The sequence below is a fragment of the Cellulomonas sp. P4_D11 genome (genome assembly GCF_056401915.1).
On sequence record NZ_JBFUIK010000001.1, the window covers coordinates 113,710 to 171,380 of the forward strand.

The 57,671-nt window shown below is 68.2% G+C and carries 44 protein-coding genes, 1 other RNA gene and 1 pseudogene (1 of these 46 running past the window's edge); 19 read left to right on the forward strand and 27 right to left on the reverse strand.

Annotation, left to right across the window (positions count from 1 at the left end; genetic code table 11):
• The 7 genes and pseudogenes from AC1DT4_RS00515 to drmB all read left to right on the forward strand — a co-directional run.
• On the forward strand, positions 1–704 hold the 3' portion of the coding sequence (locus AC1DT4_RS00515; protein ID WP_477087804.1) for a DUF4839 domain-containing protein. 64 nt of this gene lie to the left of the window's left edge; the window shows 704 of its 768 coding nt (coding positions 65–768); its start codon lies beyond the left edge, outside the window; the stop codon is at positions 702–704.
• 777 nt (positions 705–1,481) lie between these two features.
• Positions 1,482–1,640, forward strand: a pseudogene (locus tag AC1DT4_RS00520) (DUF4236 domain-containing protein); the annotation flags it as partial.
• A 120-nt stretch (positions 1,641–1,760) separates the two neighbouring features.
• Positions 1,761–2,471: a tetratricopeptide repeat protein gene (locus AC1DT4_RS00525; RefSeq protein ID WP_477087994.1), complete on the forward strand. Its 711-nt coding sequence runs from the start codon at positions 1,761–1,763 to the stop codon at positions 2,469–2,471.
• Positions 2,472–3,306: 835 nt separating this feature from the next.
• On the forward strand, positions 3,307–8,016 hold the full coding sequence (locus tag AC1DT4_RS00530) for a DEAD/DEAH box helicase (protein WP_477087805.1): 4,710 nt from the start codon (positions 3,307–3,309) through the stop codon (positions 8,014–8,016).
• Positions 8,013–9,530 carry an NERD domain-containing protein gene (locus AC1DT4_RS00535; RefSeq protein ID WP_477087806.1) on the forward strand — a complete coding sequence of 506 codons (1,518 nt, stop codon included), beginning with the start codon at positions 8,013–8,015 and terminating at the stop codon, positions 9,528–9,530. The genes AC1DT4_RS00530 and AC1DT4_RS00535 overlap by 4 nt, the downstream gene beginning before the upstream one ends.
• Positions 9,527–12,727, forward strand: coding sequence for a helicase-related protein (locus tag AC1DT4_RS00540; RefSeq protein ID WP_477087807.1), 3,201 nt, complete (start codon positions 9,527–9,529; stop codon positions 12,725–12,727). The genes AC1DT4_RS00535 and AC1DT4_RS00540 overlap by 4 nt, the downstream gene beginning before the upstream one ends.
• Positions 12,708–14,519, forward strand: coding sequence for a DrmB family protein (drmB, locus tag AC1DT4_RS00545; RefSeq protein WP_477087808.1), 1,812 nt, complete (start codon positions 12,708–12,710; stop codon positions 14,517–14,519). The genes AC1DT4_RS00540 and drmB overlap by 20 nt, the downstream gene beginning before the upstream one ends.
• 22 nt (positions 14,520–14,541) lie before the next feature.
• Here drmB and AC1DT4_RS00550 read toward each other — a convergent pair whose 3' ends face one another.
• Positions 14,542–14,970 (reverse strand): very short patch repair endonuclease, encoded by a 429-nt coding sequence (locus AC1DT4_RS00550; RefSeq protein WP_477087809.1) that lies wholly within the window; start codon positions 14,968–14,970, stop codon positions 14,542–14,544.
• Positions 14,971–15,082: 112 nt separating this feature from the next.
• On the opposite strand from AC1DT4_RS00550, the gene AC1DT4_RS00555 reads away from it, so the two are divergent.
• On the forward strand, positions 15,083–16,612 hold the full coding sequence (locus AC1DT4_RS00555; RefSeq protein ID WP_477087810.1) for a DNA cytosine methyltransferase: 1,530 nt from the start codon (positions 15,083–15,085) through the stop codon (positions 16,610–16,612).
• Between the two features lie 712 nt (positions 16,613–17,324).
• On the opposite strand, the gene AC1DT4_RS00560 is transcribed toward AC1DT4_RS00555, so the two are convergent.
• On the reverse strand, positions 17,325–17,609 hold the full coding sequence (locus AC1DT4_RS00560) for a hypothetical protein (RefSeq protein WP_477087811.1): 285 nt from the start codon (positions 17,607–17,609) through the stop codon (positions 17,325–17,327).
• Positions 17,610–17,754: 145 nt separating this feature from the next.
• On the opposite strand from AC1DT4_RS00560, the gene AC1DT4_RS00565 reads away from it, so the two are divergent.
• On the forward strand, positions 17,755–18,180 hold the full coding sequence (locus AC1DT4_RS00565; RefSeq protein ID WP_477087812.1) for a hypothetical protein: 426 nt from the start codon (positions 17,755–17,757) through the stop codon (positions 18,178–18,180).
• On the opposite strand, the gene AC1DT4_RS00570 is transcribed toward AC1DT4_RS00565, so the two are convergent.
• The 4 genes from AC1DT4_RS00570 to AC1DT4_RS00585 form a co-directional block, all read right to left on the reverse strand.
• Positions 18,160–19,623, reverse strand: a complete 1,464-nt coding sequence (locus AC1DT4_RS00570) for a hypothetical protein (RefSeq protein ID WP_477087813.1) — start codon at positions 19,621–19,623, stop codon at positions 18,160–18,162. The genes AC1DT4_RS00565 and AC1DT4_RS00570 overlap by 21 nt on opposite strands.
• A 57-nt stretch (positions 19,624–19,680) precedes the next feature.
• The gene (locus AC1DT4_RS00575) at positions 19,681–21,120 is read right to left on the reverse strand and encodes a DNA cytosine methyltransferase (RefSeq protein ID WP_477087814.1); all 1,440 of its coding nucleotides are present in this window, start codon (positions 21,118–21,120) and stop codon (positions 19,681–19,683) included.
• 224 nt (positions 21,121–21,344) lie between these two features.
• Positions 21,345–22,613: a hypothetical protein gene (locus AC1DT4_RS00580; RefSeq protein WP_477087815.1), complete on the reverse strand. Its 1,269-nt coding sequence runs from the start codon at positions 22,611–22,613 to the stop codon at positions 21,345–21,347.
• 3 nt (positions 22,614–22,616) lie between these two features.
• A complete protein-coding gene (locus AC1DT4_RS00585; RefSeq protein WP_477087816.1) occupies positions 22,617–23,618 on the reverse strand; it encodes a ParB/Srx family N-terminal domain-containing protein in 1,002 nt (333 codons plus the stop codon).
• Between the two features lie 1,265 nt (positions 23,619–24,883).
• On the opposite strand from AC1DT4_RS00585, the gene AC1DT4_RS00590 reads away from it, so the two are divergent.
• Both AC1DT4_RS00590 and AC1DT4_RS00595 read left to right on the forward strand, forming a co-directional pair.
• Positions 24,884–25,192 (forward strand): helix-turn-helix domain-containing protein, encoded by a 309-nt coding sequence (locus AC1DT4_RS00590; protein WP_477087817.1) that lies wholly within the window; start codon positions 24,884–24,886, stop codon positions 25,190–25,192.
• Between the two features lie 80 nt (positions 25,193–25,272).
• The gene (locus AC1DT4_RS00595; protein ID WP_477087818.1) at positions 25,273–26,154 is read left to right on the forward strand and encodes a nuclease-related domain-containing protein; all 882 of its coding nucleotides are present in this window, start codon (positions 25,273–25,275) and stop codon (positions 26,152–26,154) included.
• 82 nt (positions 26,155–26,236) lie between these two features.
• On the opposite strand, the gene AC1DT4_RS00600 is transcribed toward AC1DT4_RS00595, so the two are convergent.
• From AC1DT4_RS00600 to prfB, 14 genes are all read right to left on the reverse strand, one after another.
• A complete protein-coding gene (locus tag AC1DT4_RS00600; RefSeq protein WP_477087819.1) occupies positions 26,237–27,292 on the reverse strand; it encodes a tyrosine-type recombinase/integrase in 1,056 nt (351 codons plus the stop codon).
• A gap of 195 nt (positions 27,293–27,487) precedes the next feature.
• Positions 27,488–27,854: a transfer-messenger RNA gene (gene ssrA / locus AC1DT4_RS00605) on the reverse strand.
• 80 nt (positions 27,855–27,934) lie between these two features.
• Positions 27,935–29,164: a S1C family serine protease gene (locus tag AC1DT4_RS00610; RefSeq protein WP_477087820.1), complete on the reverse strand. Its 1,230-nt coding sequence runs from the start codon at positions 29,162–29,164 to the stop codon at positions 27,935–27,937.
• A 510-nt stretch (positions 29,165–29,674) separates the two neighbouring features.
• Entirely contained in the window at positions 29,675–30,730 is a 1,056-nt protein-coding gene (locus AC1DT4_RS00615) for an ATP-dependent DNA ligase (RefSeq protein ID WP_477087821.1), read from the reverse strand.
• 10 nt (positions 30,731–30,740) lie between these two features.
• Entirely contained in the window at positions 30,741–32,594 is a 1,854-nt protein-coding gene (locus AC1DT4_RS00620) for a DUF2207 domain-containing protein (RefSeq protein ID WP_477087822.1), read from the reverse strand.
• Positions 32,591–33,061: an SsrA-binding protein SmpB gene (gene smpB / locus AC1DT4_RS00625; RefSeq protein ID WP_477087823.1), complete on the reverse strand. Its 471-nt coding sequence runs from the start codon at positions 33,059–33,061 to the stop codon at positions 32,591–32,593. Before smpB ends, AC1DT4_RS00620 begins: the two co-directional genes overlap by 4 nt.
• A 73-nt stretch (positions 33,062–33,134) precedes the next feature.
• Complete coding sequence (locus AC1DT4_RS00630) at positions 33,135–34,439, reverse strand: peptidoglycan DD-metalloendopeptidase family protein (protein ID WP_477087824.1); 1,305 nt, start codon at positions 34,437–34,439, stop codon at positions 33,135–33,137.
• 2 nt (positions 34,440–34,441) lie between these two features.
• Positions 34,442–35,356 (reverse strand): permease-like cell division protein FtsX, encoded by a 915-nt coding sequence (ftsX, locus tag AC1DT4_RS00635; protein ID WP_477087825.1) that lies wholly within the window; start codon positions 35,354–35,356, stop codon positions 34,442–34,444.
• Positions 35,356–36,045: a cell division ATP-binding protein FtsE gene (ftsE, locus tag AC1DT4_RS00640; protein WP_477087826.1), complete on the reverse strand. Its 690-nt coding sequence runs from the start codon at positions 36,043–36,045 to the stop codon at positions 35,356–35,358. The genes ftsX and ftsE overlap by 1 nt, the downstream gene beginning before the upstream one ends.
• 151 nt (positions 36,046–36,196) lie before the next feature.
• The gene (locus AC1DT4_RS00645) at positions 36,197–37,441 is read right to left on the reverse strand and encodes an ROK family protein (RefSeq protein ID WP_477087827.1); all 1,245 of its coding nucleotides are present in this window, start codon (positions 37,439–37,441) and stop codon (positions 36,197–36,199) included.
• 39 nt (positions 37,442–37,480) lie between these two features.
• Positions 37,481–38,761, reverse strand: coding sequence for a sugar ABC transporter permease (locus AC1DT4_RS00650; RefSeq protein WP_477087828.1), 1,281 nt, complete (start codon positions 38,759–38,761; stop codon positions 37,481–37,483).
• Positions 38,758–39,633, reverse strand: a complete 876-nt coding sequence (locus AC1DT4_RS00655) for an ATP-binding cassette domain-containing protein (RefSeq protein WP_477087829.1) — start codon at positions 39,631–39,633, stop codon at positions 38,758–38,760. Before AC1DT4_RS00655 ends, AC1DT4_RS00650 begins: the two co-directional genes overlap by 4 nt.
• A 204-nt stretch (positions 39,634–39,837) precedes the next feature.
• The gene (locus AC1DT4_RS00660) at positions 39,838–40,818 is read right to left on the reverse strand and encodes a sugar ABC transporter substrate-binding protein (RefSeq protein ID WP_477087830.1); all 981 of its coding nucleotides are present in this window, start codon (positions 40,816–40,818) and stop codon (positions 39,838–39,840) included.
• A 1,004-nt stretch (positions 40,819–41,822) separates the two neighbouring features.
• Positions 41,823–42,938 (reverse strand): peptide chain release factor 2, encoded by a 1,116-nt coding sequence (prfB, locus tag AC1DT4_RS00665; RefSeq protein ID WP_477087831.1) that lies wholly within the window; start codon positions 42,936–42,938, stop codon positions 41,823–41,825.
• A 356-nt stretch (positions 42,939–43,294) separates the two neighbouring features.
• On the opposite strand from prfB, the gene AC1DT4_RS00670 reads away from it, so the two are divergent.
• The 8 genes from AC1DT4_RS00670 to AC1DT4_RS00705 all read left to right on the forward strand — a co-directional run bounded on the left by AC1DT4_RS00670 (position 43,295) and on the right by AC1DT4_RS00705 (position 52,304).
• The gene (locus AC1DT4_RS00670) at positions 43,295–44,542 is read left to right on the forward strand and encodes a hypothetical protein (protein ID WP_477087832.1); all 1,248 of its coding nucleotides are present in this window, start codon (positions 43,295–43,297) and stop codon (positions 44,540–44,542) included.
• A gap of 45 nt (positions 44,543–44,587) precedes the next feature.
• A complete protein-coding gene (locus AC1DT4_RS00675; RefSeq protein ID WP_477087833.1) occupies positions 44,588–45,310 on the forward strand; it encodes a hypothetical protein in 723 nt (240 codons plus the stop codon).
• Positions 45,294–46,610 carry a hypothetical protein gene (locus AC1DT4_RS00680; RefSeq protein ID WP_477087834.1) on the forward strand — a complete coding sequence of 439 codons (1,317 nt, stop codon included), beginning with the start codon at positions 45,294–45,296 and terminating at the stop codon, positions 46,608–46,610. The genes AC1DT4_RS00675 and AC1DT4_RS00680 overlap by 17 nt, the downstream gene beginning before the upstream one ends.
• 3 nt (positions 46,611–46,613) lie before the next feature.
• Entirely contained in the window at positions 46,614–47,144 is a 531-nt protein-coding gene (locus tag AC1DT4_RS00685; RefSeq protein WP_477087835.1) for a hypothetical protein, read from the forward strand.
• The gene (locus AC1DT4_RS00690) at positions 47,141–49,102 is read left to right on the forward strand and encodes a hypothetical protein (RefSeq protein WP_477087836.1); all 1,962 of its coding nucleotides are present in this window, start codon (positions 47,141–47,143) and stop codon (positions 49,100–49,102) included. The genes AC1DT4_RS00685 and AC1DT4_RS00690 overlap by 4 nt, the downstream gene beginning before the upstream one ends.
• A gap of 33 nt (positions 49,103–49,135) precedes the next feature.
• Positions 49,136–50,380: a hypothetical protein gene (locus AC1DT4_RS00695; RefSeq protein WP_477087837.1), complete on the forward strand. Its 1,245-nt coding sequence runs from the start codon at positions 49,136–49,138 to the stop codon at positions 50,378–50,380.
• A 6-nt stretch (positions 50,381–50,386) separates the two neighbouring features.
• On the forward strand, positions 50,387–51,661 hold the full coding sequence (locus tag AC1DT4_RS00700; protein ID WP_477087838.1) for a M20/M25/M40 family metallo-hydrolase: 1,275 nt from the start codon (positions 50,387–50,389) through the stop codon (positions 51,659–51,661).
• A gap of 103 nt (positions 51,662–51,764) precedes the next feature.
• Positions 51,765–52,304, forward strand: a complete 540-nt coding sequence (locus AC1DT4_RS00705; protein ID WP_477087839.1) for a helix-turn-helix domain-containing protein — start codon at positions 51,765–51,767, stop codon at positions 52,302–52,304.
• Between the two features lie 23 nt (positions 52,305–52,327).
• Here AC1DT4_RS00705 and AC1DT4_RS00710 read toward each other — a convergent pair whose 3' ends face one another.
• The 7 genes from AC1DT4_RS00710 to AC1DT4_RS00740 form a co-directional block, all read right to left on the reverse strand.
• Complete coding sequence (locus AC1DT4_RS00710; RefSeq protein ID WP_477087840.1) at positions 52,328–52,834, reverse strand: pilus assembly protein TadG-related protein; 507 nt, start codon at positions 52,832–52,834, stop codon at positions 52,328–52,330.
• Positions 52,831–53,274, reverse strand: a complete 444-nt coding sequence (locus AC1DT4_RS00715) for a pilus assembly protein (protein ID WP_477087841.1) — start codon at positions 53,272–53,274, stop codon at positions 52,831–52,833. Before AC1DT4_RS00715 ends, AC1DT4_RS00710 begins: the two co-directional genes overlap by 4 nt.
• Complete coding sequence (locus AC1DT4_RS00720) at positions 53,271–53,591, reverse strand: pilus assembly protein (RefSeq protein ID WP_477087842.1); 321 nt, start codon at positions 53,589–53,591, stop codon at positions 53,271–53,273. The genes AC1DT4_RS00715 and AC1DT4_RS00720 overlap by 4 nt, the downstream gene beginning before the upstream one ends.
• A 50-nt stretch (positions 53,592–53,641) precedes the next feature.
• Positions 53,642–53,848 (reverse strand): hypothetical protein, encoded by a 207-nt coding sequence (locus AC1DT4_RS00725; RefSeq protein WP_477087988.1) that lies wholly within the window; start codon positions 53,846–53,848, stop codon positions 53,642–53,644.
• 120 nt (positions 53,849–53,968) lie between these two features.
• The gene (locus tag AC1DT4_RS00730; protein ID WP_477087843.1) at positions 53,969–54,901 is read right to left on the reverse strand and encodes a type II secretion system F family protein; all 933 of its coding nucleotides are present in this window, start codon (positions 54,899–54,901) and stop codon (positions 53,969–53,971) included.
• Complete coding sequence (locus AC1DT4_RS00735; protein ID WP_477087844.1) at positions 54,898–55,761, reverse strand: type II secretion system F family protein; 864 nt, start codon at positions 55,759–55,761, stop codon at positions 54,898–54,900. Before AC1DT4_RS00735 ends, AC1DT4_RS00730 begins: the two co-directional genes overlap by 4 nt.
• Positions 55,761–56,762, reverse strand: a complete 1,002-nt coding sequence (locus AC1DT4_RS00740) for a CpaF family protein (RefSeq protein WP_477087989.1) — start codon at positions 56,760–56,762, stop codon at positions 55,761–55,763. The genes AC1DT4_RS00735 and AC1DT4_RS00740 overlap by 1 nt, the downstream gene beginning before the upstream one ends.
• Positions 56,763–57,671 lie beyond the last annotated feature (909 nt).

Below are 57,671 nucleotides of genomic sequence, written 5' to 3' on the forward strand. Positions count from 1 at the left end.
GCGGCGGGTCGGGTGAGGACGCGGTCATGCCGGACGTCGTCGGCAAGACTCTTGACGTCGCCCTCAGCGATCTCGACCGGGCCGGTGTCAACGAGGACGACGTCGAGGTCGCCGGAGGCGGACTCTTCGGCATCGTCGACAAGTCGAACTGGCAGGTCTGCGAACAGCTTCCCGAGTCCGGAGCGACCGTCGACGGAGAGCCGCGTCTTGTCGTCGACCGCAGTTGCGGCGAGGACGACGAAGATCCGACCGAAGAGGCCAATGAGCCGGCGGCCGAGCCGACCGAGGAAGCCAGCGCGGAGCCGGCAGCGGAAGAGCGCGCAACGGTGCAGACAAGCCCGCAGCTCGCAGCCCTCCTCGCATTGACCGACTCCTGCAGCCCCGAGGTCGCACAGCTCGCGTCCCAGTTTGAGGGCAAGCTCATCGAGTTCGATGGAAACATCGGCGCGATGAACCCGCACGGCTCGGCTAAGACCCGGTACGACATGCTCATTCTCCCCGGCGACTACAGCGAGACGTCCGCGTCCGGTCCCTCGTTCACGTTCGAGGATGTCAACACGACGTTTGACATGCACTACTCCGGCGACACCCCGGACACCATCGGCCCCGGCGCCAACCTGCATATCGTTGCTCGCGTCGGGAAGTACGAGCCCAACAACGGCTGCCTGTTCCCGCTTGAGCCGGTCGAGACCTCCTTCCGTTAGGTCGTAGCCGCCAGACTTGGGTGCTCGGAGCCTGGCACGTTGGCACTCGACAGGACGACGGACGCGTCGACGAACTGCCCACTGTTGAGGTAGTCCCAGATTTGAGTGTCGAAGTTGCCCAAGAAACCGGGGAAAGACCCAACTCCGGTTTGAGGAGTCTTGCCGGGCCGACCGAGTGACGCGACTCACCCCGCGCGCGGCGACGCGACACGACGCTGGTCGCAGTGATCTCGGCTAGGGCGGACACACCCGGCCGTGCCGGACGGTCGGACTGATCTCCTGTCGCCGCTGAGTGTGACGGCTTTGCCTGCCATGACGACGCCGACCCCTCTGCGCCTCCTGTCATGATGTGCCGCATGGCCTGGTGCGAGCTCTGCGAACTTGACGACTCGACGTGCGTCCACGGATACGACCGGCGCAAGTCTGCAGTCGAGAGGACGGCGGCATTGCGCGTGTCACCGCGCGGGATGGCCCACTTCGATGGTTGCCCGCACAAGGGCGAAGAGGACGACGATTACCAGCGTTGGGGCGTAATCACGGAACAGGGAGCGTGGCAGCGCGTAGGGAACCGCGAGCAGATCGCCACGGTCGATGAGACTGGCAAGCCGTTGCTGGCAACCTCACGGTGCTCGACCTGCGTCGACCACGGGCCCTGGTAGCAAAGCGCTCCCGGGCCGTTCGCGGGCGGTCGCCCTTCCCAAGCTCGCGCTCCGATCCTCCGCAGGGCCAGACTGAGACCGTGCGTTGCGCGTTCAGCTGAGGAAGCCAGGGAAAGTCATGGGGTTTCGAGCCCGAAAGTCGTTCAAGGTGATGCCAGGCGTCCGCATGACTGTGACGCCGCGAGGTGTCTCGACGTCCGTCGGCGTAAAGGGCGCGCGCGTCAGTGCTCACTCGTCTGGTCGCGTCACTAAGTCAGTCGGCGTGCCCGGGACTGGTGTCTCGTACACCACGTCCAGTTCGGAAAAGTCAGCCCCGCGGCCTGCCGTGCAGCCGAAAGTGGCTGGCCCCAGGCCGGGCTTCACGGCACCGAAGTGGGAAAAGGCACTGTACAAAGCCGTGCTTGTGAACCAGGACCCAGCGGAGATCCGCGACGTCGCGACGGCGCATCCAGAACCGCGCCCACTTGCAGCAGTCCTGGAAGCAATGCTTGGCACGATGCCAGCAGGCGACGACCAGACGTCACGCGACCTGCTCGCGTGGGCCTGGTCGCAGGGCTACGACCCGGGAGCCGACCCGTTCGTCAAGAAGTACCTGTCGGGCGCTGGGATGACACTGACGATCGCACCAGGCATTGCTGTGTCGTTGCCGCTAGATCGAGACGCCCTCGGGCTCGCGCTGGGCGAAGCACACCAGAGCGTCGGCGACGTCAGTAGCGCTGTCGAGGTCGTCGAGTCGCTCGAACCAACCACCATCGCAGCGGTATCGCTCGCGGAGCTGTACGCGGAGCAGGAACGTTGGCAGGACATCATCGCGCTGACCGACGGCGTCACCAACGTCGACGAGCCCAGCATGTTTCTGCTAGTCCAGCGTGCTGTGGCGCTTCGCAACCTTGGGTCACCCGGCGCTGCGAGGGAAGCACTCAAGGAAGCCCTTCGCTTGCGGAGTCGACCTTCGGAGCTTCGGTACCGGGCGCTCGTGGAGCGAGCGTACGGCTACCTTGCCGAGTCAAAGCCCGGGATGGCGCGGCGAGATCTGGAAAAGGTCCTCGCTGAGGACTCGAGCTATCCCGGCCTGCAGGCAGCGCTCGCACAGCTACCGGCCGGGTAGGCCTCTCTGCCCACGCCGTAGGGTTCATCGCGGTGTGCCAAGGGTTGGCCGCCAGGTCCGCAGCGGGAATGTTGCGCCAAGCGGTTGAGCTTCGAGGCATTGGCCTCACTGGCACGCATGGCGCCCGAGTGATCCCTAGCAGGACAACTCTCTTGGCAGCGTCGCTGCAGGGAGCGCCAGGAGGTCGCCGGGCATCTTGGCCCCGGTGGACGCGGGATACAGGGCGTCCGGGTAGGCGCTTGTCGATGATCGGCTTCCAGCGCGCCCAGGACTCGGTCTCGTCACTTAGGAAGCCGTTGGCCAGCACGACGGTGACGCCACTCACGTCGCGGATCGCCTCAATACGGAGTGACCTACCCGTGGCGCACGAGTCCGTTCCGCGCGCACGGGGCCCACCGTCAGGATTCTCGGCGTGACGTCGCCGGCCTTCAGCCACGCAAGCACCCGACGCAGGTAAGGGCCCGAACCGGTTGCTATGCGTGTCGAGCGCGCCTGCGGCTAGAAATCCTGCTCGACGACGAGAATCCCAGGACATGGCCGCGTCGTAATCCGGCGCTCCCCTGAGGGACTTCGTAATAGGTGACCTGAACGGTACGAACGGCGGCACGTCTCACGTGAGTCGCGCCGGAGTGCCAGGACACCCGGCGGACCTATCCCAAAGGCTCCTTTCCGGGCTTCACGCGGATATGGTGAAAAGCGGACGGTCGGGCGCGCGTCATAGGGGCTGATCGGGTGACCTCGCCAATCGGACCCGACGCGGCCTCCGCTTTGACGCGGGCACCGGCCGGGTACTGGCATCCTGGTACGGCCGTCTAAGGACCCGAGGAGTTCGACCATGACGTTCGATCGTCAGTCGTGGAAGCCTGACCCGACTCTCACTTCAGAGGTCGAGGAGCAGTTCAGCCGGACGATCGAGTCATACCGGATTCATCCGGATCTGGTCTCGGAGCACGCCAACCACGAGGAGTCCATTCGTACCGGCGGCTACGCACATCGGACGCTGCTCGAGCTCGTGCAGAACGCGGCGGACGCTCTTGCCGGGGCAGGCGATGGAGGAGGCGACAGCGCGGGCCGTGTCGAGATCGTCCTCGACATGTCAAACAGCACTCTCTACTGCGCTAACGCGGGCAGGCCGTTCTCGCGGAGCGGACTTACCGCGGTCACCATGGCACACCTCAGTGCTAAGCGAGGCGACGAGATCGGTCGATTCGGGCTCGGGTTCAAGTCGGTTCTTGCCGTTTCGCAGGCGCCGCAGGTGCTCAGCCGATCGATCGCTTTCGAGTTCAACTCCGCCCGTGCGCGGAACGAGCTCGAAGCGGTCACGTCCGCAAAGCGCTATCCCGTGCTGCGAACTGCGACTCTGCTGGACGCGCTCGGGGAGTTCGATACGGACCCGGTCCTGGCAGAGCTGGCGGCATGGGCGACGACGATCGTAAAGCTCCCGGCCGCGACAAACCTGGACCGGCTGCGCCAGGAGATTGAGACTTTCACGTCGGAATTCCTGCTCTTCGTCGGTGCAGTTCGCGAGGTCCGGCTTCGCATACTCGGCGACGAGCCGTTCGAGACGAGCCATGTGTCGCGGGATCTCGGCAGCGGCAGGCTCCGGATCGAGCGGCCCGACGGTGTTGGCGACGAGTGGATCGTCGAGAGCACCATGCACGCCCCCTCCGCCGAGGCTCGCCACGAGGTCGGTGAAGCAGTCTCCCGAGCCGAGGTCAAGGTCACCGCGGCGGTTCCGGTGCAGCAGAGCCGGCTGAAGATCGGGCAGTTCTGGTCCTATTTCCGCCTCCAGGACACGACGTCAGCCTCCGCTCTCTTCAATGCTCCTTGGAGCGTGAACGACGACCGCACGAATCTCTTGGACAATCGATACAACCGCGAGATTCTCCGTACGCTGGCCGGGCTCTTCGTGCCGCTGCTCTCTCGCGTTCGGACAGCGGGCGATCTCGCGGCGCATTTCGACTACCTGCCCGCACGCGGGCGGGGGCAGGAGAGTCACGGGTTTGCCGACGGCGTGATTGGCGCGCACATTCTCACCCAGGCGGGACTCGGAGATCTCATCCCCGACGCGAGCGGAGTCTTTCGGAACGGTTCTGAGCTGCGCCCCCTGGACCTGGCCGTTCGCTTCGACGCCGTTGTCCACCAGGGATGGATGGAGTCGCCAAACACGGGCGACGACGTCCCGCACTGGCGCTGCTACACCACGCCCGCGCGGGCGACTCGCCTTCGCGATCTCCTGCTGGTGGCACAGGAACCCGACTTCGACCCAAGCGCAAGGGACGTCCGTGGCGCTCTGGAGCACATGCCGAAAAGAGGGCTCCTGTCGTGGCTGCGAGAGTGGGCCGAGGGCACAGACCCGACATCCGCAGCGAATGCCTTTCGAACTGTGGTCAAGAACTCCTCGCTCGAGGGCATTTCAGCCGCCAAGGTCATCCCGACCTCTTCCGGGATGCGGTCGCTCGACGACAGGAGCGTTGTGTTCCTCCACCGTGAAGAGGGTCTTGTCGTTGAGGGCGCGATGTTCGTCGACCAGCGATTCCTCGCAGAGGACAGGGTGGAGCAACTTCTCCGGGAAAGAGGGTTCCGTGACCTGGACCCGGAGGCGATCCTCAACGCGCGGCTCGCGACTCTCCCTATCGAACCGAGCTCCTCTGACCTTGAGCGTCTGTGGGAAGCCGTTGTGTCGGTCAGCATCCCCGTTGCCGCCAAGACGATGAGCGCATCGACCGCTTCGATCAAGGTACCGACGCGGGACGGCGGATGGGCCTGGCCCCAGCAGGTCATCGACTTGGAGACTGAGCTGCCTGAGGAGTTCGCCTCACAGCTGCTCGATCGGCACCGGTGCATGCCTCCCGTTGCGCACAAGCTGGGCGTCGTGCAGACCCCTGTACGGGACTTCTCGCTTGATGACGAGCCGAGTCGCGGCGCGTATATCGAAGCGACGTTGGCCGATCTCAACGCTAGACGGGGGCCCGGCGAGCGTCCGATCGAGCGTGTCGATTTCAGCCCAGGCGAAGGCCCAGGGCCGTTCTCGGTGCTGTTGATGCTGCGTGATGCAAGCGCCTCCGATCAGGTGCGCGCATCGTGGACCCTGTCGCTCCTGTCGCTCCCCGACGTGAACTGGGTTTGTGAAGACCTCGACACGGGCCGCACCTTCAGCGTCGTGTCGCCCTCCAGGTGGGCTGTTGACCAGGCGGGGCTCCTCAGCTCCTCGCGAGGGTTCCGCCCCCCGCGCGACGTTGTCGCGCCGTCCTTGGTTCGATTCGGCGGCCTTCTGCCGCTTTTCAAAGGTCCGCACGCGGTACAGGCGGCGCTTGATCTGCCGGACGAGCTCGAGACGGTTCCTCCCCACGTGCTTCGGGAGATGCTCGAAGGAGACCTGTTCCCTGCGGTAGAAAACTCGGTTCTCGTGGAGTTCGTTCTCGCCGCGACCAAACTGGGCCTCGCTGGCGACAAGCCAGCAACCATTCCTTCTCGCGTCAAGCGCGTTGTCGAGGCACATGCGCCGTCGACGGTGTACCTCGCTACCACCGACGAGCAGGAGGAGTTCCTGCTTACCCGCCAACGCCCTTACCTGCGAGTCGAGGCTGAGCTGGTCGAGGAGGTCATTGAGCTTGTCGGATGCCGCCGGTTCGAGGACAGTTTCTCGTTCGCCATGGTCGTCGAGGGCCAGCAGGAGGTCCAGCGGATCCTCGACGTCTACACGGGGCTCCGAGCCTCCTACGGCGCGCGGTTGGGATCGGCAAAGGTCGCCCGGGCGCTCCTGATCGCCAAGCGCGTCACGACGGAGGACGGCGTAGAGGACCAGCCGCTCGACTGGCATCTGGATGGGCTTGATCTGATCGTCAGGAGTGACGCAGAGGAACGCCGCATCCTCGAGTTCGTGAACGACGCATTCGGCCTCGGGCTCGACAACGCGCTCCTCACCTCGATTCTCCGGGCGGGCCTTGATCACCGGCTGGAACTTCTTCGGCAGCAGGCCCAGACGATCGAGACGGATGCTGACCGTCTCGACCTCTACATCGGGCCTGACGACCTGATGGAGGCACTACCAACCGGGCTCTGGACCGCCCTCGAGGCGCAAGGGTTGGTCGACGACGACACGTCGGTGGCTGAGCTGTTTCTCACCGTGTACGGATCCGATTCGCTTCGGATCCTCGCTGACCGCTTCCGCGACGAGGGGTTCTCCGACGTGCCGGGAACATGGGCCGGAATGTCGGCAGCAATCTCATGGGTACGGAAGATGGGCTTCGGCCCAGAGTTCGCGGGTCAGCGAAATCGGCCGAGACCGGAGGAGTTCGTGGTCGCCGGCGCCGTCCGTCTCAATGGGCTTCACACGTATCAAAAGAAAATCAGCCAGGACTTGCGCAACCTCTTGACACAGCCCTCAGCAGAGGGCGCGCAGAAGGGCATGCTGGAACTGCCCACAGGCGCAGGGAAGACCCGCGTCGCAACTGAGAGCGTCCTTCGGCTGTTCGTTGACGAGGTCCTGTCCGGCACGATCCTCTGGATCGCGCAGTCCGCAGAACTGTGCGAGCAGGCGGTGCAGACCTTTGAGACGGTGTGGCGCTACCTCGGTGACGAGCGGCCCCTGACGATTGGGCGCCTATGGGACACGAACGTGGTTCACGACCCGGACACGGAACTTTCAATAGTTGTTGCTACTGACGCAAAGATCAGGGCGGTCATGGATCGCCCTGAGTACGAGTGGCTAAGGACGCCGACGGCGGTCTTTATCGACGAGGCGCATCGCGCGGGCGGGTCGACGCAGTACACCTCCATCCTTCGTTGGCTCGGCGTCGACGGGCGTAGCTGGGAGCGACCGCTAGTCGGCCTGTCGGCGACACCGTTCAAGGGTCGGGCCGGGGACCACAGCGGAACCAAGGAGCTTGTCGCGAGGTTCGGCACAAAGCGGCTCACAGCGTTCGAGTCAGACTCGTACAGGCAGCTTGTGAAGCTGGGCATGCTGGCGAACGTCCGGCACGAGGTGCTTCCGTCCGGCGTCGAGGTCGAGCTCAGTTCGGTCGAGCGCAGCACCCTCCAGTCGAACCGCCTCATCGACCGCAACGTCTACGAGCGGATCGGCCGCAGCGAACAGCGCATGCGGATTCTCGTCGAGCACATCCTGAAGCAAGACAGTGAATGGCCGATCCTTGTGTTCACTCCCAGTGTGCTGTCTGCGCAGGTACTCGCAGCCTCGCTGCGCTACCGCGGACGGAAAGCCGCGTCAGTGAGTGGTCAGACGGGGCGGCAGGAGCGGCGAAACGTCATCACGCAGTTCCAGAACGGCGAACTCCAGATTCTCGCCAACTGCGATCTCCTGGTGCAGGGCTTCGACGCCCCTGGGGTCCGGGCGCTTTACATCGCTCGTCCCACCTTCAGCCCCGGCGCCTACATCCAGATGGCTGGCCGTGGTCTGCGTGGCAAGGAGAACGGGGGCAAGGAGGAGTGCCTGATCGTCGACGTCGCTGACAACTGGGGCGCGATGAACGACTTCCTCGGCTACCACGACTACGAGGAGCTCTGGAAGGAGCAGCGCGGATGATTCTGGTCCCGACGCTGTCCGACATCGAAAAGCAGTCCGTCAGCTCCGCCGAGCGGCTGCTCGCGCGTCTGCTCCGCGACGTCGACGCCGACTCGAACGCAGTTGCGTTCTACTCGGTGGGCCTGCGCTCTCACGCGTACAAGCAACAGGCGGAGGCCGACTTCGTGATCCTCTGGCGCGGGGTCGTCGTCGTCGTGGAGGTTGAGGGCGGTGGCGTCCGAAAGCACGACGGCATCTGGTACTCGGTCGACCGTAGGGGGGATTGGCACAAGTTGGCGACATCCCCGATCGAACAGGCACGATCGGCTGCATACGCGCTAAGAGACATCCTCAAGGACCAGGGGCTGGGGTGGTACGCGCACGAGGCGGTAGTCGTGACCCCGGACATCGACGAACCCCCGGACTCGGTTGACTGGAAGCCCACCCATTGGCTCGCCCGCGAGGGAATGACKGCGGCCGCGCTGGCGAGAGCGCTCGACGAGATCGTGGCCGGAGCACGTCACGCGCCGGGAGGTCAGAAGCTCGCGCGGACAGACGAACTGCGTACCCGATTGTTCGGCGAGTTCACGAGGATGCCCGTGATCGACGCCCAGCGCGGAGCCGTGATCGAAGAACAGAACCGGGCGACAGCGGGCCAGGCTCGCGTTCTGGCGGCACTCGCGCGAAATCGCCGAGTGCTGGTCTACGGAGGCGCGGGAACGGGAAAGTCTCTCGTTCTGGTCGAGGCCGCGAAGCAAGAAGCGGACCAGGGACGCTCGGTCCTGGTGACGTTCCGATCGCCGTTGCTTTCGCAGTACTTTGCACCGCATCTCGGCGACCGTGCCGTGGACGTTATCCCATACGACGAGCTCAGCAATGCCGGTCCCTACGACGTGGTTCTTGTTGACGAGGCGCAGGACATGATGACCGCCGAGGCCATGGACCGGATAGACGCCGTCGTGTCCGGCGGTCGAGCCGGCGGTCGCTGGCGGATGTTCCTCGACCCTAACAACCAGGCTCACGTCGACGGTCACTATGACGAGGACGTCGCCACCCTGATCGAGGACGAGGCGACAACGGTCGACCTCAGCGTCAATGTCCGGAACACGCGTGCGATCGTCCACGTCGTACAGGAGTACCTCGGCGCGGACGTAGGCGACCCGGCCGTAGTCCACGGCGAGCGGGTCCAGTGGCATGCGCGGGAAGGCACTGTCTCGGTAGCGGACGGCCTGAACGTCGCAGCCGAGCTGGTCTTGGAAGGAGCACGGAGGGCCGAAATCTGGGTGATAGACCCGAGCTCGGTCGCAGCGCCGAAGTCGGTCGACGGGGTCGTCGTCACGAGTCCCCGCTTCGCGAAGGGTCTCGAGGCCGAGCATGTGGTGGTGTGTGGTTTGCCGGTGACTCTTGATGACGCCGGCACCGCCGCGTTCTACGTTGCGGTGACGCGCGCTCGGGTGTCATTGCACCTCGTCGTGTCCAACGAAGACAGGCGTCGACTCCAGCAGCTCGTTCGACAACGGATGGCGAACCCATGACTCTCACCCGGGCGCAGCAGTTGGTACTCGATCACCTCAAGTCGGCGTACGTCGGTCCTGACGGCGGCGAGTACGAAGTGATTACGAATCTGCCGAACAGGCAGTACGCAGTCGGAATGCTGTTCCCACGTGACGACTCGCCCGTCGCGTCTGATGACGGCGGGGGTGAACCTGACAGCGACGAGGTCGATGTCGACGGGGCGACGGAGTCGACGGGTGAGGTTGAAGAGAACGGGGCGAGCGTCCCGATCGCGGAGGACTGGCGTCCGTCCTCTGCGGCGATCTCCTTCGTGACTGACCGACCCAGCGTCCTGTGCGACGTCTCGGGAGGGACTTACTCACCAGTAGAGGGCGACGGACCTCCAAGCTGGCGTCGTGTCCCATTCGCTATCGCGCGGATCGAGCTGTCCCAGGATCAGCAGCGTCATGAGCAGTCGGTAGGCGACGTGCCGATCGAGATCGGGTCTCGGTGGCGCGCGTTCGGCGATGGGTTCCTCGTCACCGTCCACGTCCGCGTGCTTGCCGCCGCGACGGGGGACGTTCGCCTCGATGCGACCAGCATGCTTTACCAGGTGGGGCTCTCAGTCTCACCGCACGACTCTGGAGCGTTTTACGAGTACGACACCCGTCGAGCGTTCGACGTCGACGAGGAGTCGGCGGAGATCCGCCTGCGATACCGAGACCGCAAGGTCTATGCGGTTGGCCATGGCATGGCTGCGGACTGGGACGTGTCTGCGGAAGGGGCTTGCATATGTGTGCGGCTCGACCCGGTGCCGTCCTTCGTCGTCCCCGACATTGAGACGACCGGCTTTGCGGAATCGACGACAGAGGCGAAGGCGTTGCGTCTCGACCACCTCTCAGACCTTGACTCTTCGCCCTCGGAGGTCTTGGCATCCTTGAACGCATTTGTCGACGCGTTCGCGAGATCGGTCGCGGCCGAGAAGGCTCGGATCGAATCCTTCGGTTCGGACGCGGAAGTCGCGCGTCGCATCGTCCACCGGTCCGAGATTGCCGTACGCCGCATGCGTGAGTCCGTCACTCTGCTACGTGCCGATGCCGGTGGTGACTTGCGGAAGGCGTTCGCGCTCGGGATGGCTGCGATGCGCCTGCAGATGCGGCAGGCGGCGCTCAACCGAGGAGACGAGGTGTCGGAACCCAGCTGGCGTCCCTTCCAGTTGGGCTTCCTCCTCGTCTCGCTCGCGTCGACAGTCGACCACGCCCACCAGGATCGGCACGTCGTCGACTTGATTTGGTTCCCGACCGGCGGCGGCAAGACCGAGGCGTACCTTGGCCTTGCCGCGATCGAGATCTTCCGTCGTCGGATCATCGACGGCCCGGCGGGCGGCGGTACCGCTGTGCTGACCCGCTACACGCTTCGGCTGTTGACTTCGCAGCAGTTCCAGCGCGCTGCCTCGCTCGTGTGTGCGATGGAGCTGCTCAGGCGTACGGATCGCTTTGGGGACCCCCGGGCCAAGGGAATGGCGCCCTTCTCGATCGGGCTCTGGGTCGGCAACGAGGTCACCCCGGGGACGCGACGCGACGCGAAGGTCGCCTTGGAGCGTCTCCACAAGGCGGCGAGGCCGGAAGAGGCCAACCAGTTCCAGGTCGAGAGTTGCCCGTGGTGCGCGACTGCGCTCCTGCCGAACACCCGATCGTCTCGACAAAACGAGTACGGCGTCAGGTTGGTCGGACGCGACGTCGTAGTCCACTGCGTGAACCCTTCGTGCGAGTTCACCGATGTCCTGCCCGTGTGCGTCGTCGACGAGATGCTCTACGAGACCCCGCCGACGATTCTTCTCGCCACGGTGGACAAGTTCGCCCGCCTGCAGTTCCGCCCCGAGTCGGGTCGCCTCCTCGGGCTCAACACGGCGTTCAGACAGCCGTCGATAATCATCCAGGACGAGTTGCACCTTTTGTCGGGACCGCTCGGTACGACCGTCGCGGTGTTCGACGCCGTCATACAGCTGCTGCTCGCGGCCGGAGGCGGAACCCCAAAGATCATCGCTTCCACCGCGACCATCCGGGCGTCCGAGGAGCAGGTGCAAGGTCTGTACGGGCGTGCGGTCGCGCTCTACCCGCCATCTGGCCTCGACGACGACCGGACGTTCTTCTCGCGGCAGGTCGACAGCCGCGAGGGACGGCTCTATCTCGGCCTCATGCCACAGGCGCTGTCGCAGATGTCCGCGACAGTCTCAGCGTCGGCACCGATGATCGAGATCCCAGCGGTGCTCAAACAGTGCGAGGACACCGGGGTCAGTCGGGACGGGTACTGGACCGCGGTCATGTACCACAACAGCCTTCGCGAGCTCGGTCGCACGGGCACGCTCGTCGTCGACGACGTGAATGCCCGTCTCGAACCCCGCGCCGAGCGACTCGGGCACGAGCTTCGCCTCGTCCGAGCGGAGCGGGTCCTCGAGCTCACGAGTCGTCGTGGGCCGGAGGAACTGCCGAACGACCTGCGTGAGCTTCGGCGAAGCGCTGACGACTCAGACCAAGCGGTCGACGTCGTCCTGTCCTCAAACATGCTTTCCGTGGGCATCGACATCCCACGACTTGCCCTGATGCTGATGGTCGGGCAGCCGAAGACAACCTCCGAGTACATCCAAGCGACCAGCCGCGTCGGACGCGGAAAGGTTCGTGGAGTCGTGACCACACTGTTCAGGTCCAACCGAGCACGAGACCGGTCCCACTTCGAGACGTTTCGCAGCTATCACGAAGCCCTGTATCGGAGTGTGGAACCAACTAGCGTCACTCCTTGGTCGCTGGCATCGCGCGAGCGCTCACTCGCGGGCGCAATCGTCGCGCTCGTGCGTCATCTCGGACCGGGAATGGCAGAGAACGACGCTGCGAAACGGTTGGATCTGGAGGATCCGGCGCAGCGCTCGTCGCTCGATTCGCTCGTGGACCGGTTCGTCGACCTCGTAGACCGGTCCGATCCTGTTGAAACCGAGGACACGCGCGAGCGTCTCGGCACCCTTCTCCGTCAGTGGGACCGGCGCGCCCGTGAGGCACGAGAGTCTGGTGAAGGTCTGTTGTACGACCGGGTCAAGGCCGACGACGCGGCATTGTTCAAGCGATTCGGGCAGCCGGGCGAGGGTTGGCTTGTCGCTGACTCCATGAGGTCGGTCGAGCCCAACGTCGCTGTAGACGTCCGAGAGCCTTACGAGGAGGGGTCAAATGCAGCGGATCAAGCATGACCTTCGGCTGTCCGAGACAGTCTCACCGTTCGGCGTCGGTGCGGTGGTCGATATCCGTGGCGAATCGCTGATCGCTCCGGACACGTCGTGGTGGGACAAGCGGTTTGCGCCGGAGATCCACTGCGAGAGGCTCGTCGAACGGCTCGGCCCGAGCGTGCTGCGGGAAGCGCCAACCCACTCCGGCCGGGCAGGCAAAGACACGGCCAGCCTCCTGTACTGGCGATTTCCGACCTGGCGGTTCTGTGAGCGCTGCTCGCGGCTGTCCCAGCGAACCGGTAAGAACCGAGGCAAGTGGACAAACAAGTGCGACTGCGGCGGAGTGCTCGTCCCGATGCGCTACGTCGCTGTGTGCGAAAGGGGCAGCCATCTCCAGGACATTCCCTGGTTCATGTGGACGCACCGTGGACGAGACGCTGGTGTCACCGAGTCCGTGCGCTTGTGCCGGGCGTACAAGGAGCTGCGCTTCGTCCGCTCCGCGAAGCACGGTGAGGGGTTGAAGTCGCTGCGCGTCGAATGTGGCGGGTGCAAGCGGTCCCGCCCCATGTCCGACCTGGTCACCAAAGACGCTCTCGGCCGCGACGGAATCCGCTGCAAGGGTGTTCAGCCATGGCAGGAGCCGCTGCCCGAGAACGCCTGCGAGCACGCGCTCATCGCCGTCCAGCGCGGCGCCACCGGCAACTACATCGCGGAACGGATCTCTGCGCTCGACATCCCTGAGGAGAAGCCACGGTCCGCGGCCGCAGCCGACGCAATCCGTGCGCATCCAGACTTCGACCGAGTGGTCGCAGACAACGGCGGTCCGAAGGCAGACATCATGGCCGGCTGGATCGCTGACGAGCTCGGTGTGACAGTGGATGACGTCCTGAACCTCGCCTCAGCAGTTGGCGAGCCCAGCGACGACGTTCTCGCGGACCTCAAGGACGGCGAGTGGGCGGCGTTCCTGAAGAAGCTCGGCACACCCGGTCGTGACCGAAGCGAGGGTGACTTCGTCGTCGACGCATGGAACGTGGACGTGCAGCCCGGTGCTCCGGCGACGCTTGTCGAGCGCTTGGTGGCCGTCGGTCAGGTTCGCCGGGTCCGTGAGGTGCGAGCTTTCAAGGGATTCCGGAGATACTCGGCCGACGCGGATTTTATTGCGGCTGACCTGTCGCTCGAGGGCAAGCGGAGGCAGACGCTTCCCGCGATCGAGATGTATGGCGAGGGAATCTTCCTCCAGTTTGACGAGAGCTTCCTCACCGAGTGGGAGAGCCGCCCGGAGGTCCAGGCTCGCGCTGGAGTGCTCGTCGACCGCCGAGCGTCAACGATGTGGGCCCAACGCCTCGATGTCCCGGAACCCCGGTTCGTGGCATTGCACACCATTGCCCACCTCCTGATTCGGCGACTGGCCTATGCCTCGGGATACTCGTCAGCTTCCCTCCAGGAGCGGATCTACGCGCACACGGACCGTCCTGACCGCACCGCGGGGATCCTGATCTACACCGCGGCAGGCGATGCCCAAGGGACGCTCGGAGGCCTCGTGCGCCTTGGGGATCCGGACAAGCTGGTCCCGCTGCTCCTTGCGGCGCTCGAGGACGCGGACGTCTGCTCGAACGACCCTGTCTGCATCGAGAGCGATCGGCAGGGGGCCTCCAGCCTGAACCTCTCGGCCTGCCATGGGTGCTCGTTGGTCAGTGAGACGTCGTGCGAGACAGCAAACAGGCTCCTCGACCGACAGCTGGTGCTCGGCGGGCGCGATGTTCGCGGGCTACTCGAGGGCGTTCTCGACGACGTCAGGCTTGCCGCGCGGGCCTGACCAACCGACCGACACATCGAAGTCACCCCGTCGCCCGGACAACCGAGATGATCCGAACCGCAACCAAGTCAGGGGACTCGTGTTCCCAGTACCGCAGCACGCGCCACCCTGCTTCCTCGAGGTGACCGACAGTTTCGGCGTCGCGTGCCACGTTTCGTTGGAGCTTTACGTCCCACCAATCCGCGTTGGCGCGCGGTCGCGTGGCATGTTCGGGGCACCCGTGCCAGAAGCAGCCGTCCAAGAACACCGCGACCTTGGCCCTGGTGAACGCGATGTCGATACTCCGGCGTGCCATGCCGGGAACTGGATATGTGACGCGGTAGCGAAGTCCGTGGGCATGCAGAAGTTTCCGTACGTCGATCTCTGGCTTCGTGTCTCGCCGGCGCGCCTCGCTCATTCGGCGGCTCACCGCCGGGCTCGAAGGTCCCGGATGCGGTCCGACGTACACCATGCCCCCACGTTACGGCGTTGCGTGGTTCGACGGATCGCACACGATGCAGAGCGGCGCTACGTCGATATCGTGAGAGGTCAACGGCGGGCCGGCTGCTGCCTAGACTACGACTATGAACCCTGCGGTGACCGGCCCGAACCCGATCACTGTCCTCGACCTGTTTGCCGGCTGCGGTGGGCTGACTGAGGGCTTTCACCAATTCCGGCCGAGTGGTGCCGACGCCCCCGTGTTCCGAAGCGTCGGCGCCGTTGAGTGGGAGCCCGCCGCGGCCGCTTCATACGCAATGAACTTCGGTGCACCCTCAGCGAGGCCGCAGTACTTTGACCCACCCGAGATCTTCTGCACCGACATCGTCGGTTGGGTGCCTAAGTGGAACAAGGGTGAGGTCGACGTCGTCGTCGGGGGCCCTCCGTGCCAAGGATTCTCCGGCCTGAACCGTAATAAGGTGCGCGCGGAGCGCAACGAGCTCTGGCAGGAGTTCGTCAGGGTGGTCATCGATCTACAGCCCAAAGTGTTCGTTATCGAGAACGTCGACAGGTTCGTACGCTCGGTCGAGTTCGGTGACCTGAAGGAACGGATCGGGAACGGCGATCTGACGAACTACAGGCTAGTCCCCCCGCCGGGCGCGAAGCAGGACGAGGAGGAGTGGGAGCAGGCCCGGCGGTATCTCCTCAACGCGGCGGACTACGGTGCCCACCAGGCCCGCCGGCGCGCAATCGTCATCGGCGTTCGGACGGACGTCGACCTGCTGCTCGACGAGATGCGATATCCGAAACCGTCGCATTCGCGCAAGATCCGACCCCGCACGTCGGGTCTCGTGGAACTCGATCTCCCCGTCGACCAGAAGCCATGGCTGACCTCTGACGACATCTTCAGAGCAACCGCGGCCATGACTCTGGAAGGGACCGAGCTCCCAGCCCTTCCCAGGACGTCGGGCGTCGCGGGCATTCCCGGAGATTTCGCAGGCCCGTACAGGACAACGGCTCTACACATCACACGAAGCCCCGAGGCGATCTCGCTCGCCCGCTACAGCACGATCCCACCAGGCGGCAACCGCAAGAACCTCCGTGGTCGCTACCTATGCCGTTTCGATGACGGAGAGTCGGTCATCATCCAGAAAGTCGGTCAATACCGAGACGTCACAGAAGGGCTGATGGTTCTCGGCGCGTATCAGGTCGTCGTCGATGGAGTCGCAAGCTCACAACGGATGTCGGTTCGCTCATTCGATGTTCCGACTGCCTCCGACGCCAGCAAAGGTCGCAGCAAGAACGAGGTTTTTCGTGCCGACGTGCACGATGGTCGTCGGACGCGGCGGGCTGTTCTTGAGTACCTTTCGACCGACGCGTGGGATGCCCACGACGCCGGCGCCGGTGACGTGATGGGGCGCGTCCGCCGTGGGGAACCCTCCGTCACGATTCGCACGGAGTTCTTCAAGCCAGAGAAGGGACGCTACCTGCATCCGTCGGAAAACCGACCGATAACTCACTACGAGGCGGCGCGGCTGCAGGGCTTCCCGGACGATTTTCGGTGGTGCGGCTCAAAGACGGACATTGCTAGGCAGATCGGCAACGCCGTCCCCGTTCCGCTCGGCCGAGCGATCGCAGAATCGATTTACAAGTACCTGCGGCCACTTCCGTCTTGACACGGCTTCGCATGCCCGAGCAGCGCGCGGGCCGCCGTCGGTCGTAGAGCGGTCAAGTTTCTATTTCGTCAGCCCCCTGAAGTCAAAAGAGCGCCACGCCCGACGCGCCCCGCCCGGGTCGACGCCGCCCACTCGAGTTGAGTCACGCGACCTGCCTGAGCTCGTGTCGCCGGGCTGCGGGAATCTCGACGGACAAGGCCGTTCGACGACGACCTGCCCAGCCGCATGGCGATGGACGGGAACTTAGCTACCGAGCGGGAACTGCATTCCGCAGGTCAGGCTGGCGGAGGGAAGGAATGGACAGCGATTCAGTTTCTGTTGACACGGCGCCGGGCAAGGCCCGCAGGTAAGACGCCGCCCGGACGGCCTGCGCGTCACCAGCGCATGTCGCTGATGATCTCAACGAGCACCTGCGCGTCGGTCCCAAGCAAGAGATCACGAGCACCGCATTTGGTATTCGACTTGGCCGACCTCGCAACGCCCTAATCTTCCGAAATGCCTGCGTGTGATGCATCGGCAGCGCGCTGTTCAGGCCGCCTACTGACCACACGCTGACCACGGTCGATCGGTGGCGCGTCGCCTGCGCGCTCGGCGCCCGGCGTTCGCGATGGCACTTCTTCGCCGGCTTGATCACCCCCGGCGCTTCGGGAAGTCTCCGCCGTGCTGCCGCGACCACACGCGACGATCGTGGGCAGCGATTTCTCCAGCGTCGTCATGCTCCCAAGCTCGGATCACGGTCCAGCCAGCCTCCGCGAGTAGGGCACCGGTCGCTCGGTCGCGCCTGACTTTGCCCGAGGTCTTTGATGACCAGTACGCAGCGTTTGGCCTTGGCAGCGGTTCCGTGCACGGGACGTCCATGCCAGTAGCAGCCGTAGATGAAGACCGCGACCTTCACCCGTGTGAAGACCAGGTCCGCCCGGCGATTCAGCCCGATCAGCCGTCGGGGGTCGACGAGATATCGGAGTCGTGCCGCGTGGACGAGACGCCGCACTGCCATCTCAGGCGCAGTGTCCTTCCGCCGATTGGCCCGAATGACGGCGCGACGCAGGACTCGATGCCCACGATTCGTACGGCGCCACGGCTACAGGATTCACCCGCCGGCCGCCGCCGGCACTGTGGGTACGTCCGCGAGGATCCGCCATATGGCCAAGACCCCGACCTGCCGCCACGGCGCCAACCCAGTCTTCTGCTCATTCGGCTGCACGCCCGAGAGTCGTCCACAACAGAAGCCGGTGGTTGCCCTTCGCACGCGCACCGGTGAGTACGGGTTCCACGGCGGAGAGACCAAGCAAGACGTGATCAACGAGATCTGCGATCTCCTAGGCATCCCTCACCGATCGGTATCGGTGGGCAGCAGCCTTCCCGCCGATGTCTTCCGCGCCGCCGCGAAGCGGGTCGGGGTGACGTACCTGAACATGCCCGATGCCTGCGAGCGGATCGTCAAGCGCGCAGGTCTGGTCTGGGACGCCGAGTTCGACTCGCGCGGCACGATCTCCGGGGGTGGGTCCACCGTGACGCTCGAGGGCGTTCAGGCGCTCCGAGAGGCCCTACGAAAGCTGGTTCGCTAGTACTGGCCGCGCCGACTTCTTTGGCTCCCAGTCTCGTCGTGCGACCCGCAAGCCCTCACGTGCGCGGGGGACGTCGAGGTGGAACTTGTCTCGGCGGTCGGCGCCGGACAGGCCTTCGGCCGACGGCGCCTGCCTACCCTGTGGGCGCGCCTTCAGCTGGCCGCCCGCGACGGCTGCGTCAAGAGCTGACGTATCGGCGATCCAGAATGCCTCGACGTTCAGCGGCGTGAAGGCGGCTTTCCGCAGTCGCGACACGCCGCTGTTGGACGGTGCGGCTCGTAGGCCCTGTGATCGCTTGAACTCTCGATGCCATGCGACGAACTCGAGATCCTCGTCCATCAGTGCCGAGCCGCTGAGAACAAGGAAGCCGAGTCCGTGCTCGGCGACGCAGTCGCGGATCGCTTCTTCGTCGTTGAGGATCATGCCTCGCTTTCCGGCCAGCCGTTGGCCGGTGATCGGGAGGACCTGCTCTTCCGTGTGCGCCTTCATGTCCCACACGCGGTTGAGTGAGTAGTCGAAGGTGGTGTTCCCGTAGCGGGACCGGACGGGCTCCGCGTTAGCGGGGAACGCTGCGTTGAGGATTTCGCGGCCTCGAGCTTCGAAGTACCAGCCCTGCCACTCGTTCTCGTTGTAGCCGCGGACTTCTTGATCGCGCATCCACTCGATGCACTTGCGCCCGTCCCACGGATCGGCGCTCCAGCCGTCGTTCAGTGCGGCGGCTAGGGCTGCACCTTCGTCGTGCGGCGTGACGAGGAGGTCGCTGGCTGTCGTCCCCAGCCGGCCGAGACGACGCTCGGCCCCGGCGAGGATGGTGTTGAGACCCTTGAGGGAGATCGTCTCGCCAGTCGAGTAGCAGTCGTCCGTCCACAGCACGCCGAGCGCGGCGGCGATGTCGCGGGCGAGCCGGGTCTTGCTCGAACGGTCGAGCTCGACGTCGGGCAGCAGCCTGTCGGCCAGGTTCACGAGCGCGGACTTGTGTTCCTTGCTCCCCGGTCCGAGCCACTCGTCCGGAGCACCGGTCAGGCGCGCGATGCGAGTGACCGCCTCGATCTTGGAGATGGCGGGACGGAATGTGGACCAGCCGCCACCCGGAAGCGTCGTCGGAGTCGCCTCGGCGACGCGGCGGAGTGAGCCGTGATGGAAGGCGTCGTACGCACCGTCCAGCAGAACGTTCAGCCCGCTGAGGTTCACCTTGTTTCGGACCGTGTCCCTGGCGGGAACCCACTCGACGTCGAGCGCGGCCGCTAGCTCGGCGCCCATCACTGCGTTCGTGCGAACCACATCGACGTCCAGATCGAGCGCGTCACGCAGGGCGACGAGGGCGCGCTTCTCTCCCCGCGACTGAGGCTGCGCTCCTGTCAACGAGAAGATCCGCAAGATCGCCTCCACGGCCGTCTCCGCGGGGATGAAGAACGGTCGATCGGAGAACGAAGCGGGGCGCACCCGTGTACTGAACCATGAGCGCGCGCGATTCAGCCGTAGGCAGCGACCCGCAGGACGCTAGCGGTCGGCGGGCACGTGCAGCGCGAGAATCTCGTTCGGGCGCAGAGGAGCGGCGTCTACGGCGTCCACGATGGCCTTGCCTTCCGGACTAACCGCGAGCAGCTCGCGATCTCTCCGGACGTGCTCCCGAAAGACATGCCACACAGCGCCGACGTTCACGCCGTTGCCCATCTGCTTGTACGTCGCGGCCGCAGGCTGACCTGGGAAGACGAATGAGTCCGGGAGGCCCTGGAGTCGTGCCGTCTCCCTCGGCGACAGCCGGCGCTCGCGAGGACCAACGATCGACGTCTGCGTGATAGCCACGAGCGCGGGCAGATAGGTCGGCTTCTTGGCGCGGATGCCGGAGGGCCGGAAGTGCATGACCGTGTCCCAGAGCGACTTGGTGTCCTGCGCCTGCCATTCAAGCTTGCGACGCGACGCTGGGAACCGCTCGGTATAGACGCCCCAGTACTGCGCCCACGGGATGATCGCCTCGAAGTGCCGGGCGAACATGTCGTAGTTCTTCGCGAGGTGGCTCTGCTTCCACTTCGGCAGGTTGGGGTCGATCGTCGGCATCGTCACACTGGACGGGACCTGCATCCGAGGTCCCCAGCGCAGGCGCTTCATCTCGCGGAAGTCCATCCAAGCGTCTGCCCAGATGGGGTGGCCAGGCAGATGGCGGTCGCCCATGAGCGGCCGCATGATCTGTACGAAGGCGTCCCAGGCATCGATCCAGTGCCGCTCGGAGTCCGTGAGGTCGCAACCCGGGATGTTGTGGCTGTCGTCGAGCAGGTCTTCGAGGTGCCAGTCGGCCTTCGGGTCGAACTGCTCTTCACTGCCACTCGTCACCGGGAACCGGTCTGTCATCGCCGCGACTGGCTCAGGCCCGCCAAAGCGCTCGTCGTCGGCCACTATTGCCGGTGCCAATGTCGCGGTGATGAAGACCCGCTCTCGTACCTGGGGGACGCCCCCCAATGCCGGCGGCAGCAGGTGGGGCGAGAAGACAGCCGCCTGGTCGCTGACGTGATACCCCTCGTCGCGGAGGGTCTCGATGATGACGTCCCACTCGTGTTCGTGACGAGGACCAATCAGGTTTCGGACGTTCTCGAGGAGGACGACGCTCGGGTGGTGCGCCCGGATGATCGACGCGATGTTGAAGAACAGCGTGCCGCGCGCTTCCTCCATACCGTGCTGTGCGCCGGACTTCGAGAAGGGCTGGCAAGGGAACCCCGCGCAGAGCACATCGTGCGGCGGAACCTCCATGATCCCAAGATCAGCGTCCGCGTCTCTCGTGATGTCGCCGAGCGCCCGATGGCCCCAGTTCGCCTCGTACACGTTCGCAGCCTGCTTGTCGATCTCGACCGCGTAGACGCACTCGCCGCCGTACGCCTTCATCGCCGCGTGGAAGCCCCCGATGCCCGCGAAGAGATCGATGAAGCGGAACGTCGGCTGGGTCATGGACCGAGCGTACGTGCAGCTGCTGACACGCCGCGGCCCCCACGCCGTCTCGTGCGAGGCCAGCTCACGGACGCGTCGCGTCCCGACCCGTGTTGAGCCGTTCAACTCAACTCAGCGGCTAGAGCGGCCTCCTCCCCACTGACCTGACTGGAAGAGCGACGGCAGCGTAGCCCGTCGACCATCGTTATCGGGTTCACTCGGATGGCATTGATGAATATGCGAAGCTAACTGCGCCGAAGGCTCAAGATCGCCTCAAGCGAGCGGCGACTACTACCGTCAGCGGAAATTTGATCTTCGATTTCGCTAAAACCCTCAGACACGAGGAACATCAGGCGCGACCTATCAAGCAAGAGCGCGTCCGACATCTTGGTCATGTCATGCCAGTCGCCGCCACTCCGCCTATATGACATCGGGATTGCACACACGGAGACTTGCGGGACCTGCAATTGCAGCCTATTCTTCCACTTTTGCGCGGACGCCGAATCCTGCTTTGTTGTCCACTCATCGGTACACGCGGCTTGTCCAAAAACCACAAACCTGCCTTCTTGCTCGTCACCTAGCCCGAGTTGCGCAAAGACATCAAGACCGCCGTCCGCCGTGTTTGAGGTCGAGATATACTTGACGTCTTTTCCTATCTCACCATTCAGTAGCGCCGCGAGATACTGAATGCGGTCTCGGAGCCCGGTTGGCACATCGGGATGGCGATCCGATGTCCCAAATATGCGTACGTCGGCACCGGGGAAGAGTTTCCTCAAAGCGAGCGCGGTCAGCCGTTCGAACGGGTAGGTGAAATCCGACTCATTCGCCTTGAACTCGAAAAGCGGGAGCGAGGCGCACGCGAGCAGGAACAGATAAAGGTAGTGGCGGTCAGATAGGTCGGCTCGCCGAGCAAGAGCGAATCCCTCGAGCCCCTCCGTCCGGATTTCGAAAGGATAATCGTCGCCGAATCTCTCACGTCGCCATTCAAGGACACGAATGACATCCGCGGCGACTACGTGGCGACGATCGGCCGGACTCGCTGCATCGGTTGGCCGAACTGGACGGATGTTGCTTCTGATGCGTTCAGATCGCAGCCGGCGCAACCGCGATGCCTTGGCGTCGACGGCCGGCGTGATGTAGCCGAAGCCACCGTCGTCATCGTCGTCTTCAGCGCCATCCTCCCCGTTGGCGCCTACGACGCTGTCGGCAACTCCGTCCTCACCGTCCGCATCGGTTTCGTCGCCATCCACGTCCGCGTCGCCCGCGCCATCGTCATCGCGCTCAGGCGGTGCAACGGCCGGATCGGGATCGGCTGAGGTCCCAAGAAGCGTCATCGCCTCCAACGAATGACCGACGTCGGCGTCGGCCATCTTCGCGATGGCCTCAAGCGACATGATGTGGTCCGGGTGCACCAAACATCTGATCTCGACGAGATCCGCCCACGTGTAGGTGTCCCCGAGTGACTCTGGCGCGCGGTCCAAGTCTCCGAGGATCTCACCGAGGTGCTGGGGCAAGACCTAAACGTCCTGACTTGCGGTGACTGGAATTGCGATTAGGCCTTGCGCGCCAGATATGATTTCCGCGGCCTTTGACATCTCGCTCGCCGCAAGCGTTCGGCCCTGGTCCGTCAATATCTCGCGGACCTCCTGGATGCACAGGATGGCCTCATCGAGTAGATCAAGGACGTTATCGCCGTCAGACTGCGTGCTTTGCCAGGCCATGTCTAGGTCGCGACTCTCGGCCAAAATCTCCGCAGCCTTGCCGCTCTCGTCCTGCAACACCTGGGCAAGTTTGCCGATATTGCGGGAGTCGCCCAGGACCGTCTTCTTATCCCTTCGCACAAACATCCAGTCAAAAAGCATCTTGAGCGAGCCCTCGTCGAGCGAGCTCAGCCCGTAGTCCTTACTCGAGCGCAGTCGGAGATATTGGTTTATTGGTCGCCGGGTAATCGCGAGAGTGATGAGCGAGAAGGAGACGGAGCTGACCTTGATATCCAGGTCGAAGAAGTCTCGCTCACGCGCACGCTCATAGAGCGCGAGAGAGGTCATCAGTCGTGCGGCGTATGTTGCCGTAGCGCCGATTCGGTCACCGACGATTTCGAGGCGCTGAGTTTCGGTCCTAACACCATCGTTAAGCGCGTCAAACTGACGGCGCAAGTATAGTGCCTTGGCCAATGGGCTCCACTCCTGAACCCCGCTGATATGCCGGTATCCTAGGTACCGATGGATATCCGTAGCATGGTCGAAGATCAGCGACGGCACTGCAGACGGCCGATGAATCGCGGAATCCGCAATCGCGGCCGCACTTCTTTGCATGTCAGCAGGCGCTCGTTCCGGGAAGGAAAGCAGGGTGCACGCCGCAACCCGACGATTTCCCTCGACAACGATGTACTCGTCGGAGCCTTCAACTTGCACGATCATGATCGGCTCGCCTGGAAAAAAGCCCTGCGCGGCAATGCTCTTCATCAAGTCCGGCAGGTTCGAGTTGCGCATCAGGTGCGCGAGTTCGGGAATACTCATCTGTCGACCGCAGCGGCTCATCGGCGAAGCGCGGGTTGTCGGTGTCGAGAATCAACTTCTCGAGAGCCACGTTGTCAAACCTCGCACGAGGCGGAGGGTCAGGCTCCGTCACTTCATACTCCCCGGTCTATGGGTTCACGCTTGCTGCTACCCAACCACGGCGCGCCGTTAGTTCGGGAGCAGGTCCGCATCGTGTCGAAGCGAACCAACGAAGTTCGCGCCGGTTCCCCCAGCACGACCTGCGCCCAGGGCGCTGTGCCTCGGGCTGGACTCTCGCGGCGCTCGCTTTCGCACACGTGCAACAAGAGTCGGGCGGTCAGGTTCGGCCTTCCGGCGAGCCGGACCAACGAGCCTCGCGTCTCAGCTCTTCCTGGCGCCCTACACCTGGACGACCGCTGCTCCGATCCAGGCGAAGGCGAGCGCGGCCACATCGTGTTTCCGCCACCGGCGATCGCCCCGGCGCGCCAGCCACCCATGAGAGCCTCGCCGGCTCGAGGCACAGCTCGAAGATGAGCCGTCCCGGCGACGCGGGGTAGCCCGGAACCACGTCAGGGACGACGCGAGGATCGCAGTGGTGCCAGAGGAGTCCATGCCCCGAAACCTCCGTTGTCACGCCACAGGCTGGCCTAGTCGCCGACCAGCACCGCCGGCACCTCGCGGCCGTCGGTCGTCGCGTCTTGCGCCGATAGCCGCATACCCGCCGTCGAAGGGAGGTGATGGTGATGGGACGACGAGACCTGATCCGACGGGAGCGCGCGAAGCTGGCGGCGGCTGAGATGCGCGAGGCGGCGGCGTCATGCCCGGCAGCACCGTTGCCGGCGTGGCTCGGGACTGGGGGGACGGTCGTGGCCTCGGACTCGAGCTGGGTGCAGTCGGCACCGGCTCGCACGACGTCGACGCCGCAGCCTTCGCGGTCGGTGCCCCGACGGGAGCAAATCGGCGCGACGCATGACCGACCGATGGACGGCCGTGTCTCAGTACGACGCTGCTCCACTGCGGGAGCTCGTCCGGCGATGCGACGAAGCCCGGGCAGCCGTGCGGGCGCTCGAGACCGAGATCGCCAAGGAGGTTGAGCGGGCGCGCGCGGTGGGCGCGCCATGGACGACCATCGCTCAATGCCTGGCGATCACACGGCAGGGCGCGCGGCAGCGGTACGGCACCGGCGGCCCACATGCTCGCCCGATGCGGACGTGGTCCACAGATCACCAGTAGTGCCTTGCGGCATGGCTCGGGGCGCGGCGTGATGAGTTCGGGAGGGAGTAACGATGACCATTGGGTACACGGCGGCCACCCCGCAGGAGGTCGCGGAGTCGTTCGGCATCTCAGTCGAGTGGGTGCGCGAGCAGGCGCGGCGCGGTCGGGTGCCGCATCTGAAGTTCGGGAGGGGCAAGATCCGTTTCCTTCCCGAGCACATTGACGCGCTCGTACGGCTCGCGACGGTCGACGGCGTCGACCCCGAGACGGAGCCGCCGGCTGAGGCCTCGGTCGATCTCGGTGCGCTCGGGGCAACGGTCCGATCGATCCGAGCGCACCAGCGCCGCCCGCACGTGCAGGGCGACCCGCAGATGTTCTGACGAGCCGGCCATCGCTGTGTGGCCGCTGCTGAGCGAATCTGGGGCGTTCAGGACGGCGGCGAAGCTGCCGATGCACAGGCATGGCGACAAGCGGCGGCGAGGCAGTAACCGGTCCCAAGACGATGCGCCTCCGCTACGCCGGGACGTGCCGCGCATGCGGGACGGCGCTTGCGGCCGGTACCACGGGCGTCTACGACCGGAGCACCAAGGCGGTCACGTGCGTGCACTGCCCGGCACCCGCGCCACTCGAGACGGCAACCGGCGACACCCTGCCCCAGCCCCCTCCCCCGCCGCCTGCGGAGGTTGAGTCAGGGGTAGCAGGTAGCTCGGCGCGGCGAGAGTTCGAGCGTCGCAGCGCGGCTCGTGAGACACGTATCCGCGACGCGCACCCGCGCCTCGGCGGCCTCATACTCGCGGTCTCGGAGCAGCCCCAGAGCACGACCGCCTGGGCGCGCGGCGCCAAGGGTGAGGAACAGCTGGGGCGCGGCCTGGACTCGCTCGCCGACAAGGGCGTCCGCGTGCTGCACGACCGTCGGATTCCTCGCACCAGGGCCAACATCGACCACATCGCCGTGGCACCCTCAGGCATTTATGTCATCGACGCCAAGCGCTACGCCGGGCGACCGACGCTGCAGATCGAGGGTGGCGTCATCCGCCCGCGCACGTCCCGGCTCGTCATCGGTTCCCGCGACGGCACCAAGCTCGTCGAGGGGGTTCGCAAGCAGGTCGGGCTCGTCCGGGACGCGCTCGCCGCTGCGGGTCACGATGACATCCCCGCGCGCGGGATGCTCTGCTTCGTCGACGCCGACTGGCCGCTGTTTGGTGGCTCGTTCCATATCGATGGCGTCGACGTCCTCTGGCCGCGGAAGGCCTACGAACGACTGACCTCCCCTGGCACGCTCGCACCGACGATCGTCGACGAGATCCATCGACGCCTGGCTGAGGCGTTCCCGATCGCCTGACGAACGGCCGATCACGGCCACGCAATACACCGTGCCTATGGACACCACGATGACGCGACATTCACGCTGCGCGCGTGAGCCGTCATTGAGGCTGGATGACGAGCCCGCTCAACGCTCTTCCCGCGGCGGCCGCCGCGGCCGCCTGCTGGTCCGGCAGCAGGTGTGCGTACGTCTCGGTCGTCGTCGTGATCGACTCGTGCCCGAGCCGCCGCTGCAGGACGAAAAGGTCGACGCCGGCGGCGATCATCCACGACGCGTGCGTGTGCCGCAGGTCGTGCACGCGTGGCCGCTTGGTCAGCCGGGGCGCGTCAGGGTCGGGCGATCCGTCGGGTCGGCGCGGGTTCATGGCGGCCTCGAGCGCGGGCGTCCACGTTTGCGTCCAGAACCTCGAGGACGAGAGCTGGCTGCCGACGGTGTTCGGGAACACGAGATCTCCCGGAGCCTTGCCGGCGATGACGCCCCGGAGAACGCCGACGAGGTCGTCGGGAAGCGAGACGGTGCGTCGCGCCCGCCTGGTCTTGGGTGGGCCGACGTACCAGTGACGGTTCTCGTCGCGTTTCCACGCCTTCGTGACGCGCACGGTCGCGGGCGTCGACGTGAGGTCGAGGTCGGCAACGGTGAGCGCAGTCGCCTCCCCCCAGCGCAGCCCGGAGGCAACGAGCAGCAGGACGAGGGGCCGGTAGTACTCGGCGACCTTGGACAGCAGCAGCGCGAACTCGTCGCGCGTGAGCACGGTCATCTCGTCATGCGTCGCCTGCGACTTGGGCAGCTCGACGCCGGCACACGGGTTGTCGTCGCGGTACCCGAGCCGCACGGCGGTCGTCATCGCCGCGGAGAACAGCCCATGCACGTTGGCGATCGTCTTGGGTGCGTAGCCGCGGTCCGTCATCGTGCGCACCCACTCAGCCACGTGGCGGTAAGTGATCGACTTGACGGCATAGGCGCCGAGGACGGGCGAGATGTGCGTGGCGAGCTGCTGGCGGTAGTGCGCGCGTGTGTCCCGGCCGACCGACGTCAGCAGGTCGATGTGCTCGGAGATGACGTCATCAACCGTCGGGCCGCGATGACGCACGGTGTCCGCAATCCGCGCGGCCTCGGCGGCGTATCCGCCGGCCGCTTCGATGAGCTGCCGAGCCACCGTGGCATCGCGGAGATCGTCATAGGTGAGCGACGTCTGGCGTCCGGTATCCGGGTCGCGCCACAATACGGCGAAGGCCTTCGTGCCATCGCGACGCCGCCGCTCACGGATGCTCGCCATAGAGACAAAAATAGCCACCCGAGTCAACGGATGGCTATTCCTGGTCAACAAGACCGACGTTTCCGCAGGTCAGAGCTGTGGAGGTGGCGGGAATCGAACCCGCGTCCGGTGACGCAGTACCAGGGATTCTCCGGGTGCAGCCTGCTGTGATTTTCTCGGCCCCCACAATCCCACAGGCAAGTTGTGGACGGGCCCAGTCAGCTAAAAGTCCCGGCAACCCCACTGACGAGGATTACCAGCAGTGGCTCTCTAGATGACGCTGGTTACTGAGTCGAGAGCGTACTCAGGCCAACGGACTTCGGGACTCGCTCAGGCGGCGAGGGCGAAGTCGGTGCGGTTTGTATTGGCACCTATGGTTTTGCACGGAGCGTTGACGAGATAACCGTGCGTCCTCGACCCGCTTCTCCTGGTTCGACGATCACCGTCGAAACCGATCACCCCCATGTTCAGTTATCAAGCACCAGCCGAGGCTGACCCGACCAGCCTACCTCCCAACGGCGGGCTGGTCGGGCTCATTCCCAGTCAGTCGGCAGGTCCGGCGATGAGGGTGACCGTCGCGGAGCCGGCACTGCCGGCCGGGGTGGTCCAGGCCAGCGCCACCGAGTCGCCGGGGGTGAGCTCGCTGAGCGCCGCCGAGAGCTCCGAGGCGGACGACACCACAGTCCCGTTCACCGAGGTGATCGTGTCGCCCGCGGCCAGGCCGGACGACGCCGCCGGGGTGCCGTCGAGGACGCCCGCGACGACCGCGCCCTGGTAGCCGTCGGCCAGGGACACACCGAGGAACGCCGGGGAGCCGATGGTCACGGTGTCGGAGGCGGCGCCCGCGTCGATCTGGTGGGCGATGACCAGGGCGTCCTCGACGGTGATCGCGTAGGCGACCGTCGTCACCTGGCTGTTCGCCGAGGCTGCGGTCGTCATGCCGACCACCTCGCCCTCGTCGTCGAGCAGCGGGCCGCCCGAGTCGCCCGGCACTACCGCGGCGGAGAACTCGATGAGACCGCTCAGGGTCTCGCCCTGCGACGAGCCGCCCGTCGACGCCGTCATCGTCTGGTCCGTCGCGACGACCGAGCCAGCGGCCGCCAGCAGGTCGCCGCCGCCCTCCGCGTTGCCGACCGCCGTCACCGCGTCGCCGGAGACGACGCCGTTGTCGTTGTCGAGCGTGACCGTGGATAGGCCGGAGGCGCCCTCGAGCTGCAGGAGCGCGACGTCGTGGGTCGCGTCCGCGCCCAGCACCGTGGCGGTGTAGGTCTCCCCCGTCGACTCGATGGTGACCTCGATCGCTGTCGAGCCCTCGATCACGTGGTTGTTGGTGAGGACCAGTCCGTCGGACGTGAGGACCATGCCCGTGCCGGCCGCCGACGCGTTCTGGTAGCCGAGCGTGGTGTTGATGGTCACGACGCCGACCTGCTGGTCGGCGCTCGCCGCGGTGGCGTCGGAATGGGTGGTGTCAGGAGCGGTTCCCGGGTCCGTGCCGTACGACGGGGTGTCAGACGACGGTGGGTCGAAGGTCGGCGGGACGAACGATGCGCCCTCGGCGCTCGTCGTGGTGCTCGCCTCCGTCGACGCGTGGGCCGCGACGATCGCGCCTGCCGTCACGCCGCCTGCCAGCAGGCCGAGGGCGAGCGCTCCCCCGGCGGCGCAGACCGCGAGGCTGCGGCGGACGACCGGCTTGGTCGCCGTCGCGGTGCCGCCCGTCTGGTGGTGGGTGCCGGTCGTCGGCTCCGGGTAGGTGCTCCCCACGGGCGCGGCCATGGGATGCGCGGTCATCGGCTGGGCGACGACGGCGGTCGGGTGCGCGGTCGGGAGAGGCGCGGTGGTCGTTGGCGCTGCGCCGACGGGGGCGACGGGCGCCGGCATCGGAGCGGCCGACGACGGCGGTGTAACCAGATCCGGGTACGTGCTCGACACCGGCTGGGTGACCAACGGCTCGGCGGCCAACGGCGCGTCCTGACCGACCGGCGGCTCAGGAGCCGCGCTCGGCGTCGGATCGCTTGCCGCTGCCACCGCGGTGGTGGGCTCGGCGGCGGTTGCCGCTATGGGCGTCGGACCATCGCCCGGTGTCACCAAGGAGGTCGGCTCCGCGGGCGTCGCGTGCGTCTCCTCCATGCGCCCCGGCTCCACCGAAGGCTCTGTCTCGTCGCGCTGCTGCTCGTCCATGGTCCTGCCCTCCTCGGCGGCACCCGGGGTGGTGCCGACAAGGATCAGAGAACTCGGGCGAACCGGGAGATCGCTGGTATCGACCCGTGCGCAACCTGTGGAACGTCAGCCGGCCGCCAGCACGTCCGAGAGCGAGTACGACACCGGCTCCTCGAGCTGGGCGTAGGTGCACGACTCAGGCGAGCGGTCCGGGCGCCAGCGGCGGAACTGCGCGGTGTGCCGGAAGCGGTCGCCTTCCATGTGGTCGTACGCGACCTCGACCACCAGGGTGGGTGAGAGCGGCACGAACGACAGGTCCTTGCCCGCAGACCACCGGCTGCCCGCGGCCTCGCGAGGCGTGCGCGCAGCGGCCGAGTAGTCCCACGGGTGCCCTTCCAGCGGCACGACCAACGGCGCGAGCTCGGTGACCAAGGAGCGCCGCCGCGCCATCGGGAACGACGCCGCGACGCCGACGGACGCCAGCACACCGTCGTCGTTGTACAGACCGAGCAGCAGCGACCCGACGGCGTCGTCGCCGGACTTGTGCGGGCGGTAGCCGGCGACCACGCAGTCCGCGGTCCGCTCGTGCTTGATCTTCTGCATGGTCCGCTTGCCGGGCTCGTACGGGCCCGAAGGATCCTTGGCGACGATGCCGTCGAGGCCTGCGCCCTCGAACCTCGAGAACCAGTCGGTCGCCACGTCCAGGGAGGAGGTCTGCGCGGTCACCGAGATCGGGCCGCCGGGCGTGACGAGAGACTCCAGCACAGCCCGACGCTCCGCGAACGGCCGGGACGTCAGGTCGTCGTCACCCAGCGCCAGCACGTCGAACAGCACCAGCAGGGCGGGCGTCTCGACCGACAGCAGCCGCACCCGCGACTCGGCCGGGTGCACGCGCTGCAGCAGCGCCTCGAAGTCGAGCCCGCTGTGCGACGACGACGGCACGATGATCTCCCCGTCGACCACACAACGAGGCGGCAGGTGCTCCAAGACGGCAGCGACGACCTCCGGGAAGTACCGCTGCATCGGCTTCGTGTTCCGCGACCCGATCTCCACGGAGTCGCCGTCGCGGAACACGATGGCCCGGAAGCCGTCCCACTTCGGTTCGTACAGCTTGCCCGCCGGTATGGAAGGCACCGACTTGGCGAGCATGGGGTCCACGGGCGGCATCACCGGCAGCGTCATACAGGAAGTCTTACCAGCCCCCGCCACCACCGCCGCCGACGCCACCGCCGGAGAACCCACCGGAGAAGCCGGATCCGCCGGACGAACCGGGCGTGGGAGCGGAGATGGACTCCGTCGCAACGGAAGCGAAGCGGTCCAGCGAGGACGCGAACGCGGTCGCCCAGTAGATGTTGGCGCCCGGGTAATAGCCGCCCACGTACCAGCTCGGCTGCGCGACGGCCCGGCCCTGCGCGGCGAGCTCGGAGAACACCCGCGCCCACCGGTCGGCCAGCCCGAACACGATGGCGAAGGGCAGGTACCGGCTGAAGATGTCCTCGCCCTCCTCGAACCGCAGCTGGTTCGCCTCGGCGGTGGCCAGGTAGCGGCGGAAGCCCAGCGACTGCGCCAGCACGGCGGTGCCGTCCTCGGTGCGGGCGGGGGCGGCCTTGGCCAGCGCGAGCACCAGGACGCCGACGAGCCCGATCGCGATCGGCACCAGCGCGAGGCCGCGGACCGAGAGGCCGGACGCGAACGCGAAGATCGCGAGCCCGGCCCCGATCACCAGCAGCACGATGCCCGCGGCGCGCCAGAGCGTGCGGACCGACTTCGGGTTGGACCGGAACCAGCCGGACGCGGTGACGTGGTCGTACAGGCCGTCCTGCACCTGCGCCATCGACGCCGCGAACGTGGTCCGCAGGTCGGAGAGCTTGACCGAGGTCGAGCCGGCGAAGATCGACGACAGCAAGGTGTCCTCGAACGGGAGCAGGGAGCCGTCGCGATTGCGAAGCTGCACCAGGGTCCAGTCCTTGGCCTTCTTCTTCGGGTTGTCCCGCGGGACCTCCTCGATGCGCAACCACCCGCGCACCGCGAGGTCCACCAGGGTCGCGGTGACGTCGACGGGGTCGGCGGACTCGTCGAGAAGCGTGCCCATCTCTCCCGGCCGCACGCCCTCCGGCGGCTGGAACTGCACCGAGACCACCTCGCGGCGGTCGCGGAAGCCCGACGCCGTGCCCGGCTGGTTCTCGGCGGGGCGCAGGCCCGGGGTCAGGCCCAGGTAGGCGCGGTCGCGGCCGACGCGGCGCACGCGGACGATCGCGAGGATGGTGCCGCCGATGAGCACGAGCACCGCGACGACGCCCAGGGGTGACACCGGCTGCACGGGGGCGAGCGGGTCGGGCTTGTCGACGAGGATCGGCTCGACCCCCGGGAACGTCCCGGCCGGCCAGCCCGTGACCGTGGAGAACTGCGAGCCGACGGGCAGCAGGTCCTGCGTGAAGGTGGACGACGAACCCGCCGCCGCAGCAGACGTACATGGCGACGTGGAGCCGGTCGGGCCGGCGAAACAGACCGCGCCCTCGACCGGGGCGGGGCCGGTCACCTCGACCGACAGGTCGCCCAGCGGGATCTCCCAGCCGGCGCCGACGACGTTCCAGTACAGCTCGTCGCCGGAGTGCTGCGCGTTCGCGGGGTTGACCAGCCCGTCGACCGTGTACTCGACGTGGTACGTCTGCACGCCGGAGACGTTGTCGACGTCCGGGTCGCCGATGCGCAGGATCAGGGCCGAGTCGTTCTCTTCACGGTTCACCTGTGCCGGGGCACCCGACGACGACGAGGCCGAGATGTCGGTGTACCGGAACGCGCGGTCCGAGGAGTCGTCGTAGTAGACCCTCGTCGGCAAGGTCAGGAAAGGCCCGTGACCGGGGTCGTCGCCGAAGTCGAAGTCGAAGTCGAGCGCGACCTTCATCACGCCGTCGGCGGCGAGCGAGGCCGTCACGTCGTACCGCGTGATCTCGCGGCCGGAGGACTGGTCGGGCGCGGCCGAAGCGGGGAGGGCACCAAGGACGACGAGGACGAGGGCGACGACGACGGCCCGAAGAAGCCTCACAGGTCGCGCTTCTCGCGGATCGCGCGGTTGGCCTCCAAGTTGTCCTGCCTCTCGCGCAGCGCCTGCCGCTTGTCCCACTCGCGCTTGCCGCGGGCCAGCGCGATCTCGACCTTGGCGCGCCCGTCGAGGAAGTACAGGGACAGCGGGATGATCGTCTGCCCCTTCTCCCGGGTGCGGGACTCCAGGCGGTCGATCTCCTGGCGGTGCAGCAGCAGCTTGCGCTTGCGGCGGGGAGCGTGGTTGGTCCAGGTGCCCTGCGAGTACTCGGGGATGTGCACGCCCTCGAGCCACAGCTCGCCGTTGGTCACCTCGCACCAGCCGTCGACCAGCGACGCCCGGCCCAGGCGCAGCGCCTTGACCTCGGTGCCGCTGAGCACCAGGCCGGCCTCGAACACGTCCTCGATGACGTAGTCGTGCCGGGCCTTGCGGTTCGAGGCGACGACCTTGCGCCCGATCTCCTTGGCCACCGTCGTCGAACCCCGTTCCTGCAAAGAAAGTGAATGGTGCGGGACGAGACTACCCGTCGCACGCCACCCGAAATCAGAGACCGAGCAGCGGGCGGGGGTTCGTCGTCGCGCCGTTCACGTAGACCTCGAAGTGCAGGTGGCAGGCCGCCGACGTGCCGGTGTTGCCCGACCGCCCGATCAGCTGCCCCTGCTCGACGTGCTGGCCCGCGCTCACCGCGAAGCTGGTGAGGTGGTTGTACGACGCCGACAGGGCGTTCCCGTTGACGAACCCGCTGTCGACCATGACCTGGTTGCCGAACCCGAACCGCGTCTTGGCCCACGTCACCGTGCCGGCGCGACCGGCGTAGATCGGGGTGTTGCAGTAGGTGCGCAGGTCGATGCCGGCGTGCAGGCGGACGTAGTGGAGCGTCGGGTGCATGCGCATGCCGTACTCGGACGTCACGTAGATCGGATTGACGCTGGTCGGGTTGGCGAACAGTGCCGTGCCGATGGGTCCGGCCGGGCCGTGGGGGTTGCCGGCGGCGGCGTCGCGAGCCTTCTGCGCCGCGATGGCGGCTTGGAGCTCGTTCTGCACCGCGGCGGCCTCGGCGTCGGCCGCCGCGAGCTGCGCCTCGAGGGCGGACTTCTGGGCGTCGAGAGCCGCCTGCTGGCTGACCTGCTGCGCGAGCAGGTTGTCGAGGGCGGCCTTCGCGGCGGCGGCGGCGGTCTTGGCAGCGTCGGCCTCGACCACCTTCTGGTCCGCGGCGGCCTTGAGCTCCTCGATCTTGGCCTTGACCGCGCCCAGGCGGGCCTCGGCGTTCTTGTTCGCGGACTCCGTCGCCTTGAGGTCGTCGAGGATCTGCGCCTGCGTGCGCAGCGCCGTCGACATGAGGCCGTAGCGCTCCACGAAGTCGTCGGTGCTCTGCGCGTCGAGGATGACGTCGACGCCCGAGACCCCGCCGCCGCCCTTGTACGCCTCGCGGGCCATCTGGCCGATCGCGGCGCGCATCTGCGTCGCGTGCTCGGCGTCCTGCGTGATCGTCGTCGAGATCGTCGCCTGCTGGTCCTTCGCGTCGACCAGCCGCGCCGCGATGATCGCCGCCTCGCGCTGCGCCTTCTCCAGCGCCGCGTTGGCCGCGTCGAGCGTGGCCTGCGCCGCGGGGATCTGCGCCTGCGTGTCGGCCAGCTGGACGGCGAGCGCCTGGATACTGGCGTCGACGCCCTCCATCGCGGCCTCGGTGTCGTCGCGCGCCTTGGCCACGGCCGCCTTGTGCGCCTCGGCCGCCTTGCGGCGGTCGTCGATGCTGTCGGCGCTGGCGGGCGCTGCGAAGAGCGCCGTCAGGACCAGGGCCACGACGACGAGGAACGCGGGCATCCGCAGCCTGTGCAGCCGGTGCATCATCAGACCTTCGTGTAGCGGCTGAGGGTGACCAGCGACGAGATCCCGGCGAGCAGGATGGCGACCACGATGAGGATCGGCGCGATGGTCAGCACGTCGGCGGTGCTCACGTACGGGATCCAGCTCACCGACTCGCCCAGCCAGTCGTCGACCAGGTAGCCGACGCCCAGCCAGAGCCCGCCCACCGCCAGCAGGGCGCCGATCGTCGCGGCGATCGCCCCCTCGAGCATGAACGGCAGCTGGATGAACACGGTGGACGCGCCGACCAGGCGCATGATCCCCGTCTCGCGACGCCGGCTCAGCGCGGACAGCCGGATGGTGGTCGTGATGAGCAGCACCGCGGCCAGCAGCATGACGAGCGCGAGCCCGCCGGCCAGCAGCGTCGCGTTGTTGAGGACCGTGAACAGCTTGTCGAACAGCCGCTGCTGGTCCTTGACCTCCTCGACGCCCGGCCGGCCCGAGACCACGTCCGAGACCACCGAGTACTTCTTCGGGTCCGTCAGCTTGATGCGGTAGGAGGAGTTCATGTCATTGACCGTCGCGGCCGACGCCCAGAACTGGTCCTTGAACTGCTTCTGGAACGAGGCGTACGCCTGCTCCTTGGTCTCCGTGTAGATCTTCTCGACGTACGGCTTGACCTCGGGCGACGCCAGCGCGGCCTGGATGTCGGCCTTCTGTTCGTCGGTGACCTCGCCGCTCGCGCAGGTCGGCTGGTCGGAGTTCTGCGGGCAGAGGAAGACCGACACCTCGACCTTGTCGTACCAGTCGTCCTTCATCTTGCCGATCTGCGTCTGCAGCAGTGCGGCCGAGCCGACGAACGTGAGCGACACGAAGGTCACGAGGATGACGGAGATCGTCATCGACAGGTTGCGACGAAGGCCGAGGCCGATCTCGCTGAGGATGAACTGGAGGCGCATCAGCGGTCCGACCCGTAGACGCCGCGCGACTGGTCACGGACCAGGTCGCCCAGCGAGAGCTCGATGACGCGCTTGCGCATCTGGTCGACGATCTCGTCGTCGTGCGTCGCCATGACCACCGTGGTGCCCGTGCGGTTGATCCGGTCGAGCAGGCGCATGATCCCCAGGGACGTGGTCGGGTCGAGGTTTCCCGTGGGCTCGTCGCACAGCAGGATGTTCGGGCGGTTGACGAACGCGCGCGCGATGGCCACGCGCTGCTGCTCGCCACCGGAGAGCTCGTGCGGCCGGCGCTTCTCCTTGCCGGCCAGGCCGACCATCTCCAGCGTGTCCGGCACCGTGGTGAGGATGTGGTGGCGCGGCTTGCCGATGACCTGCAGCGCGAACGCCACGTTCTCGAACACCGTCTTGTTGGGCAGCAGGCGGAAGTCCTGGAACACGGCGCCGATCTGGCGGCGCAGCGTCGGCACCTTCCACGACGACAGCGTGCCCAGCTCCTTGCCCGCGACGAACACGCGGCCGGCGGAGGCCCGCTCCTCGCGCAGGACGAGGCGCAGGAAGGTCGACTTGCCGGAGCCCGAGGCACCGACGAGGAAGACGAACTCCCCCCGTTCGACGTCCAGGGACACGCGGTCCAGCGCGGGTCGGGCGCCGCGCGCGTAGACCTTGGTGACGTTCTCGAATCTGATCACGGTGCTCGCGGGCCAGGTTTCGGGGACGGACGGGGTACAGCGCTGGCCTCGTCGAGAGTAGGCAGCGGACAGGGGGTCACCGGACGGTGACACGCCGACGATTGCCTGTGAGAACCCTGGCGTGGGTGCTTTGGTGCAGAATGTCGGGCTGCTACGCGCCCGAGAGCGCCGCGGGCTCCTCGTCGGAACGGGCCTCCAGCGTGCCCGCGGGATCCTCGAGCACGTCCGCGAACGCCACCTCGGCACCGCCCACCAGCTGCGCGTCGGACCCCAGGTCGGAGCGCACCAGGAGCGCCTGCTCCCGCATGGGCCCCAGCGCCCGCGAGTAGGACGCGGCCAGCGTCTGCTCCATCGTCGGATAGAGCGCACCGAGCGTCCCGCCGAGCACCACCACGCGCGGGTTGAAGATGTTGACCAGGCTGGCGAGCCCGAGGCCCACCCACTCCCCCGTCTTGCGCACGCCCGCGATGGCCCGGCGGTTGCCGATGGCAACGTCGCTGAGCACGTCCTCGATGTCCGCCTCGCGCGGGTCGCGGCCGACGGCCCGGATGAGCGCGGCGTCGCCGATCTCCGCCTCCCAGCACCCGCGCGCGCCGCACGAGCACACGCGACCGCCGGGCTTCACGACGAGGTGGCCGACCTCGCCCGCGTAGCCGCCCGCGCCCTTGAGCAGCTCGCCGTCGACGACGACCCCGCCGCCGACGCCGACCTCACCGCGGACGTACAGCACGTCCTGCGCGCCACGCGCGGCCCCGCGCAGGTACTCGGCGACGACACCGAGGTCGCCGTCGTTGCCCACCGACACCGGGTACTCGTGGTGCGTCGCCGCGCGGAGAAGGTCGGCGAACGGCACCTCGTGCCAGCCGAGCGGGGGCGAGCGCCGCACGAGCCCGTCCGGCTGCCGGACGCTGCCCGGCACGGAGACGATCAGCCCGAGGCACACCGACCCCGGCGCGGCCTTGGCCTGCATCTCCCGGGCCAGCGTCGCGATGAGCGCGACCACCGCGGGCACGTCGTGCGGCGAGGTGCTGTGCAGGCGTCGGCGGACCTGGAGCATGTATCCGCCGAGCCCTACGCGGGCCGCCCCGACGCTCGACGGCGTCACGTCGAATGCGAGCACGTGGGCGCTGGTGCTCACTGGCTCCACGACGTTGGACGGGCGGCCCTTGCCGCTGACGACGCCGGGTCGCTCACGCACGAGCCCGAGCTTGACCAGCTCGGACGTGAGCGACCCGACGGTCGAACGGTTGAACCCGGTGCTGGCGACGAGGTCGGACCTCGTCGCCGGCCCGTGGAAGTGGAGCAGCCGGAGGACGGCGGAGAGGTTGGCCCTCCGGACGTCGTCCTGCGCAGCCGCGTCGGCGCGCCGGACCGGCGGACCAGCCCCGAGCCGCACCAGCTGCCTCCTTCAGGTTCTCAGCCGCACTTGCCGTTCTCAGCCGCGCCCAGAGACCCGGGCTCGACGGCGAGAGATGGCGTCGACGGCTGCGGCAGCGGCGAGCACCCCGCCCGTGACAACGTACTTGACGCCGGGAGAGTACCCGAGCAGTGCCATGCCGTTGTCGATGACGGCGATCACCGCACCACCGATGAGGGCGTCGATGATCCGGCCCTTGCCACCGAACAGCGACGTGCCACCGATGACGGCCGCGCCCACGGCGTAGAGCAGGACGTTGGAGCCGCCCGCGTTGGGGTCCACCGACGTCGCTCGCGACGCCGCCAGCACACCAGCCACCGCCGCCATCGTCGAGCAGATCATGAAGCACGCCGTGCGGACCATCTTGACGTTGATGCCGGCCCGGCGCGTGGCCTCGGCGTTGCCGCCGACCGCGTAGATGTGCCGGCCGAAGGCCGTCCGCGTGAGCACGAAGCCGAGCAGGAGCGCGAGCGTCACGATCAGCGGCACGACGATCGGCACGCCGATGATCGAGGCGCGCAGCGGGTTGAGGCTGCGCTCCTGGTTGAGGATCGCGACCATGCCCAGCACGACGATGGCCAGGGCGACCATCTTGAGGACGACCATGCCGAGCGGGGCGGCGAGCAGCCCGCGCCGGCGGCGCAGCTGCCAGGTGCGCAGGCTCGACAGGGCGTAGGCCAGCACCGCGACGATGGCGATCGCCCAGCCCAGCAGCGGCGGGACGTTCTTGTTCTCGAGCGCGAGGATCACGGGGTCGGTGATCGAGATGTTGCCGCCCGACCCGATGATGAGCAGTACGACGCCTTGGAGTGCCAAGAACGCGGCGAGCGTGATGATGAACGACGGGATGCCCACCCGGGCGACCAGCGTGCCGAGGATCGTGCCGACGACCAGGCCGGTGACCAGCGCCGCGATCAGCGCGACGTACCAGGACCAGTGGTAGACCGTCAGGCCCGTGGCGAGCACGGCGCCGCAGGCACCCGACGTGAAGCCCGCCGACAGGTCGATCTCGCCCAGCAGCAGGACGAACACCAGGCCCATCGCGATCGTCACGACGACCGCACCCTGCTGGAACAGGTTGGCGATGTTCCCGATCGACGGGAACGTGCTGGGCTTGAGGATCACGAACACCGCGAGGAGCACGACGAGCGCGAGGATGGCCGGCAGTGACCCCATGTCGCCGCCGCGCACCTTGCTGACGTAGTTGCCGACCGCCTCGCCGAACGTGGGCTGCTCGACCGAGCCGGCCAGCAGCGACGGCTGGGCCTCCGACGAGGAGGGGACCGTGGACGTGCTCATGCTGAGGTGCTCCCGTTCGTCGTGGTCGGCGCGTCGCTGACAGGTGCCGGGGCGCGATCCGGCGCGTCCGGCGAGATCCGCGGCGCGACCTGTCCCGGCGCGAGGCCGGCGGACCCGCTGGTGATGAGCTCGATGACGTCGGTGCGCGTCGTGTCCTTGGTGCGCACCTGCGCGGCCGTCTGGCCCAGGTAGAGGACGTTGATGGAGTCCGCGACCTCGAAGACGTCGTTCATGTTGTGCGAGACCAGGACGACCGCGAGGCCGGCGTCGGCGAGCCTGCGCACCAGCTGCAGGACCTGCTCCGTCTGCGCGACACCCAGGGCGGCCGTCGGCTCGTCGAGGATGACCAGCTTCGAGTTCCACAGCACGGCGCGCGCGATGGCGACCGTCTGGCGCTGCCCACCGGAGAGGCTGGCGACGTGCTGGCGGATGGACCGGACGGTCCGCACCGACAGGCTGGCGAGCACCTCGGCGGCGCGCGTCTCCATGGCGGACTCGTCGAGGCGGAACCCCTTCTTGAGCTCACGGCCGAGGAACATGTTGTGGACGATGTCGAGGTTGTCGCACAGCGCGAGGTCCTGGTAGACGACCTCGAGGCCGAGCGCGTTGGCGTCGGCCGGCGACGAGATGTGCGTCGTCTCGCCCTCGAACAGCACCTCGCCGGCATCGAACGGGAAGATCCCCGCGATGCACTTGATCATCGTCGACTTGCCGGCGCCGTTGTCCCCCACCAGCGCCGTCACCTCACCGGCGCGGGCGACCAGGTCGACGCCGCGCAGCGCGTGCACCGCGCCGAAGTTCTTGCGGCCTCCCCGCACCTCCAGCGTGGGTGGAGGGGCCAGGTCGGGTGCGGCATACGCTGCTTGTGTCATCGTCCACCTCGTCGGGTCGATCGGTTCACCCCGCGTCGTCGCGGGTCTGTGCGGGTCGTGCGGCGGCTCGCGTCCGTGCGTGCCAGGTGGTTCGTCGTGCGGCTTCTTCTTGTCCGGCTACGTCCGGACGCCAGGCCGGGGCCGGCCGCTCTCGCGGACCGGCCCCGCCTGGTCACCGAGGCTCGAGGGCCCCGATGTCGTTCGTCAGGAGATGCCGGCCTCGGCGCACTTGGCGGCGAGCTCAGCGGTGCAGACCTTCTCCTTGGTGGTGTAGCCGTCGGCGATGACGTCCTTCACGTTGTCGAAGAAGATGGACTGCGGGTCCAGCAGGACCGACGCAACCTCCTTGTTCGTCTCGGTGTCGGTGACGGTGCCGGTGGCCAGGCTGGAGGTGTCCTCGCCCTTGGCGAGCGCCACGGCGAGGGCCGACGCTGCGTCGGCCTCCTTCTTGACGGCCTTGTAGACGGTCATGCACTGGTCGCCCGAGAGGATGTTCTGCAGGCCCTGGTCGGTCGCGTCCTGACCGGTCACCGGGATGGTGCCGTTCACGCCGTTCTTCTTCAGGATGGCGATCGCGGCGTTGCCGAGACCGTCGTTGGCGGCCAGGACACCGTCGATCTTGCCGCCGGTCTCCGTCCACATCTGCTCGAAGATCGTGCCGGCCTGCTGGTTGTCCCAGTCAGGAACGGCCTGGTCCGCGACCTTGGTGTAGTCGCCGCTGTCCATCTTGGCCTTGAGAGCCTCGACCGCGCCCTGGTTGAAGAGGGTCGCGTTGTTGTCCGTCGGCGAGCCGTTGAGGAAGGCGATGTTGGCCTTCGTCTTGCCGGCGTCGTCGAGGCACTTCTGCAGGCCCTCGCCCTGGAGCTCGCCGACCTTGACGTTGTCGAACGACACGTAGAAGTCCGCGCCGCCGCCCAGCGTGAGCCGGTCGTAGTCGATCGTCGCGATGCCCTGCGCCTGAGCCTTCTGCAGCACCGCCTTGCCCGAGCCGGAGTCCAGGTTGACGATCATGAGGACGTTGACGCCGCTCGTGATCATCTGGTCCGCGATCGTCTGGAACTGGGTCTTGTCACCCTGGGCGTTCTGGATGTCGTAGTCGACGCCCGCGGCCTCGAAGGCCTCCTTCAGGTACTTGGCGTCGGCGGTCTCCCACCGGGCCGAGGACTTGGTGTCAGGAAGGATCACGCCGACCTTCGGCGTCGCGCCTTCGCTGCTTCCGCCACTTGCCGTGTCGCTCCCGCTGGGCGTGTCGTCGCTGCCACAACCGGCCAGCAGCAAGCCGGAGGCCATGACAGCCGCCGTCGCCAGGATCATGCTTCGTCGCATCGTGCTCCCTCTCGTGACGCCGCCTCGTTGCGCTCGTCTCCACCCGGCGCTTGCAGGCGCTCGGACTATGTTGCGGGCCACAACATATGACCGCGAGAGGTCTCTCACAAGGTCAGACGCATTTTCCGTGGTCAAACTGTGACCTTGCACGCTGAGCAAGCGCTTTCTTTGGTGCCCGATTCGCCCACCTGGGCGAATCATGTTCGGGGCCACAACAATCCCTGTGCGAGGACTGAGCGGGAGCGGCCCCCGGTACGTCCCCGGAGTGGAGAGCCGGGACGACCGATCTTGCGGACGTCCGGGGCTCTGCGGGCGAGCTGGCTTCGCGTGCGTCCGCGGATTCAACCGCCCTGGCGCTCGATCGTGCGGACGCCCGGGAGCGACGCCGGTAACGTCTCCAGATCCGAGCGCCAGGGCGACCGATCATGCGGACGTCCGCACCTCGACCTCTGGACGTCCGAGGACGTGCGCGCTCTGGCAGCCACGTGCTCGGACGTTGCGGCATTACTCGCGGAGCGTCCGAGGAGATGCGCCCTCCGGCGGCCATGTGCTCGGACGTTGCGGCGTTGCCTCGCGGACGTCCGAGGAGATGCGAGCTCTGGCAGCAACGTGCTCGGACGTTGCGGCGTTAACTCGCGGGACGTCCGAGGAGATGCGCCCTCCGGCAGCCATGTGCTCGGACGTTGCGGCGTTGCCTCGCCGGACGTCCGAGGAGATGCGGGCTCTGGCAGCCATGTGCTCGGACGTTGCGGCGTTGCCTCGCGGACGTCCGAGGGGATGCGGGCTATGGCAGTTATTTGTTCGGACGTTGGGTCGGCCCGGACCGTTGACTCCCTGGCGAGTCCGTGGGGTGAGCAGGCGCGTCAGGCGCTGGCGGACTCGGCCGAGCGGCGCCAGCGGATGCCGGCCTCGATGAAGTCGTCGATGTCGCCGTCGAACACCGCGGCCGGGTTGCCGACCTCGTGCTCGGTGCGCAGGTCCTTGACCATCTGGTACGGCTGCAGCACGTAGGAGCGCATCTGGTCGCCCCAGCTCGCCTTGACGTCGCCAGCCAGCGCCTTCTTCTTCGCGTCCTCCTCGGCCTTGCGGACCAGGAGCAGGCGGGACTGCAGCACGCGGAGCGCAGCGGCGCGGTTCTGGATCTGCGACTTCTCGTTCTGCATCGAGACGACGATGCCGGTCGGGATGTGGGTCATCCGCACGGCGGAGTCGGTGGTGTTGACCGACTGGCCGCCGGGGCCCGACGAGCGGAAGACGTCGACCTTGATCTCCGACTCGGGGATGTCCACGGAGTCGTTCGACTCGATGAGCGGGATCACCTCGACGGCCGCGAAGCTCGTCTGGCGTCGGCCCTGGTTGTCGAACGGCGAGATGCGCACCAGGCGGTGCGTGCCGGCCTCGACGGACAGGTTGCCGAAGGCGTAGGGCACCTTGACCTCGAACGTCGCCGACTTCAGGCCCGCCTCCTCCGCGTACGAGGTGTCGAGGACGGTCGTCGGGTAGCCGTGGCGCTCGGCCCAGCGCAGGTACATGCGCAGCAGCATCTCGGCGAAGTCCGCGGCGTCGACGCCACCAGCGCCCGCGCGGATGGTGACGACGGCCTCGCGCTGGTCGTACTCCCCCGCCAGCAGCGTCCGGACCTCGAGCTCGCCCAGGTCCTTCTTGATCTTGAGCAGGTCGGCCTCGGCCTCGGCGAGGGTGTCCTCGTCCTCCTCCTCGGCGGCCATCTCGACCAGCGTCTCGAGGTCGTCGATCCGACCGTCGAGCTTGCTCATGCGGTCCAGCTCGGCCTGCGTCGAGGACAGGGCGCTCGTGATCTTCTGCGCGGCCTCGGGGTCGTCCCAGAGGTCGGGGGCCGACGCCTGCTCCGACAGCTGCGCGACCTTCGCCTGGAGCGCGGTCGGGTCGCTCACCGCCTGGATGGTGCCCAGGGTGGTGCGCAGATCGCGGATCGCGGAGGGGAAGTCGGTGGTGGCCACAACCGCTCAGGCTACCGGGTTCGGCGAGCCGGATCCTCCCCGGTGCCGTGCGAGTGCCCGCGTCGAGAGACTCGTTCGTGCGACCCGGACGGAGCGACTGTCGGCGTGGGACCGCAGACCGGTGACCCCTCGTACGCGACCGTCGCGCCGTGACCGCTCGCGCGTGACCGCCCGCCCGCGACCAGGAGCCGTCGACCTCGCCCGCGCGCCCCCAGCCGACCGACCTCGTGCAGCCGACCCCGCACGTAGGACTGACGCGCGGCTGCGGAGCCGAGGTTCATTGGGTTCGGCACTTCGCCGCAGTCTCCCCGCGATCGGGTCGACCACCCGGCCCCTCGGTAGAAAGGTCCAGGCTCATGGCACAGACGCGCTACGACTACGAGGACGAGCTCGAGACCGAGCTCGAGGACGAGATGGAGGTCGAGGGCGAGGACGAGGACGAGGCGTTCTTCGGCCCCCTCATGGGTCTGGCCCAGTCGGTTCTCGGCGAGGGCGAGATCGAGGGCGAGGCGGAGGACGAGATGGAGGGCGCGTACGAGGACGAGTGGGAGGACGAGCTCGGTCGCGCCTTCGAGGACGAGATGGAAGATGAGACGGAGGACGAGGCGTTCTTCGGCCCTCTGATGGGCATCGCGAAGTCCCTGCTCGGTGGTGCTGCAGGTGAGGGCGAGGACGAGTGGGAGGACGAGCTCGAGGACGAGGCGGAGGAGTTCTTCAAGAACATCGGACGCTTCCTGAACAAGCACAAGGACAAGCTCAAGTGGGTGGCCAAGAAGATCGGCCCGCTCGTGGCGACCGCCGTCGGCGGGCCGGCCGCCGGCGCCATCGCGCGCGCGGTCACCTCCCAGCTCGAGGGCGAGCTGGAGGACGAGCTGGAGGCTGAGCTCGAGGAGCTGGCGACCGCCCCGGTGTCCGCGCAGGGCGCGTTCGCTGAGTACCTCGCCGGCGCGGCCTCCGAGGCCGAGACGGAGGCCGAGGCCGAGGCCTTCGCCGGTGCCGCCGTCGCCCTCACGCTGAGCGAGCGGGACCGGCGCCGGCTCGAAGAGCTCCTGCCGCATCTCGTCCGGGGTGCCTCGGTGCTCACTCGCGTCCTCTACCGCTCGCCGTACACGCGTCCCGCCGTCCGGCTGGTGCCCGGCATCGTCGACTCGGCGGCGCGCACGCTCGTGCGGTACCCGTCCGGCCAGCTCCGGCCGGCCGACGTCGGCGCCGTGGTGGGCGGCAGCGCGAGCCGCGTGCTCTCCGACCCGCGGTGGCGGAGCTACGGGCTGCGTCGGCACTCCCGCGGGATCGCCCAGGCGCGAACCCGTCGGGGTGCGTACGTCGGCAGCGCGTACCCGCGCTCCCGCGGGTACGCGGGGCCGGTCACGACCCGGCGCGGCGCGACCGTTCGGCGGCAGCCGACCTCGGTGCGGGTGGCACCCACCGGCGCCCGGATCCGCGCGCCCCGGACGGGGTTCGTGCGGGTGGTCACGCCGGTCCGGGTTCCCTCCCGAGCGGGCAGGCCGGCGCGGACCGTGCGCGTCGTCAGCGACGTGCGCGTGCCCCGGGGTGCCGTGCCCGCCGGCCGGCCAGTCGGCATCGGCGGACGCCGCACACGGTGAGCCGACGGACCGCACCAGACCGCGTCGACATGTGAGGAGAGCATCGTGTCCACCCTGAACCACAGGTACCCGGCGATACAGGGCGAGTACGAGGGCGAGCTGAACCGAGAGGTGGAGGCCGAGTTCGAGTTCGAGGTCGCAGCCCGCGAGGTCGAGGCCGAGGGAGAGCACGAGGACGAGTTCGAGGTGGAGGCCGAGGAGGAGGCTGAAGGCTTCGCCAACCCGATCCGACGGATCTACCGCGACGCCGAGACCATGGCACACCTCGCGCGGCACGCCGCGCAGACCGAGAGCGAGGGCGAGGCCGAGGCGTTCATCGGAGCCCTCGTCCCCCTCGCGGCAAGGCTGATCCCCCGGGCCGCCGCCCTCATCGCGCGCAACGGCCCGGCCCTCGTCCGAGGCGCCACGACGATCGCCCGCTCGCTGCGCCAGGACCCGCGGACCCGTCGCCTGGTCCGAGCCATCCCGGTGGTGCTCCAGCGGACGGCGCAGAGCCTCGCGGACCAGGCGGCGAACGGCACCGACATCGATGCGTCGACCATCCTCGACACGCTCGGCACCATCACCGGCCGCACGCTGCGCGGACCGGCGGCTCGACGCGCGGTGCATGCCGTCGACGTCTTCGGAAACCGCCGCAACCGTCGCGCCGCCTGGGCGGCCCGCCGCCGCGCCGGCACCGGGTACGGGGCGATGCAGGGGGCCGGTCCGGCACGGCGTCCGGCGCAACCGCGCCCGCGGGGAGGCTCTCGCCGTGTCCGCCGTCGCTGAGGTCACACACCCGTCACTCCCGCGCACGGGCACGGGCACCCGGACCCAGGTGCTCCCCGCCTTCGCGACCGGTCAGGCAATCAACGTCCGCCGCCACCTCGAGGCGCTGCGGGACTTCGAACGGCTCGAGTTCGGAACCTCGATCGCCCGGCCGTCCGAGGGGCACGTGCAGGCCGTCAACGCGCTCCTGGGCAAGCTGCGTCGCCCGCTGGACCAGGCCGTCCGTCGAGTCGAGCAGGCCGCCCGTGCTGCAGCGCGTCCCGGCGCGTCCGCGGGCGAGTGGGAGTCGCTGCTGGTCCGCAAGAGCAAGGCGCACGACTGGGTGCGCGCGACGGAGCGAGTGTGGGACTTCTACTTCGAGCTGTTCGGTCAGCGCCAGAGCAGCTACGGCGAGTGGCTCTTCTCCTGCGACCGGATCGCGCTCGACTGCTACCAGCACGTGTTCATGCATCTCGGCTCGAGGATCAGCATCCCGAGCCCGCCGCCGTTCGCCTACATGCGCACCGGGTTCTCGCCCGCGACGTACCGCCGCAACATCCCGCTGCGCAAGCTCGGTCGCCAGCTCAACCCGTTCCCGCTGGTGCAGCTCCCGTATCACCGGATGGTCAACCCCTGGACCATGGGCGCGATCCTCCACGAGGTCAGTCACAACCTGCAGAACGAGCTGCAGCTGGAGAAGGCCGTTCCCGCGGTCATCCTGCAGCGGGTCCGGGCCACAGGCGCCCCCGAGGCGGTCGCAGCGGTGTGGGCGCGCTGGAATCGCGAGATCTTCGGCGACATGCTGGGCTGCCTGCTCGGCGGCGAGGCCTTCGTCGCGTCCCTCATGGACGTCATCGGCCGGTCCCCGTCGCAGGCGCTCACCTACAACCCCCACGGCGTGCACCCGACGCCGTACCTGCGAACCTTCCTCTCCACCGAGCTGCTGCGGCGCATGGGGTTCCCGGACGTCGCCGGCCGGTACGAGACCGCCTGGCGCACCCTCTACCCGTCGACGACGGCGGGGCAGATGCCCGCAGACCTGCTGCGCACGGCGAAGGACTGCATCGCCACCGTGGTCGACGCCGTCTGCTGGACCCGGTTCCCCTCGCTCGGCGACCGCTCGCTTCGGGATGTCATCACCTTCGAGCGGCGCCACCAAGACATGATCGAAGAGGCCGGCGACCGGCTCGCCAAGGGAGTCGATCCCGGAGTTGTCCCCGAGCGCTTCCTCATCGGTGCCGTGCGCACGGCGCTGGACCGGCGGCTCGCGTCGCCCGACGTGCTGATGCGCAATTTCTACCAAGAGCTCTCGAGGCGGTGAGCCATGTCTCTGAGCACCGCCATCCCTCAGCTCCAGCTGACCGGCCAGCGCTTGCGCGACGCCATCGACGAGCTGGTGACCATGGTCCACGACGGCCGGCCGCACGAGAGCGAGGTGGCGATCATCGAGGACCTCGCCGACCTCGTCGCGGACCTGCAGGCCGACGTCGTCGAGGCCAACGAGGTGCTGGGCTCGGTCAGCGACCCTCGCCAGCTCCCCGCGCGGATGGCCCTCATCGACGCCGCGATCGGTCGCGCGAACCAGCGGTACTGGAAGGGCCTGCGCGGGTACACGCCGGTCGCTGAGCTGCGCCGGACCGCCCGCGGCCGCGGGGAACAGTGGCACAAGTGGCAGGGCACGATCGAGGACTCCCAGCAGCGGTGCGAGGAACCGCTCGCCGAGGTCACCGCCTCCGTCCGGCTCGCCTGGCAGGAGATCGGCGAGCTGCTCTCGTTCTACCTCCCGTCGACAGTCACACCATCCGACACGGGGGCCGGTGCCGTCCGACCCCACACCCTCAGGAGGACACCGTGAACCCGAGCCCAGACCCCACGCAGGTGGTCGACGTCGACCTGATCTTCCCGTCGACAACCCTCGGCAGCCCGACCGGCGGTGCTCCGACGACGGACCTCGGGCCGACGGTCAACGCCGCGATCCGGGACGTCCTGGGGTACCAGCCGCGCGCCGCCGACCCGCGGGCGTTCGTCGACGCGCTCAAGGCGTCGTTCCGCCTCAGCACCGTCGAGGGGCACGTCGACGCCGAGTTCGTGCCCCGGGGCTACGCCCTGCAGACCGACCTCGGCGCGGTCAGCGGCGGGCAGGCGTCGCTGTACCGGCGGGCCACGCTCGCCCGGACCGAGATCCTGCGCATCCTCGACGGCATCACCCCGCTGCGCTCGGACGCCGACCCCGACGACACGGAGGCGTTCCGCTCCCTGGTGCGCAACTCGGTCGAGCGGCTCGTCGACGAGCTCGGCGCCGCCGGCGGCCCGCGGACGCAGCGCGTCGACGAGTACTTCCGGGCGCTGCTGGGCGTGACGAGCGGCAGGCGCCCGACGCCCGACACCGTGGGCGGTCAGGTGGGTGCCCTTCGCGACCGGTACCTGCTGACCGCGTCCTACTCCCGGACCGTTCCCAAGGAGACCGTCCGGACGTCGTTCTGGACGCTGGCGGACCTCATCGCCGACCTCCAGGTCGCCTGGAAGGCCCAGCACGGCAGGTTCACCACGGCCGGCGACGGGTTCCTCGGCACGGACCTGCTCGTGATCTCGACCCTCCTCGAGTCCGCCGCCCAGCAGGTCGACGAGTTCGAGTCCGTCCTCGACTCCGTGTGGGTCAACGCCGCGGAGCGCCGCACGGTCCGCGTCGACAAGACCACCGGCCTGACGCTCGACGGCCTGCTGGGCTGGCTCCGCTCGTTCCTGGCCGACGAGGGTCGGCACGTGGCGCAGGAGGCAGGCCGCGACGGGATCGTCTCCACGCTCGCGCCGACGGCGCTGGTCCTCTACCAGATCATCCACAAGTCGCTCGGCTCGCTGTTCACCGCCACCAGCACGCGGCTCCTCGCCCGCAGGCTCGGCGCGAGCCCGGCCTCGTTGGTCGTCCGGAGGCAGCAGGACCCGAACTACCCGCCCGGCATGTACGCGGCCCGGACGCGCGTCGCGGTCGCGAGCCTCTATCGCGTGATGTTCGAGCTCGTGCGGGTCTCGAACGCGATCGGTGCCAATCCCCCACCGATCCCCTTCGACGTCAACGTGCGCAAGATCGACGACGAGACCGGGACGGTGCTCGTGTCGGTCCGCGGCCTCAACATGCTGCCGAGCTACGTCCCTGTCTTCCTGTGCGGAGACCACGCGACGCCGCCCGCCGTCAACACCCGCGTCGTGGGCTCCGGGCTGACGACGACATATCCCGAGAGGGGCTCGACGTCGACGAACGACGACCACGTCAGCGGACGGTTCACGTGGACGAGGCTCCCGGTGAGCACCGACCAGACCGACTGGGACACCTTCGACGTCGACATCCTCGATGTGCCAGTGGCCATCGTCGACACCGAGACCGGCACGTTCGTGCACGTGCCCGACTTGATCCCGCCCTGCTGGTCCCCCAAGGCCGGCATCAACCCGCCGAAGGACGAGGTCGACGACCATGTCCCGGCGGGCGAGCCGGGCACGCCCGCAGAACCGGGCGGAGACGACGGGCAGGCCGACGCGACCGAGGTGGTCGACGACGGCGCGGATGCTCACGTCGACGAGGGCGACGTGATCGACGACGCCGCGACCGACGAGCAGAACTCGGTGGACGAGCCGGCCCACGAGTCCGTGCCGGCCGAGGAGGCCGAGGTCGCCCCCGGCGACGACGTCCTCGAGCACGTCGGGGCGCTGCACGCCACGACGCTCGAGTCGGCGCAGGAACCCGTCACGGCCAGCGCGGCCAGCGCGCCACGTGCCCGCACGCCCCGCGCGCGCCGCACATCACCCCAGCAGCCATGACCCACCGGGCCACGCCGAGCGAAAGAGGACATCATGCTGTCGGAGAGTGAGTACCAGGACCGGCTCGACCGGGTCCAGGCCCTGCGCGCCCAGATCGCCGCCCGGCTGTCCGGAAGCCTCGTCGCCAACCCGGCGCTGGCCGAGGAGCTGAACGGTCAGCTGGACGAGCTGCTGGTCGCCGCGGTCGGCGCGGACGCGGCAGCGACGCCACCGCCGGACGGCGGGCTCGCGGCCCTGGTCGGCATCGGCCCCGGAGCCGCGACCGCGTTCGGCCAGACCCTGACGTCACAAGGGATCACGCCGTACGACGACCAGGTCAACTCCGAGCGCATCGTCGCGGTCGGGGACCTGTACTACATCTACCAGCACGAGCAGATCGGCGTGTTCAAGGTCGTCCAGAAGCTCAAGGAGCTCTTCGAGGGCGGCGCGGTCCGGCTCTCGGGTGGCCCCGGCGCGTACGGGCTGTACCGGTTCGACCGGCGGGACGTCCTGCGGTACACCCGCGAGGACCGGCGCGACGCGTACCGGCGCGTGCTCGGCTACGGCCGCGGGCTCGGCGCGGGGCAGAGCCGCCCGAACACCGACTTCCACATGCTCTTCGCCCACTTCGTCAACCAGGTCACGCTCTTCTGGCGCGACAAGAGGATCTCCGACGTGATTCGCGAGCGCGCGCACGACCCGAGCTTCGGCTCGATCGCGGTGGTCCGTCGCTCGGGGCTCGACCTGCGCAACAACCTGAAGTTCACGTCCTTCGGCCACGTCAACGTGATGCGGGTCGAGCTGATGCAGGTGCTCGAGGAGTGCTTCGCGATCCTCGGCGCCGCCGACGTCATGGACCTGTTCGGCGCCGAGAACGCGTGGGACGTGGTCGAGGAGGTCTTGATCCGCTACTTCGACGAGCGCCTGCAGACCTCGCCCCGACAGCGCATGGCTGTCAACGGTCGCGACGTGCTCCGCTGGCTCGCCGGACCGCACATCCTGCAGACCGGGCGCGGAGAGTTCGAGGCGCTGCTCATGAACATCGCCGAACCGGCCGAGGAGTGGCTGACCTCCGCACAGGCCATGAGCCTGGCACGACGCACGGGGACCGACCGGGTCATGCCGTGGGACCAGATGGGCGGCGCCGGCATCGCCGCGGCGGCGTCCGAGCGGAGCCCGCTCACGATGCCGCGACCGGGCCGCGGGAGAGTCGTGCCGTATCCGCTGCGAGGAGGACTCGGGACGTTCCAAGGCGGAGGTCGCCCGCGCGGCCAGCGCACGCCGGTACGCGGCAGGTAGGGACCGGTGGACGGTCGCCTCGTCCAGGCTCGCGCGGCAGCGACGGCGGCCGTCCCTTCGTCGCTCGTCGCACTCGAGAGCTGGCTGCGGATCCCCTCCATCAGCGGTGACCGCGCGCACCGGCCGCACGTGGGCGACGCCGCCGCGTGGCTGGCCGGCCGCCTCCGTCGGATCTCGCGCCGCGTCCGCGTGATCGACGGTCTCCACGGTCCGGTCGTCGCGGCGACGATCGCCTCTGCTCCCGGCAAGCACCCAGGCACGGTCGTCCTCTACGGCCACCTGGACGTCAAGCAGCCCGGCCCCGGGTGGTCGAGCCCACCGTTCGAGCCGACGCGGCGAGCTGGTCGCCTGGTCGCCCGCGGCGCGAGCGACGACAAGGGGCCTGTCATGGCGCTCCTCGTCGCCCTCGGCGCATGGGTGTCTCTCGGCGGCCCGCCGACCGACGTCCTGCTCATCGTCGACGGCGCCGAGGAGATCGGCAGCCCCGGTCTGGCCCGCGCGCTGGACATCCTGCGAGAGGCCTTCCCGATCGCCCGACCGGTGCTCGCTGTCGTCGTCGTGGACACCCGGCTGGCACGCCCGGGGGTGCCGAGCATGACCGTGGCTCAGCGCGGGACGTTGGCCATGCGGGTGCAGGTGTCCACCGGGTCCCCGCCCGTGCATGCCGGTCGATTCGGCGGCGTCGTCACCGACCCGTCGCTGGTGCTCGCCCGCGGGCTCGTGCGGGCGTCGGTCGCGGTCGCCGGAATGGCCCCCCGAAGCTGGCCGGCGACGAGGCGCGCGTCGCTGAGCGTGACACAGCTGAGCGCGGGCGCCGGGGGCGAGGCGATCCCGGCTACGGCCTCCGCCGCCCTCGACGTCCGGATCCCGCCGGGTGCCGACCCTGAGCGGGCGCTCGGCGAGATCAAGCGAACGTTGCGCGCGGACGACGTCGGCCGCGTCACCACCGACGTCACGGTACTGGCGAGCAACCGCGGACCCGTGCTCGTGCCCTCTCGAGCAGCGGCGTTGGCCGTGTGCCGCGCGAGCCGTGCCGCGTTCGGCGTCCACCCGCAGGCCGTCATCTCGGGAGGCAGCATCGCGGCGGTCCCGACCCTGGCGGCCGCCTTCGCCCGCACTCCGATCCTTGTCGGCATGGCCCCGGTGGACGACGGAGCTCACGGGCCCGACGAGCACCTCGACGTCGCCGACTGGACCCGAGGGGTCGATCTCTGCGTGTGTCTGCTCGCGATGCTCGCGGACAGTCACAAACCGTCGATATCATGTCGCACCATCCCATAACGGAAGACGGGGTCCGACAGCAGGCAGACCGGCCGCTCGCCTGGCGTACTGCGGGGCGGCAGCCACTTGGCGGAGTCCCAGGACAGGGGCGAACGAGATGGTGATGCACGACGAACCGCTGCGGCGCGTGACGGTCGTGTCGGAAGACCTTCCGGGTAGTCCCGAGCAGCCCTTGTACTCCCGAGATCGCGACGAGGACGATTCCGAGACCGACGCGGGCTCGCGGGAGCCGTTGGCGGCAGCGCTGGACTCGCTCGCCGCAGACGTCCGTGCCGGCGTCCTACGACATGAGCCGCCAGACGGCGTGCTCCTCGATGTCGTCATCGGCAACGTCCGATGCCAGCTCACCGAGCACGCCGAGACCCTGATGGTGAGTCTCAGCCCCCGCGAGCGGCAGATCGCCCGGATGGTCGCCGCCGGCCGGACGAACCAGGCCATGGCGAGCGCGCTCGACATCAGCGTCTGGACCGTCTCGACGCACATGCGGCGGATCTTCGCGAAGCTTGCCGTCTCCAACCGCGCCGAGATGGTGGCGCACGTCCTGCTCGGCTCCGAGCAGCTGACCCAGGACCCCCCGCGCCGGTACCTGGTGAGCTCCGCGACGTTCCCTGACCCAGGCCCATTTCCGCCGCGACACAGCTGAACCCGTCGGTCCATCTGTGTGGGTCACGACCCCCGAGCCGCCGACTCCGCCTCGAGGGAGATGCCGTCCTCCCAGGGCGCGAGGACCCAGCTGACCAACGCGGGTCGCACCACGGCACCCAGATGCACCTCGGCGGACCTGCCGTCGGACGTGGCCGCCGACAGCACCGCGAAGTCTTCCCATCCCGCCACCGCGTCGGGGTTGTCCTGCAGGTACTCGTCGACGGCCGCACGGACCGCCGCGTCGGTCAGCGGGAGGCCCGACGTGTCGGGGTCGCCCTGGCCCGCGCCGGGCGCGAAGTACCGGTCGTCGCTCACCGCGTCGGCGGCCTCGAGCGCGAGCACGTCCGCGAGGGCCAGCAGCCGCTTGCGCTCCAGGTGCACGCCCGCCGCAGAGACCACGACCGTGATGAGCAGGAGCGCGACGACGACGAACCCGAGCGTCAGGATCATGACCTGCCCGTCGTCGGTGCCGGCCCGAGCCCGCCACGGGGTCATCGCGCCGGGCCGCTGACCTCTCGGGCCGCTCATCCGGCCGCCCGGTACGCGTCGACCGGTGCCACGCGCTCCGCGCTGACCGGCAGCTCCAGCGGCACGACGTCGCGCACGAACCCCGGGACGAACGGCAGCGGCACCCGCACGTCGATGCGCGCGGAGACGTCGCTGCCCGGCGCCAGGCACGGCGAGGTCGAGCACGTGAGGGTGAGGGCGTCGGCGGGGTCGTCGTCGAACCCCTGGTCGCGCAGCGCGATCCCGACCGAGGCGATCGCCCGCTCGGTGCCTTGCTCGGCGTCGTCGGCGACCACGTAGGTGCGCGCGGCCTCGCGTGCCGCGCCCTCGGCGGCGAACGTCGCCGCCTCGACGCGGCCCAGCACGAGCACGAGGTAGACCAGCGGCACCAGCAGGACCAGCGAGAGCCCGAGGAACTCGACCACCGAGCTGCCGCGGTCGTCCCGAAGATCGAGTCTCACGGCTCCTCGACCAGCGCGTGTCCGCGGACCGTGAGCACCCCCGCCGGCCCGACCAGACCGACCAGCGGCAGCGGCGCCTCGACCTTCACCTCGACGACGTCGATGCCGTCCAGCGTCGTGCGGTCGGCGGTCACCCCGCCGGCGTAGGAGGCGGACAGCGACTGGGTGATCAGGTCGCGCGACCGGTCGGCGCCGTCCGCCGGGTCGTGGCCGACGAGCGCGCCATATCGCGCTCCTTCGGAAGCCGAGTCGACCAGGGTGTTGCGGACGTGCAGCACGATCGTCAGCTGCAGCACCGCGACGAACAGCACGGTCACGAGGCCACCGACGAGCGCGAAGTCGACGATCGCCGACCCGGCGTCGCTGGTCAGGGCGCCTTGACGCTGCCGATCGCGTCCTCGAAGACCCTGGCCAGTGCGTCGCCGGCGACGATCCACAACGCCGTGACCAACCCGGCCGTCATGAGCGTCACGAGCACCCACCCGGGCACGTCGCCTCGCTCGTGGTCGTTCCCTGCTACCCGGCGCCGGACGGCGCCTACCGCCGTCGACCCCCAGAGGAAGGAGCCCCACAAGAGTGCCGCCGTGCGGGACGGCGGCTGACCTTCCGTCACCTGTGCCTCGCTGCCAGTCGTCATCGGTCCTCATCCCTTCGTCGGGCGCCCCTCGGGCGCCGTGCCTCCTACCCGCGGGGGTCACAGACCCGCCCGCAGGACGACCATGCTGGGGAAGACGGCGAACACGACGGTGACCGGCAAGATCAGGAACACCACCGGCACCATCATCAGAACTTCCTTGCGCCCACCCGTCTCCATGAGCGCCCGGCGCCCCTCCTCGCGGACGTCCTGGGCCTGCGCGCGGAGCACGTCTGCCAGCGGCGTCCCGCGCTCGACCGCCACGGCGACGCCCTCCGCGAAGCGCGCCAGCGCGGGCAGCCCGGTCCGGTCGGCGAGGTTGTCCAGCGCGACCGTCAGAGGTGCGCCTGCGCGTGCGTCGGCCAACGTGCGGGCCAGCTCGGCGGTCAGCTCGCCGTGCGTCGTCCGCACGACGCGTTCCAGCGCGCCGACGGCCCCCTCGCCCGCTCCGACGGCCAGCGCGAGCAGCTCGGCGATCGTCGGCAGCTCGGTGAGCATCCGCGACTCGCGCGCCTGCACCTCGCGGGTCAGCGCCCAGTCGCGAGCGAGGACCCCGACGAGACCGCACACGGCAACCAGCACCACGAGGGCGACCACGCCGGAGCCCCGCGTCGCCGCCAGCACGAGGGCGAGCGCCAGTCCGGCCGCCAACCCGAGCACGCCCCAGACCACCTGGCCGGCACGGAACTGCTCCACCGTCTCACTGCGGCCGGCTCGGGTCAGGCGTCGGCGGAGCTCCGACGTCGGAGAGCCGAGGCGCGTGACCAGTCGGACGGCGTCGCTCATCACGGGCGCGACGATCCGCTCGACGGTCACGAACGGGCCGCGCACGTGCGGCACCCGCAACAGGCCCGACGACGAGGCCTGCGGCCGGAGGTAGGGCGCCAGCCGGTCGTCGAGAGTGATCCGGCGGGACCGCAGCCGGAGCACGACGATCGTGAGACCGAGACCGCCGAGCAGTCCGACCAGCGCACCGACCGCTGACGGGCTCATCGCAGCACCCGCGGGTCGTCCGGGAGCCGCGCGATGCGCAGCATGAGCAGGTACGCGACCGCCGTGCAGGCTCCGCCGACGACGAGGACCAGGAATCCGGCGGTCGTGTCGTAGGCGCTGGCTGCCTCCGGCCGCGTCGAGAGCAGGGCGAGCACCACCCACGGCGCGGCGACCGCCAACCGGGCGGCGTAGACGGTCCAGCTCTGCCGCGCCTCGAGCTCTCCGCGCGTGCGCACGTCCTCGCGCAGGAACGTGGACAGCGTGCGCAGGAGCCGGCCGAGGTCCGTCCCGCCGACGTCGCGGGTCAGGCGCAGCGCCTCCACGATCCGGTCCGCGACGGGGTCGGCCAGCCGGGCCTTGAGCGCATCGAGGCACTCGCCGAAGCGACCCGTCGCGCGGTAGTCCTCGGCGAAGGCGGTGAACGCCGGTCGTAGCTCGACCGGCCCCCGCTCCCCGATCTGGGCCACGGCCTCGGGCAGCGCCAGCCCCGCACGGATGCCCGAGCCCAGGTGGTCGACGACCTCGGGCCACAGCTGCCGCAGCCGGGCCCGTCGTCGGCGCGCTCGTCCCCGCACGACCGCCCACGGGGCCAGGGCCGCGAACACGGCGAAGCAGAGCGCGATCGGCGGGATCCGGGTCAGCGCGACACCCACGAGCAGGACGACGAGACCGACCACGACGCTCGTGAGGAGGAGTGCCCCCGGCGTCACCCCGCTCGCCCCCGCCTGCACGAGCGTGTCCTGCGTCCGCGCCCGCCAGCCGTTGGTCCGCGTGCTGCCGGCACGCCGCGGCTCCGCCCAGAACGACCACCAGATGCACGCCAGGCCGGCCCCCAGCAGGAGCCCGACGACCACCCCCATCAGCCGCGCCCACGCAGGAGGGCGGCGAGGTCGGTGCCGGCGCGCGCGAACCGCTCGGGGTGCGGCGGGAAGCCGTCGGCACGGACGAGATGCCCGACGCGCGTGTGGAAGACGTCGGCCGTCTCGACGATCCCCTGCTCGACGCGACCGGGCACGGCGACGATCTCGCGGACTAGCCGACGCCCGGAGCCGTCGAGGTCCAGGTGCACGACGAGGTCCACCGCCGAGGCGACGGTCGGGATCACGAACCGGTCCGACACGTTCTCCCCCGCCAGCAGCGGGAGCGTGCAGAGCTTGGTCAGCGCCTCGCGCGCCGAGTTGGCGTGGATCGTGCACATCGCGGGGATGCCCGCGTTGAGGGCGATCAACAGGTCGAGCGCCTCGGCCTCGCGCACCTCGCCGACCAGCAGGCGGCTCGGCCGCATGCGCAGCGCCTCCTTGACCAGCCGACGCAGCGGGATCTCGCCCGTGCCCTCGAGGCTGGGCTGCCGGCACTGCATGGCCACCCAGTCGCGCGCGGACAGCCGCAGCTCGAAGACCTCCTCGCACGAGATGACCCGCTCACGCGCGGGGATGGCCCCGGACAGCGCGTTCAAGAGGGTGGTCTTGCCGGCCTGAGTTCCGCCCGAGACGAGCACGTTGAGCCCGGCGCGGACCGCCGCCTGCAGGAACACGGCCGCGTGCGGCGTGAGGCTCCCGAGACCGACGAGCTCGTCGAGCGTGGTCGCGCGGACCACGTACTTGCGGATGTTGACCGACCAGTGCTGCCGCGTGACGTCCGGGATCACCGCGTGCAGGCGCTCCCCGCCCGGCAGGCTGGCGTCGACGAACGGGCTGCTGAGATCGAGCCGCCTGCCCGAGACCTTGAGCATCTTCTCGACGAGGTCGCGCACCTGACCGTCGGTGAGGATCGTCGTCGTCAGCTCGGACTCACCGCGCCGCGCGACGAAGACCTGGGTCGGCGCGTTGATCCAGAACTCTCGCGGGAGTCGATTGACCAGCGGCGATGTGACCGATCTGCGCTCTGAACTGCACCAACGCCTCACGTCACCTCACGGGAAACCCTGCAGTCTCACGCCCTTCCGCGGACTAGTTGCGGACCAGCCGAGGGACAAGCGCGAGCGATCAGCCACGGCAGCCCGCCAAGGAAGACGGCGGGCGTAAACGAGGTGCCCGCCATGGTTCTGGGCATCATCGTCCAGCCATCGTTCAACCGGGCGCGCCGACAAACTGCGGCGGCTCGCCGGTTGTCCGGCCTCTCACCGAAGGTCGCCACTGCAACCCGTGAGAAGGGCTCGCCATGTCGGTTCAGGCAAACCTCAACCTAGGCTTCGGCACCTTTCGGCGAGGACTTGAGGTACACGGACGTCACCACTCGCGTTTCGTTACCAGATCGTTATAAACTCTCCGACCCGCGCCCGATTCAGGAGTTTTCCACAGATTCAGGGATGTACGTACCTACCGCGTCCACAGGAGATGCCTCCCGTTTGACAGGGCCGAGGCTCCGGTTGGAGTGGATTAACGACACTCGTGTAACACCACGCTCACCTGCAGCCTGGGTGTGTCGACATCGCCCAGTAGACTTGGGCCTAGGAAGACGAAGGGCTCCCAGATGGGGCTCTGCGCCACCCTGGGAGCTCTTCGCGTGCACGCAACTTTGCCGGTCTACGTGTACTAGGAGTGTATCTACATCCCGCGATGGTTGGTCCATCGGAACACGGGGCGTCGTGGTGAGTTCCACCACGCAGGTTGGCATCGCTTCTCGCAGTGAGAAGGGAAACGCTGATGTCTGAAGCCTGGATCTCCAGGATCTATCACCGCCTCGTGATCACGCCGGAGGGCCCGAAGGTCGTCAGGTTCGTGGAGCGCCGACGGATCGACGGCGACTAGCCCAACAAGGACCGGAGGCC

What these genes read in the sequence shown, in the direction of transcription:
- AC1DT4_RS00530 (WP_477087805.1), top strand. Translation starts at nt 3,307, where the DNA reads ATGACGTTCGATCGTCAGTCGTGGAAGCCTGACCCGACTCTCACTTCA.
- AC1DT4_RS00540 (WP_477087807.1), top strand. Translation starts at nt 9,527, where the DNA reads ATGACTCTCACCCGGGCGCAGCAGTTGGTACTCGATCACCTCAAGTCG.
- drmB (WP_477087808.1), top strand. Translation starts at nt 12,708, where the DNA reads ATGCAGCGGATCAAGCATGACCTTCGGCTGTCCGAGACAGTCTCACCG.
- AC1DT4_RS00550 (WP_477087809.1), bottom strand. Translation starts at nt 14,970, where the DNA reads ATGGTGTACGTCGGACCGCATCCGGGACCTTCGAGCCCGGCGGTGAGC.
- AC1DT4_RS00555 (WP_477087810.1), top strand. Translation starts at nt 15,083, where the DNA reads ATGAACCCTGCGGTGACCGGCCCGAACCCGATCACTGTCCTCGACCTG.
- AC1DT4_RS00560 (WP_477087811.1), bottom strand. Translation starts at nt 17,609, where the DNA reads ATGGCAGTGCGGCGTCTCGTCCACGCGGCACGACTCCGATATCTCGTC.
- AC1DT4_RS00565 (WP_477087812.1), top strand. Translation starts at nt 17,755, where the DNA reads ATGGCCAAGACCCCGACCTGCCGCCACGGCGCCAACCCAGTCTTCTGC.
- AC1DT4_RS00575 (WP_477087814.1), bottom strand. Translation starts at nt 21,120, where the DNA reads ATGACCCAGCCGACGTTCCGCTTCATCGATCTCTTCGCGGGCATCGGG.
- AC1DT4_RS00585 (WP_477087816.1), bottom strand. Translation starts at nt 23,618, where the DNA reads ATGAGTATTCCCGAACTCGCGCACCTGATGCGCAACTCGAACCTGCCG.
- AC1DT4_RS00590 (WP_477087817.1), top strand. Translation starts at nt 24,884, where the DNA reads ATGACCATTGGGTACACGGCGGCCACCCCGCAGGAGGTCGCGGAGTCG.
- AC1DT4_RS00595 (WP_477087818.1), top strand. Translation starts at nt 25,273, where the DNA reads ATGGCGACAAGCGGCGGCGAGGCAGTAACCGGTCCCAAGACGATGCGC.
- AC1DT4_RS00610 (WP_477087820.1), bottom strand. Translation starts at nt 29,164, where the DNA reads ATGGCCGCGCCCGTGGGGAGCACCTACCCGGAGCCGACGACCGGCACC.
- AC1DT4_RS00615 (WP_477087821.1), bottom strand. Translation starts at nt 30,730, where the DNA reads ATGACGCTGCCGGTGATGCCGCCCGTGGACCCCATGCTCGCCAAGTCG.
- AC1DT4_RS00630 (WP_477087824.1), bottom strand. Translation starts at nt 34,439, where the DNA reads ATGCACCGGCTGCACAGGCTGCGGATGCCCGCGTTCCTCGTCGTCGTG.
- ftsX (WP_477087825.1), bottom strand. Translation starts at nt 35,356, where the DNA reads ATGCGCCTCCAGTTCATCCTCAGCGAGATCGGCCTCGGCCTTCGTCGC.
- AC1DT4_RS00650 (WP_477087828.1), bottom strand. Translation starts at nt 38,761, where the DNA reads ATGAGCACGTCCACGGTCCCCTCCTCGTCGGAGGCCCAGCCGTCGCTG.
- AC1DT4_RS00655 (WP_477087829.1), bottom strand. Translation starts at nt 39,633, where the DNA reads ATGACACAAGCAGCGTATGCCGCACCCGACCTGGCCCCTCCACCCACG.
- AC1DT4_RS00670 (WP_477087832.1), top strand. Translation starts at nt 43,295, where the DNA reads ATGGCACAGACGCGCTACGACTACGAGGACGAGCTCGAGACCGAGCTC.
- AC1DT4_RS00685 (WP_477087835.1), top strand. Translation starts at nt 46,614, where the DNA reads ATGTCTCTGAGCACCGCCATCCCTCAGCTCCAGCTGACCGGCCAGCGC.
- AC1DT4_RS00695 (WP_477087837.1), top strand. Translation starts at nt 49,136, where the DNA reads ATGCTGTCGGAGAGTGAGTACCAGGACCGGCTCGACCGGGTCCAGGCC.
- AC1DT4_RS00705 (WP_477087839.1), top strand. Translation starts at nt 51,765, where the DNA reads ATGCACGACGAACCGCTGCGGCGCGTGACGGTCGTGTCGGAAGACCTT.
- AC1DT4_RS00710 (WP_477087840.1), bottom strand. Translation starts at nt 52,834, where the DNA reads ATGAGCGGCCCGAGAGGTCAGCGGCCCGGCGCGATGACCCCGTGGCGG.
- AC1DT4_RS00730 (WP_477087843.1), bottom strand. Translation starts at nt 54,901, where the DNA reads ATGAGCCCGTCAGCGGTCGGTGCGCTGGTCGGACTGCTCGGCGGTCTC.
- AC1DT4_RS00735 (WP_477087844.1), bottom strand. Translation starts at nt 55,761, where the DNA reads ATGGGGGTGGTCGTCGGGCTCCTGCTGGGGGCCGGCCTGGCGTGCATC.